The organism is Pseudacidovorax sp. DMC4, assembly GCF_056314265.1.
Genome location: NZ_JBQUYR010000007.1, coordinates 110814 through 166579, shown reverse-complemented (window position 1 = coordinate 166579; position 55766 = coordinate 110814). Strand labels below are relative to the sequence as shown.

Genomic DNA, 55766 nt, shown 5'->3' with positions numbered 1-55766 from the left:
GCCAGCTTGCCGGGCTGGATGCTGCCCTTGCGGGCCTCGTCGCCGGTGAGGGCGGCGCCCTCCAGCGTCCACATGCGCAGCGCCTCGTCGCGGCTGACCAGGTTGCGGTCGGCATTGAGGCGCGTGTCGCCCATGGTCTTGCCGGTCACCAGCCAGTGCAGCGAGACCCACGGGTTGTAGCTGGTGGCGCGGCTCGAATCGGTGCCGCAGGCCACGGGCAGGCCCATCGCCCGCATGCGGCCGATGGCGGGGGCGTCCGCCGCGGCCTCGCGGCCCCAGGTCTGCGCGAAGACCTCGCCGTCCAGCGACATGCGGTTCTGGATGGCGATGCGTCCGCCCATGGCGGCCACGCGCTCCATGGAGCGCGGCGACAGCGTCTCGCAGTGGTCCAGCGCCCAGCGCACGTTCTTCATCGGCACGTCGCGGTTGACCTTCTCGAGCACGTCGAGGATGCGCGTGGCGGTGCTGTCGTAGCTGGCATGCATGCGGATGGGCCAGCCCTTGCCTACCAGGTAGGTCGCCACCTCGGTGAGCTTGCTTTCCATGATGGCCGGGGCGGGCGTCACGCTCTTGCCGAAGTTGGCCGGGTCGGTGGCAGCCCACAGGATGTACTCACCGGCAACCATGCGCAGCCAGTCGTCGCCCTGGCCGGGTGCGACGCGCTGCGACCAGGCCTGGTAGTCGGCCAGTTCCTGGCCCGGGCGCTGCGCGAACAGGTTGTACGAGATGCGCAGCGTCATCCTGCGCTCGGCCGCCAGCTGGGCGATGCCGCTGTAGTGCTCGGGGTAGTTCTGGCCACCGCCGCCGGCGTCGACCACGCTGGTCAGGCCCAGGCGGTTCATCTCGCGCATGTAGAGCTGGGTCGAGAGCGCCTGGTCGTCGTCCGACAGCTTGGGCACGCGCGCGAACAGCGCCACGAGGCCGCCCAGGCTGGTGGTGTTGACCACCAGGCCGGTCGGGTTGCCGGCGGCGTCCTTCTCCAGCACGCTGCCGATGGGGTTGGGCGTGTTGCGGTCGAAGCCCAGCACCCGCAGCGCCGCGCGGTTCAGGAAGGCGCGGTCGTACAGGTTCATGACGAAGCAGGGCACATCGCCGGTGGCGGCGTTGATCTCCTGAAGCGTGGGCAGCCGCTTCTCGCGGAACTGGTAGGGCGAGAAGCCGCCCACAACCTGCACCCAGTGCGGCGGCTGCGTGCGCCGCGCCTGGTCGCGCAGCATGACCAGGGCATCGGCCAGCGAGGGCACACCGTCCCAGCGCAGCTCCTGCGTGTAGGTGAGCCCGCCGCGGATGAAGTGCGCATGCGAGTCGATGAGCCCCGGCACCACGGTGCGGCCCTGCGCATCGATGACGCGGGTGCGCGGGCCGATCCAGCGCTGCATGTCGGCATCGCTGCCCACGGCGGCGAACTGCTCGCCCACGATGGCCAGCGCCTGGGCCCGCGGGCGCTTGGGGTCTACCGTGGCGATGCGGGCGTTGAGCAGCACCAGGTCGGCCGGGCCGGCGGGCGCGGTGCTGGCGCAACCGGCCAGGGCACCGCCCAGGCCGAGGCCCGCGATGCCGCCGGCCGTGGCCAGGCCCAGCGAGCTGCGCAGGAACTGCCGGCGCGGCGGCTCGGGCTCGGCCTCGTGGGCGCAGGCGGGGTCGCACCAGTGGCGGTAGCGCGGCGTGTCCAGATTCGTCGTGGTGGCGGCGGCAGTCGCGCCGCCCAGGCTGAAGCGCTTCATGGCGAGGCGGCTCCGGGCTCAGTCGACCTTGATGCCGGAGGCCTTGACGATGCGCGCGCTCTTGGCCGTCTCGTCCGCCAGGAAGGTGTCGAACTGGGCCGAGGGCATGGTGAAGGGCTCGGCGCCCAGCTTGTCGAGGCGGTCCTTGAGGTCGGGCGCGGCCATGATCTTCGCGACCTCGGCCTGCAGGCGGTCGATCAGCGGCCGAGGCGTCTTGGCCGGCGCGAACAGGCCGACCCAGAACAGGTACTCCGAGCCGGGCACGCCGGCCTCCACCGTGGTGGGCAGGTCGGGCTGCACCGACGAGCGCTTGCCCGTGCCCACGGCCAGTGCCTTGAGCTTGCCGTCCTTGATCAGCGGCAGGGCCGACACCATGGGCGCGAAGAACCAGTCCACGCGCCCGCCCATCACCTCGGTCATGGCCTCGGGCGTGCCGCGGAAGGGCACATGCTGCGCCTGGATGCCCGCCGCCAGGCGGAACACCTCGGCATTCATGTGCGTGGCCGAGCCGTTGCCGGCCGAGGCGTAGTTGAAGCCCCCCGGCTTGGCCTTGACCTGCTCGACCAGGTCCTTCACGTCGGCGAACTTGCCGGGCGAGGTGACCAGCACGTTGGGCAGGCTGGCCATGGGCGTGATGCCGGCGAAGTCCTTGAGCGTGTCGTAGCTCAGGTTGGGATAGATCGACGGGTTGACCAGGTGCCCGGCCGAATGCACCAGCAGCGTGTAGCCATCGGCCGGCGCACGCGCCACCTGCACGGCGCCCAGCGTGCCGCCGGCGCCGGGCTTGTTCTCCACCACCACCGAGGTGCCCAGCGCGGGGCCCAGGCGCTCGGCCACCAGCCGGGCCACGATGTCGGTGCCACTGCCGGCCGTGAAGGGCACGATGAGGCGGATGGTCTGGCCGCGCGGCCAGTCGCCCTGGGCATGGGCGCTGGCGAAGGCCGTGGCGGCCAGAGTGCCAGCGATGAAGAGGCGGCGGCCGAGGCCGCGAGTCGAGGGGAAGGTCATGTCTTGTCTCCGTCTTTGTCTTCTGTGGGGGGATGGGGCAGGCCGCCGTTCGGACTGAGCTTGGGCCTCGAACCGTTCGGGCTGAGCCTGTCGAAGCCTGGTACCGCGCTTCGACGGGCTCAGCGTGAACGGCGATGGATCACTTCGGCCCTGGCGGCTCGTGCGGCATCACGAGCGCCACCAGCACCGGCCGGTTGCTGCGGTTGACCAGCTGCCGCTTCTCGCCCGGCGCGAAGCGGCAGGAGTCGTAGGGGCCGAGCTCCTGCTCCTCGGTCTGGCCATCCAGTTCGCCGACGACGGTGAGCCGGCCTTCGAGCACGAGGTAGAGCTTTTCCATGGGCGAGCCGTCCAAGCCGGTGTGGCCGCCGGGCAGGATCTGGCTCATGCCCATCCACATCTGCTCGGAAGGCCCGGCCTCCTTGCCCTGCAGGCGCAGGCAGCGCATGTCGAAATGGCGGGGCGCCTCATAGGCGGGCGCCTGGTCGAAGCGGGTGACGTGCATGGCGGTCGTCTCCGTTGCTCGCGCTCAGGGCCGCAGCACCACGCGGTCGGTGCTGCCCGAGAGCACCTGGCGGTAGGCCTGCAGCGCCTCGTCCAGCCCGAAGCTGCGCGCCACCGGGAAGGGCTTGAGCGTGCCGCGCTCGAAGCCCTCGCGCATCGCGTCCAGCTGCGCGGTCGAGGCCACGCAGTCCATGGCCAGCGAGTCGATGCCCACGTAGGTGTGCATGCCCCGGTAGAAGGCAAAGATGTCGAAGGGCACGGCCCGGTCGTGGGTGGCGATGAAGATCTGCGTCGCGCCCTTGGCCATGGACTTGTTGGCGGCCTCGAAGTAGGCGCTGCCCACGGTGTTGTAGACCACGTCGGCCCCGCGCCCGCCGGTGAGTTCGAGCACGCGGGCGGCCACGTCTTCCTGGCTGGCGTCGATGACGTCGACCGGCGCACAGGCGAAGCCCTCGAAGGGCCCGGGCCGGCGCTGCACGGCGATCACCTTGGCCCCGGCCTGCGCCGCGAGCTGCGCCGCCGCCTGGCCCACCTTGCCGTTGGCGCCCAGCACCAGCACCACCTGGCCCGCCTGCGGCATGCCGCTGCGGCGGAAGCCTTCATAGGCCGTCACGAAGGGCACGCCCACGGCGCCGGCCTCGTCCATCGAGATGTTGCGCGGGCGCTCGCGCAGCGCGGCCTCGGGCAGCAGCAGGTAGCGCGCATGCGAGCCGTCGCGGGTGATGCCCACGTCGCCGCCGGAGCCGTAGACCTCACGGCCGATCCAGGCGCTGGGCCCGGCGATCACGGTGCCCGCAAAGTCGCGCCCCGGCGTGCGCGGCCACACGGCCTTGGGCATCAGGCCCAGCGTGGCCTTCACGTCACTTGGGTTGACGGCGGCGGCACCGACCTGCACCACGGCCATGCCGGCGGCAGGCGTGGGCGGCGGCTGGTCGACGATGGCCAGCTGCAGCGACGCCAGGTCGGCGGCCTTCTGCTCCACGCGCAGGGCGCGCGCGGCGCCGTTGACTTTGGGATTCGAAAGGGCGTTCATCGTGCGGCTCCTGCGGCTGGCAGGCCGAGCATCTGGCGCGCCTCGGCGGCGCTGGCCACCTGGCCGCCCAGGCTGCGGATGATGTCGCGCGCCTTGGCCACCAGCTGGGCATTGCTTTCTGCCAGCACACCGTGCGACAGATAGATGTTGTCTTCCATGCCCACGCGTACATGGCCACCCATGAGCCAGGCCTGGGCCACGATCGGGAACTCCATGCGGCCGATGCCGAAGGCGCTCCAGAACGCACCACGCGGCAGCATGTTGCGGGCGTAGAGCAGCGTCTCGGGCGTGGGTGCGAAGCCGTACTTCACGCCCAGCACGAAGGTCCACATGCCGGGGCCGTCGAGCGTGCCGTCGGCAATCAGGTCCAGCGCCAGGTTGATGTCGCCGGAGTCGAAGATCTCCAGCTCGGGCTTGACGCCCGCCCCGCGGATCACGCGGGCCATGCGACGCACGTTCTTCGGCGTGTTGATCACCACGTCGGGGCCGCTGTTCATGGTGTTGAGGTCCAGCGAGCAGACATCGGGCTTGATCAGCGCGATGTGTTCGACACGCCGCTCCGGCGGCAGCAGCGAGGTGCCGGGGGCGTAGACCTTGGGGTCGTCCTCGCTCGGCACGAAGCGCCCGCCCGGGCCGGTCGTGAGGTTGATGACGAGTTCGCGGTCGTGACGGCGGATGCGCTCGACCACCTCGCGGTAGAGCTCGACCTCCATCGACGGCTTGCCGGTGCCGGGGTCGCGCACATGGATGTGCACTTGGCCCGCGCCCGCCTCGGCCGCGGCCAGGCATTCGTCGGCGATCTGCGTGGGGGTGATGGGCAGGTGCGGGGTCTGCTCCGGCTTGACCAAATTGCCGGTGACCGCGCAGGTAATGAGCGTCTTGTTCATTGGACCCCCACGCTGGTCACTTCGTGTACTGCGCTGCCCCCCGAGGGGGCCTTCGCGCCTTTGGGCGGCCACGCGGCGCTCATAGGTGACGTCCTCCGTCGACGACGATGCGCGTGCCGGTCACGAAGCGCAGCGTAGTGGCCAGCGCCTCGACCGTGGCGGCCACGTCGTCGGGCAGGCCGATGCGGCCCAGCGGCGTCGTGGTGGCCATCTTGGCCTTGAAGTCCTCGCCGCGGCCGGGCACGAAGCCCGACTCCACCGCGCCGGGTGAGACCGACACCACGCGCACGGCCGGTGCCAGCGCCTTGGCCAGCGCATCGCCCACCACGTCCAGGCCGGCCTTGGCGGCGACGTAGGCCAGGTTGCTGCCCACGCCGGTGAAGCCGGCGATGGAGGACACGTTCACGATCAGCCCGTCGCCGCTGGCCTTGAGCAACGGCACGAACGCGCGAATGGTGGCGAACACGCCGCGGAAGTTGGCCTGCAGCAACTCGTCGATCAGTTCGTCGGTCAGGCCGTCGAGGTCGCCCGCCGGTACCGGCCGCGTGTGGCCGGCGCTGTTGACCAGGATGTCGCAGCGGCCGTGATCGGCTTTCACCTGCGCGGCGGCGGCCTGCAGGCTGGCGCTGTCGACGATGTCGGCGCGCAGCGCGCCGTGACGCTGGCCATCGGCCGAGGGCAGGGCGGCGGCGCGGGCGTCGGCGTCCTCGGCCTTGCGGTGCAGCAGCACGCAGGTGGCGCCCAGGGCGGCCAGGCGCTGCGCGCTGGCGTAGCCGATGGCGCCCAGCCCGCCGGTGATGACGGCCACCTTGCCGTCCAGGCGTGAAACGGGGTTGAAGCTCATGGTCTTGCAGTCGTGGAAGAAGGGTTGGAAAAGGGGGAAGGGATCAGGGAATCGGCGGACGCGGGAATTTGGTCTCGCCCGGCTCCAGCTGGAAGTCGTAGGCCAGCGTGGCGCTCTTGCCATCGGGCTGCAGCGCATAGCGGCCGATCAGCCGGCGCGTGACGCCGAAGGTCGGGTCGCTTTCGAGGTTCTCGTCGTCGTCGGCATAGACCTGGCTGACCAGCACCTTGAAGCCCGGCTTGCTCACCATGAAGTGCAGATGCGCCGGCCGGTTGGGGTGGCGGCGCTGGGCCTTCAGCAGCACGCCGCAGGGCCCGTCCACCGGCACGGGGTAGCCGGCGGGCCGCACGCTGCGGAAGTGGTAGCGACCCTCGGCATCGGTGCGGAAGCGGCCGCGCAGGTTCATGTTCTCCTGCGTCGGATCCTGGTTCTCGTACAGGCCTACGGGCGAGGCCTGCCACACGTCCACCATGGCATCGGCCAGCGGTCGGCCCTGGCCGTCGCGCACCACGCCCGAGACGAACAGCGGCACGCCCGGCGTGCCCGAGCGGGCAATGGAATCGCCACAGGCGCAGTCCGGCGCATTGGCGCGCCAGAAGGGGCCGAGCAGGGCGGAGGGCGACTCGCCCTGCGGATCCTGGTTGTTCTGCAACGCCACCAGCGTCGAGATGCCAAGGATGTCCGCGGCCAGCACCACCTCGTTCTTCTTCTCGCCGGTGGCCTGGCCGATGGCGACGATGAAGTCCAACGCCTGCTCGAACTCTTCTTCGCTGAGCTTCACCTCCTGCACGAAGGCATGCAGGTGGCGGGTGAGCGAAGCGATCACCTCGCGCAGCCGGGGGTTGGGGGTACGGGCCATCGCGTCCAGGGCGATGGGCAGGACCGAGTCGGGGGTCGTCACGATGTTCATGACCGGGGCTCCGTGTGCAAACGTTTGCACATTATTGGTTCCGATCCAGCGCAAAGCAAAGGGCACAATCGCAGCATTGACCCTCTTGACAGCGAGCCCGCTGCCAGGCAAACGTTTGCACACATGAAAGCCACCAAGCCGCCCAAGGTCACCATCCGCGATGTCGCCACCGCCAGCGGCGTGCATGTGTCGACCGTCTCGCGCGCCCTCGATCCGGCGCGGCGCAAGCGCATCAGCAAGGAGGTGCTCGAACTGGTCGAAGAGACGGCCCGCCGCCTGGGCTACCAGCCCAACCGCGCGGCCTCGGCGCTGCGCACCGGGCGCACCCACACCATCGGCGTGCTGCTGCCGGACATCACCAACCCGGTCTTCCCGCCCATCCTGCAGGGCATCGAGGCCGCGGCGGCGGCGCGCGGCTACTTCGTCTTCGTGGCCAACGTGGGCGACCCGCAGCTGGCGCAGCCCATCCTGGCGCGCATGAAGGCGCAGCAGATCGACGGCCTGGTCATGGCCATCGCGCTGCGCGAAGATCCGCTGATCGACTTCGTGCGCGACAGCGGCATGCATGCGGTGATGGTCAACCGTGCCGACGAGAGCGGACGGCTGCCCGCCGCGGTGAGCGATGACCGCCTGGCCATGAAGCTGGCCGTCGATCACCTGGTGGCCCTGGGCCATCGCCGCATCGCCCACCTGGCCGGCCCGCAGACCGTGCCCACGGGCGTGGGTCGCCGCCAGGGCGTGGAGCAGGCGCTGCGCGACCACCGCCTGCCCGCGCCGCGCATCGTCGAATGCGACAGCTACAGCCGCGAGGCCGGCCAGCAGGCCATGCGCGTGCTGCTGGAGAGCGGCGGCAAGCGGCCCCAGGCGGTGGTCTGCTGCAACGACCTGGTGGCGCTGGGCGCCTACGACGTGCTGCGGGCGGCGGGCCTGCGCATCCCGCAGGACATCTCCATCACCGGCCACAACGACATGCCGCTGGTGGACATGGTCGATCCGCCGCTCACCACCATCCGCCTGCCGCACCGCGAGCTCGGCTGGCAGGCGGCGGAGATGCTGTTCCAGGCCATCGAGGGCCAGTCGCTGCTGGCCTCGACGGTGGTGCTGCGGCCTGAGCTGGTCGTGCGTGCGTCGACCGCAGCGCCTGCGGCGGCCTGAGCGGCTTCTTCTGCTGAGTTAGCGCTGCACCGCCAGCCCCAGCTGCCGGATGATCCCGCCCCAGGCGTCGTAGGTGGAGCGCGTGAGCGCCGCCAGTTCGCGCGGGCTGGAGGCCTCGGCCTCGTAGGCGCCCTGGCGGAAGAAGGCGCGCGTCTCCGGCTGCGACAGCACCTTGGCGAGCGCGGCGCTCAAGGTGTCGACCACCGCGGGCGGCATGCCGGCCGGGCCGTAGAAGCCCAGCCAGCTCGGCATGTCGACGCCGGTGATGCCCTGCTCGCCCATCGTGGGCACATCGGGCAGAAGCGGGCTGCGTTTGGGGGCGGCCACGGCCAGCATGCGCACCTTGCCGCTGGCGCTGTTCTGGATGGCGTTGGGCGCGGCGTCGAAGTAGAACTGCACCCGGCCCGCCAGCACGTCGCGCGCCGCGTCGGCGCCGCCCTTGTAGGGCACGTGCACCGCGTCCAGCCCGGCCTGGCGGCAGAAGGCCTCGCCATAGATGTGCGACGAGGTGCCGGCGCCGAAGGAGGCATAGCTCACCGTGCCCGGATGGGCGCGCACATAGGCCACCAGCTCCTGCACGGAATGCACCGGCAGGCTGCTGTGAGCCGTGAGCACCAGCGGGCCGCGGGCGCCCAGCGAGATGGGCGTTAGGTCCTTGAAGGGGTCGTAGCGCACCTGCGCGAGCGTCTGGGGGTTCTGCGCCACCACGGAAGAGGGCGCATACATCAGCGTGTAGCCGTCGGGCGCGGAGCGGATCACCTCCTCGGTCGCGAGGATGAAGCTGGCGCCCGGACGGTTCTCCACGATCACCGGGATGCCCAGCACATCGGGCAGCCGGTTGGCGACGAAGCGGGCCTGCGCGTCCGATGCGCCGCCCGCGGCCAGGCCCAGCACGATGCGCAGGGTGCGCCCGGGCTGCGGAAAGGACGCCGCAGCGGCCCGCACCACCGTCCAGGGCGGGAGCACCAGCGCGGTGACCAGGCCTGTCAGGGCGTGGCGGCGGGAGAGGGAAGGGGTGGGGATCGTGCTCACAGAAAGTCCTCGGAGATCGCGTCGGGCGTACAGGGGCATGGGCGGGCTCACTGGGCCGCCTGCAAGCCGACCTGGCGCACCATCGCGCCCCACTGCTCGTAGGTGCGACGGGTCAGCTGCGCAAAGGCATCGGGGCTGTTGGCGCCGGCCTCGTACCCGCCGTCGCGGTAGAACTTGCGCACCTCGGGCAGCGCCAGCACCTGCGCCAGCGCCGCGTTGAGCCGCTGCACGGTGGGCGCCGCCATGCCCGCCGGGCCGTAGAAGCCCAGCCAGCTCGGCAGGTCCAGCCCGGTGAAGCCCTGCTCCGACAGCGTAGGCACATCCGGCAGGGCCGGGATGCGCTGCTCGGCCGCCACGGCCAGGATGCGCACCTTGCCGCTGCTGGCCGCGATGACGGCCGACGAGGCCGAGTCGAACATGAAGGGCACGCGTCCCGCCATCAGGTCCTTGGCCGCGTCGGAGCCGCCCTTGTAGGGCACATGGACGGAGTCGATACCCGCCTTGCGCACGAAGGCCTCGCCGTAGATGTGCGAGGAGGTGCCGGCGCCGAAGGAGGCATAGCTCGTCTGCCCAGGCCGCGCCTTCACATAGGCCACCAGCTCGGCCACGTTGGCCACCGGCACGGCGCTGCTGATCGACAGCACCAGCGGGCCGCGCCCGCCCAGCGAGATGGGCGTGAAGTCCTTGAACGGGTCGTAGGGCACCTTGGCGAAGGTGTGGGGGTTCTGCGCCATGGTGGAGGAGGGCGCATACAGCAGCGTGTGCCCGTCGGGCAGGGCGCGTGCCACTTCGCTCGCGGCCAGCATGGTGCTGGCGCCGGGGCGGTTGTCCACCAACACCGCCGTGCCCAGCACCTCGCCCAGGTGCTTGGCCACGATGCGCGCCTGCGCGTCAGTGCCACCGCCGGCAGTGAAGCCAACAACGATGCGGATGGGCTTGCCGTCGACCGGGAAGGCGGCGCCGGCGGCCAGTGCGGCGGGTGCCAGGCAGGCCAGGGCGGGCGCGGCGACCGCGAGCGCCAGCAGGCGGGCCAGCGTGCGCCGACACACGGCACGAGGAAGGAAGGGGCCAGGTCGCATGAAGTCTCCGAGTTCCGTTTTGCACAGACTATCTTTCCGGTAAGCAGCAATTCATGACCGTGTTAACCCTAGATTCGGCGTCATTTGATTGACTTTATGGACCTCATGTCCAAAAAATGAAACCACTTTGACCGACGCCGCCATGAAAACCATCGTCCGCTCCGACGAGCGCATCCTCACTTCCGACATCTTCGACCGCGATGCCCGCGTGGTTCGGCCCGACCATGGCTTCTGGGACGAGCCCGGCCGCCGGGTGCCCATCTACCACCGCTGCGGCGTGCTGGTGGTGGGCGGCGGCCCGTCGGGCACCGCGGCGGCCGCAGCGGCAGCGCGGGCCGGTGCCGACGTGGCCCTGCTGGAGCGCTACAACCACCTGGGCGGCCTGTCGACCGGTGGGCTGGTGATCTGGATCGACCGCATGACCGACTGGGAAGGCCAGCCGGTGATCCGCGGCTTCGCCGAGGAGCTGTTCGACCGCCTGCCGGCCGATGCCGTTGCCGGGCCGGCGCGCGAGGACTGGGGCTCGCAGGACCCGGCCAAGGCAGCCCACTGGTCGCAGCGCACGGCGGCCTATCACGGCGTGGTGACCTGGTCGCCAACGGTGGACCCGGAGCGGCTCAAGCTGCTGAGCCAGGAGATCGTGCTCGAACGCCAGGTCAAGCTCATCTACCACTCCTGGGCGGCCGTGCCCATCGTGCAGGACGGCAAGGTGCGCGGCGTGGTCTTCGAGAGCAAGGAAGGCCGCATGGCCATCATGGCCGACGTGGTGGTGGACGCCACCGGCGACGGCGACCTCTTTGCCCGCGCCGGTGCCGCCTTCGTCAACGACATCGAAGAGGCCGACGTGCACCACTGCATGAACACCTCCTGGCTTTTCGGCGGCGTGGACATGAAGCGCTGGATCGACTTCAAGGCCGGCCAGCCCGAGGCCTTCTCGCAGTTCATGGCGCAGGGGCGCGAGGCCATCGGCCTGTTCGAGCGGCCCTTCGTCTCCTGGCGCGACGACATCGCGCTCTTCATGGGCCCGCGGCAGACCGGCTACTCGGCGCTGGACGTGGACGACCTGACCGCCGTGGAGGTGCGCTCGCACCGCGCCATGGCCGCGCACCTGGACTTCTTCCGCGCCCATGCGCCCGGCTTCGAGAACGCCTTCCTGATGCTGAGCGCGCCGCAGATCGGCGTGCGCCATGCGCGCCGGCTGGTGGGCACGGGCGCGGTGCTGCGCAGCCAGTGGCCGGACGGCGTGCCGCTGGCGGACGAGATCGGCGTCTCGCCCGCGGTGTCGCCCAAGTTCCCCAACATCTCCATTCCCTATGGCGCGCTGGTGCCGCAGTCGCTGGACGGGCTGCTGGCCTGCGGGCGCCACATCTCCTGCGACCGCAACTCGCACGGCTTCATGCGCGAGATCCCTCAGTGCTGGATCACCGGCCAGGCTGCGGGCGTGGCGGCGGCGCTGGCCTCGCGCGGCGGCATCGCGCCGCGCGACGTGGACATCGGCGCCCTGCAGTCGGCCCTGATCGCGCAGGGCGTCTACCTGCGGCCTGGGGCGCCCGCCCGTGCGGCGGCCCCGGCTGGCGAGACCGCCACCACGGCCTGAACACCGGCGTGGCGCGCGCATGACGATCTACAGTGCCCGGTCTTCCTCAGCCGCATCCGCATCCCTGCCCATGACGCCCTCCGACAAGGCCGCCGTGCCCGATTCCTCCGACCTGCGCGCCGAACGCGGTGACACCGTCAGTGCGCTGGAGCGCGGCCTGTCGCTGCTGCGCTGCTTCAGCGAAGACCGGCCCGTGCTGGGCCATGCCGAGATGGCGCGCATGACCGGCATTCCCCGGCCAACCGTCAACCGGCTCGTGGCCACGCTGCTGGCCAACGGCATGCTCAAGCCAGCTGCCGTGGCCGACCGCTTCATGCTGGGCCCGGGCGTGGTGTCGCTGGCGCGCGTCTTCCTCGGCAGCCTGGACGTGCGCGCCGTGGCCCGGCCGCACATGCAGGCGCTGGCGGAAGAGGGCGGGCCCTCGGTGTACCTGGCCGTGCGCGACGGCATGGAGATGGTGCTGATCGAGGCCTGCCGGCCGCGCTCGTCCATGCTCTCGCCGCGCCTGGACGTGGGCTCGCGTGCGCCGCTGCCCAACTCGGCGTTGGGCCGTGCCTACCTGGCGGCACTGACGCCCGCCGCGCGCGAGCAGCTCATCGACTCCATGCGGCTGCTGCGCGGACCGGAGTGGGACGCCATCGCCCAGCCGCTGCAGCGGGCCCTGGCGCAGGCCTCGCGCACCGGCTGGACGCTGTCGCTGGGCGAGTTCCACCGCGAGATCAATTCCGTCTCGGTGCCGCTCATCGGCCCCGGCGAGGAGGTGATGGCCCTCAACGCGGGCGGTGCCGCCTTCGTCTTCACCGAGGAGCGGCTGCGCGAAGAGGTCGGCCCGCGCCTGCGCGAGCTGGCCCGACAGATCGCCGGGGAGATCGGCGGGCGCCTGCCGCTGGAAGCCACGGCCGCACCGCCGCCCTGAGGCGCGCCGCGCACTCCACGACCCCATCCAGAAAAAAAGACAGAGACAAGGACCCGCCCCATGCACCTGAGCGACGAAGAGAAGGCCATGTACGACGGCCGCGACGGCCCGGCCGTGCAGAAGGCCATGGACCTGCTCGTGCGCTACGGCGAAGCGTTGGGCGCCGAGCGCCTGGTGGAGACGCGCAACGTCTGCGCCACCATCACCTCCACCACGCCCTTCCAGCGCGATTTCGCGCAGACCCGCGGCGGCATGGACGCGGTGTTCTCCGAATTCAGCCTGGACAGCCAGGAGGTGGTGCCGATCCCGAAGTTCAAGGTCTTCACCAGCCACCTGCAGCTGGGCTTCGACCCCGGCCAGCCCGAGCGCATGGGCATCGACACCCAGACCCTGCAGTTCTACGAGCGCAGCGAGCGCCACGCCGCCGACCTGGGCGCGCAGATCATGAACACCTGCACGCCCTACCAGGTGGGCAACGTGCCCACCCGCGGCGAGCACTGCGCATGGATGGAATCGTCGGCGGTCGTGTACTGCAACTCGGTGCTGGGCGCGCGCACCAACACCGAAGGCCGCGAGAGCTGCGGCGCGGCCATGCTCACCGCGCGCATCCCCGACTGGGGCTACCACCGCGACGAGAACCGCCATGCCACCCATCTCGTCGAGCTGGACGTGGAGGTCGAATCGGTGCAGGACTGGGGCCTGCTCGGCTACTTCATCGGCGAGCAGGTGCAAAGCGGCGTGCCCGTGGTGCACCGGCGCGAGGGCTTCGGCCGTGCGCCCAACCTGCCGCGGCTCAAGCACTTCGGCGCGGCGGCGGCTTCTTCCGGTGGCGTGGAGATGTTCCACCTGGTGGGCATCACGCCCGAAGCGCCGACGCTGGACCACGCCCTGGGCGGCAGGAAGCCCATCGAGGTCCTGCGCTACGGCCCGGCCGAGCGCCGCGCCGCCTACGAGCGGCTCAACACCACCGCGCGCGAGGCCGAGATCCAGTACGTGATGCTGGGCTGCCCGCACTACACCATCGAGCAGATCTGGGAAGCGGCGCAGCTGCTGGAAGGCCGGCGCCTGCATCCCGATGTGCAGCTGTGGATCTTCACGCCGCGCGCCATCAAGGCGCTGGCCGACCGCAGCGGCCACACCCGCATCATCGAAGAGGCGGGCGGCGTGCTGATGACCGACAGCTGCTCGGCCATGAGCCGCGCCGTGCCGCCGGGCACCCGCGCCGTGGCGCTGGACTCGGCCAAGCAGGCGCACTACCTGCCGGCCATCCTGGGCGTGCAGGCGTGGTTCGGCAGCACAGCCGAGTGCATCGAGGCCGCCTGCACCGGCCGCTGGCAAGGCGGTCTGCAATGAGCGCCCGTCCTGATCTGTCCGACGCTCCGGCCCACGGCGCTAAGGCGGACCCGGCGCCCGACTTCGTGCTGCACGGCCGCAAGGTGGTCGGTGGCGTGGTCGAGGCCGAGGCGCTGGTCACGCACGAGCGCATCTCCGGCTGGGGCGGCATCGATCCGCGCACCGGCACCGTCATCGAGATCGGCCATGCGCTGCGCGGCCAGAGCTTCGCGGGCAAGGTGCTGGTGTTCCCGGGCGCCAAGGGCTCCTCGGGCTGGTCGGCCATGTTCCACACGGCGCGGCTGCTCAAGGCGGCACCCGCCGCCTTCCTGTTCAACGAGATGACCACCAAGATGGCCCTCGGCGCGGTGGTCACCCACGCGCCCGCACTCACCGACTTCGACCGCGATCCGCTGGCCTGCATCGAGACGGGCGACCGCGTCCGCGTCGATGCCGACCGCGGCACGGTGGAAGTGTTCAAGCGGCCCCGCGCCGCCCACGATGGAGACAACCCGGCATGACCGAACGACGACGCACGCTGCGCAGCAACTTCCCGCGCGGCTCCTACCTCTGGTCGGTGCGCAATGCGCACTGGCGCGCCCTGGGCATTCCCGAGGCCGACTGCGAGAAGCCCAAGATCGCGGTGGTCAACAGCTCCTCCGAGCTGGCGGCCTGCTTCAGCCACCTGGACCGCGTGGCCGAGGTGCTGAAGGACGCGATCCGCGCGGCCGGTGGCGTGCCCTTCGAGATCCGCACTGCGGCGCCCAGCGACTTCATCACCGGCGCCGGTGCCCGCGGCGCCTACATGCTGGCGGCGCGCGACCTGGTGACCAACGACATCGAGGTGGCCGTCGAAGGCGCCCAGCTCGACGGCATGGTCTGCCTCACCTCCTGCGACAAGACGGTCCCCGGCCAGCTGATGGCCGCCGCGCGGCTGAACATCCCGACGCTGATGGTGCCCTGCGGCTACCAGCCGAGCGGCGAGTGGCAAGGCAAGCACGTCGACATCGAGGACGTGTTCATCGGCGCCATGCACGCCGTGACCGGCAACCTGCCCGTCGACGACCTGGTGGGCATGAGCCGCGAGGCCATCCGCGGGCCTGGCGTGTGCTCGGGCATGGGCACGGCCAACTCCATGCACATCGTCTGCGAGGCGCTGGGCATGGCCCTGCCCGGCAGCGCCCCGGTGGCGGCGCTGGGCGACAAGATGATGGCGGACGTGCGCGCCGCCGGCACCCGCATCGTGCACATGGTGTGGGACGACCTCAAGCCCCGCGACATCCTGGTGCCCGGCGCCTTCGCCAACGCGGTGCGCGCCGTGCTGGCGGTCGGTGGCTCGCTCAACTGCGCCAAGCATCTGCAGGCGGTGGCCACCGAGGGCGACTGCGGCGTGGACGTCTATGGCCTGTTCGACCAGCTGGGACCGAAGACGCCGGTGCTGGCCGGCGTGCGGCCAGTGGGCGACCAGACCATCGAAGCCTTCGAGGCCGCCGGCGGATGCCGGGCGCTGATGAAGCAGCTGGCGCCGCTGCTGGACCTGGGCGCACCCACCGTCACCGGCGCCACGGTGGCCGACAACCTGCGCCATGCCGAGGTGGCCGACGCCAAGGTGATCCGCCCCATCGACCGGCCGGTCAGCGCCCATCCCGCCATCGTGCTGCTGCGCGGCAACCTGGCGCCGGAGTCGGGCCTCATCAAGGCGGGCATCGGCGAGCGCAAGGTGCGGCGCTTCACCGGCCCCGCGCTTTGCTTCTGGAGCAGTGACGAGGCCATCGCCGCGCTGCGCGATGGGCGGATCCAGCCGGGCCAGGTCGTGGTGATGCGGGGCGCTGGCGTGCGCGGCGGCCCGGCCATGGGCGGGGGCGCCTCGCGCGTGGTCTTCGCCATCGACGGCGCGGGCCTGGGCGACCAGGTGGCGCTGCTGACCGACGGGCATCTTTCGGGCCTGGTGTGCAAGGGCCTGGTCGTGGCCGAGGTGGCGCCCGAGGCCGCGCTCGGCGGGCCCCTGGGCCTGGTGCGCGACGGCGACCTCGTCACCATCGACCTGGACGAGCGGCTGCTGGCCGTGGACTTGAGCGACGCCGAACTCCAGCAGCGGCGCGACACCTGGCAGGCACCGCCGCTGCAGCACGACCGCGGCTGGCTGCAACAGTACCGCCGCATGGTGGGCCCGCTGCCGAAGGGCGCGGTGATGGTGCGCAGCGAGGCGCCCGTCGAACCCGGCGGCTGAGGCCCGGCGCCCTTTCTTCTTCTCTGTATCCCTGTTTCAGGCTGCCGGTCGAAGGCAGCCGGGGCGCCTGTGCGCGCCTTCCTGACGACGAAAGGAATCGACGATGCGACGCAGAACCTTGCTGGGCGCAGGCAGCGCGCTGGCCACGCTCGCCCTGGGCATGGCCACCACCCATGCCGCCACCGACGGCTATCCCAACCGCCCGCTGCGGCTGCTGGTCGGCTTCTCGCCGGGCGGCGGGGCCGATTCGCTCACCCGCGTGATCGCGGAGGGTCTGGGCCGCGAACTGGGCCAGCAGGTGGTGGTGGACAACCGCCCCGGTGCCGATGGCGTGATCGCCGCACAGGCCGTCTCGGCCGCGGCGCCGGACGGCTACACGCTGCTCATGGGCACCAACACGGCGATGGTGGCCGCGCCCACGGTGCGGCCCAAGCCGCCCTACGACCCCTTCAAGGCCTTCACGCCCATCAGCTCGGCCGGGCAGTTCTCGATGTTCCTGGTGGTGCCCGCGAGCCTGCCGGTGCGCAGCGTGGACGAGCTGCTGGCCTGGATCGACAGCGGCAAGGGCGCGCCCTACAACTCGGCCTCCAGCAACAGCGCCTCGGAGCTGGCCATGCTGCAGCTGCTGGGCAAGCGGCCGGTGGTCAACGCCCGCTACAAGGGCGACTCGCAGGCCATGACCGACCTGCTGGGCGGCCAGGTGCAGATGATGTTCACCACCGGCACGCTGGCGCCCGGCTTCGTCAAGGACGGCCGCATCCGCGCGCTGGTCACCCTGCTGCCCAAGCGCAGCGAGCTGCTGCCCCAGGTGCCCACCGCCACCGAACTGGGCCTGGGCAAGCTCACCATCACGCCCTGGGCCGGCTTCTTCGGCCCGCCGGGGTTGCCGCCCGCGCTCACGCAGCGCCTGTCCGAGGCGCTCCAGCGCACGCTGGCCCAGCCGGGCGTGCGGGCCCAACTGGCGGAACAGGCCTTCGATGGGCACGGCATGTCGCCGGAGCAGTTCGCCCGCTTCTTCCGGGTGCAGTACGACGCCTTCGGCGAGACGCTGCGGTCCAGCGGGATCAAGTTCGAATAGCCGGCCCACCAGCGCGGCCTGCTGCGGTCCGCAAGAACGCGCCCCGCGAGTGCGCCCGCGGCAGTGTTCCGGAGCGCAGCCGCCGCGCCTGATGAACGGCGAGGGCAATTCGTTGCTCTCGCGACCTACCACATCTCAGGGCTTATGTTCAGGGTCGAATTGATTGACAGGGGAATTCCCTCGTAGAAAAACCTGTAAATAACTCGACGAGTCGAAATAAACGTTTAAATCGATTGATGATTGACGACTCAAAAAACGTGCAACGCCCACTATTGGTGCAGAACTGACAAGTATTTCACGGTTCATGTAAGAAGAAGGGTTTCTGTCATACCAAATGGATGACAGGCCCCCTAAGCTCCGCCCCCAAGTGAAGTGGCATCTCATTGCCACTTTCCATTGGTGCAATTCGTATTGCGCCCGCAACTTCAGGGGGTTCCATGAATCGTTCATTTGCGCGTATTGCGGCGGGCAGGGCTCGCCAGTCCGGCTTCACCTTGGTGGAAATGGCCGTGGTGCTGGTCGTCATCGGCCTGATTCTTTCGGCGGTCATGATCGGGCGCGACGTCCAGCGCAATGCCGAGTACACGCGCATTCGGCAGACTTTCGTCAATCAGTGGGCAGAAGCCTATAACGCCTACCGACAGCGGATGGGCGTTGCCGTCGGCGATTCACTGGATCACCCGCGTGAAATGGTCAACGGGCGCAACTTCGGCGGCAACGGTACCAGCCTCTCGGGGCAGGACATGACCACCGTGACCGCGCCGCCCGCGGTCTGCAACGCAGCCGCAGGCCCCGGCATGGCGCGGACCATGCAGGCCGATCTGTCGCTGATCACGCTGATGAGACAGGCAGGCGTTGAACTGCCGCCCGGACGCGGCCCGGGACTTGAGGATCGCTACGTCTACCAGGACTCCAACGGCAATCCGCAGGAAATCCAGATCTGCTTCCAGTGGAACCGACCTGGGACACCGTCCGGTTCCGGCAATGTCATGGTGATTTCCGGCCTCACGCCCGACCTGGCACGGGCGCTGTCCGCAGGACTGAAGGGCGCAGTCGACGCCAACAGCGGAACCTTCCGTCAGGAGGGAATTGCCAACGGTGTGATGGCGGCAGGCGCAGTCGGCGCAAATCGCGGCTCGCTCGATTGGACCGTCAACAACACGCAGCGCTATGCACAGCAGGCCAATGCCAACACCTTTGAAGATCAGGTGGCCACGGTCGTTGCCCATTACAGAATGAATCAATAAGCGATTGACTCGGTTTCAACTGGCTTTCGCGATGAATAACAAGTCGGGGCAATTGTTTTCGGCAGCGGTTCGGGGCAGGAATCCGCTGCTCGGCGGTATTGCCGCCTGTCTTTTGCTTTTTTTCTCATGCCTTGCGCTCTGGACTTCTATTTCCTTCTGGAAAAACGCGTCCGCCTCCGATCTAACGACGACCCGCCGGCTCGAATCTGCAAAAGTCGCAGAGCAGCAAGTCGCGGCGCAGAGGGAACGAGCTCGGGCTTCGTCCGAATTCCTGCAGCAGGTGGAGGCAAATCGGCTTGCGCCCGGGCAATGGTCCGAAAGATCGGTGGACACGGGGCCCATCCGCGTCGGCCCGGCCGAAGCCGCCCGCCTGCTGGCACAGGCCCAGACCTTCGATGGCCATGTCTTTGCCCTGGAAGACTTCGACCTGATGGCCAGCGAAGCCGCAGCGTCGATCTTCGGCGAGGGCATCGCCGCGCCGCAGGAACTGGTCATGGCGCTGCGGGGCCGAGCCTACTTCCGGGTGGCGCCGTGAAGCCGTTGTGGAACGTGGCCAGCCTGATCCACTCCGCTCGGGAGTGGATGGAGGGCGGCGTGCTGCACGTGGAGGACGCCAGCGTCGACATTGGCGCGGACACGTTGCTGATCGTCGACTTGGACGACGCAGTGGTCCAGTTCACGCGGCTGACCGGCGATCCGAGGCATGCGGCGGGCCTGCTGGCCCGCCAGATCCGCAGCACGGGATTGATGGATGAACCGCCCGAGGTGTTCTGTCACACCGTCCGCCGCGAAGACCGTCACTATGACGTGCTGAGCACAGCCATGCCGGGCCGGCGCTGGCGCGAACTGCTTGCCTGGACCCAGGCGCAGCGCTTCAACGTCGCCTTGGTACCAGTCGCCGCCCTGCTTTGGCGCAGCCTGCCAGCGGGCGAGGCCCTGGTTTTTCGCAGTGGCAGCCGTTTCACATTCCTGGCGAATGTGGAAGGCCGGCCCGTCCATCTGGGCGTGCAGGCCTTCAGCGACGATCCCGCCGAACTCCGCGCGACTCTCGAACTGCTGGCCGATGGAGCGCTGGCCGAGCTGAGCGCCCAGGATCCGACGCGCGGCACAGCACTGCATTCGCTCACCTGGTACACGCGCCTGGCCCCCGCCGACCGGTTATCGGATCAGGCCGATGCCGATGGCCCCCTTGCCACCCTTGTCGCGGATCGGCTGAAGGTGCCGCTCGTGCATGCGCCCGTGAGTCGAGCGCACCGTGGTGACCTCAGCTTCGTGTCGAGCATCCCGCAGCTCGGCCTGCACTTTCATGTAGGCCTGGCGGCCAATCCCGCGGCACAGCGTTGGGCCCTGCGGGCCGATCAGGCACTGCCCGCTGCCACGCGCGCTGCCTGGGTGCTGGCCTCGCTGACGCTCACCGCGTCGGCGGCGCTCGGCCTGCTTGCCCACCGGGGCGAGGTGGCCAACCAGGCCAGGCTGGCCCAGGCCATCGTCATCGAAGAAGCCATCGCCAGGCACCGGGCCGACGACTCATTGGAAACCACCTATGCGGCCACGGCTGCCTGGGTCGGCAAGCTGGCAGACGCCCGCGCGAATGTGGACATCGTCCAGATGCTGCAGGCACTGCGCCTTGCCTCGGACAAAGGCGTGCGGGTGAACCGGGTCTACACGGTGGCACCGGAGAAAGCACAGGAGAACACGGCGACACCGGGGCCGGCACGTGGCGTCACCGCAGCGACCAGCGCGAGGCCGGCACGCCTGCGGGTCTATGTCGATGCCAACCTCGACCCCGCCTCGGGCCGGCCCGACCATGAGGTGCTGGCGCAGTTTCTGGCGGACCTGGCGCAGCAGGGCTTCAAGGCCGTGCCGGGCGACGGCGCCACGCGTGCCGCGCAGCGCCAAAAGCGCATCGATTTCACCTACGAACTCCAACCCACGGGTGAATCCAACCGTGCGCCGGGGGTGCGGTCGTGATGTTCCAGCGCCGCTGGGCACCCTTGCTGCTGATCGCCGTGCTGGGCGTGGAGGTCGCTGCACTGGGGGCGCTGTCTGTCGGTGCAGGGCTCGGTCCCGCTTCGGCGGGCCGTCCCGGCCCAGCGCCCGCGGCGGTGCCCGCAAAGGGGATGGTTGCAGCGCCCACCCCGGGCATGTCGAACGCCGCCCTCGCGGAAGTCGCAAAACTGGAGGGCCTTCAGCCCCTGGCCGCCGCAGCCCTGCCGATCCGTGCCGCGCGTTCGAACGCGAGCCCGACTCGCACAACGGTCGGCGCAGGCGAAGCCGCTCAGCCGACGGCAGCGCCCCGCTTGAACCTCGTGCTGGTGCGGGAGGGTAGGGCAGGTGGCGTCGCGGTCATCGACGACAAGGTGGTGCGCCCAGGTCAGGTCCTGGAGGACGGCAGTACCGTGACGGCCATCCATCGGGGTGCGATTGCCCTGACGGGACCCTCGGGCGAGGTCACCCGGCTGCCGGTCCTCAACACCTATGCCATCGATGGCAAGGAAAGGAAGCCGAAATGAGGGCGACACGTTGGCTCGTGGCGGCAGCGGGGCTCTTGCTGCTGGGGGCAGCCGGCGGCTACCTGCTGGCACCCTCGGGGCCACAGGCGGAGGCCCCGCCGGCGAGCAGTCCCGCACCAGCGCCTTCTGTGCCCACGCCACAGAAGGCGTCCGAACCGGTATCCGTCGGCCCCCGCGCCATCGATACCACGCCGAAGCAGGAAAGCTCCGCAATGCCCGCCGAGGGCCGCGATACCGCCGCCCCGACCGCGTCTGGTCCTGCCACGGATCGCGTCAATGCCCTTGAGCAGATCAATGCGCGGCTGCAGCGCATGCGCGACGCCAACGACACGGACCCGCTCAAGCTGGAGCAGGCGCTGGCCGATCTGGAGCGGACGTCCGGCATGAAGACCATCGGCGGCGTGGACATCGGTCGGCTGCGCGACAACCTCGTTGTCGTCGCACAGATGCAGCGGCTCACGCAGGAGATGGAGCCCCTGCGCAAGAAGGGCTCCGCGCTGTCCGAAGCCGAGCGCTCGCAGTTGGCAGCGAAGACCCGCGAACTGCAGACGCTCGCGACGCGCCTGAGCGTCGGCACCGCCACACCGCGACAGGCGCCGTCCGAGACGAGGAGCCGTCCGTGACGCGGCAACCCGTGCGTCGCACGGCGGGGGAGCGGGGGAATGCCCGACACGTCTCGGATCGCGAGGCAGGTACGCGCGGCCTTGCGCAGGGCTTCACGGTCGTCGAACTGGCCCTGGTGCTCGTCATCGCCGCCCTGATCGCCGTCTCTGGCCTGCGCTGGCTGCATCTGATGAACACCTCCGGCCAATCGGTGGCCGCGCAGTCGCAGGCCAGCGCTGCGCGAGAGGCTGTGATCGCCTTCGCCCGGGCCAACCGGCGACTGCCCTGTCCCGATCTCATCGGCAATGGGCTCGAAGGAACCTGCGCGTCCGGCACGCGGCAGGGGTGGCTGCCGATCGTTGCCCTCGAAATGGCCGACCGCTCGGACCCGGCCATGCTGGAGACGCGTCCGCGCTATGCAGTCTTCCGGTCCTCCGCCGTCGATCTCGTCCGGCCCGACCAGACGGGCACGGCCGGGCCCGACCAGGCCTTCGTGCGTGCACTCAAGATCGCCGCGGCGCAGCCCTTCGGCGGCGAGCAACCGCATATCGCGCCCACGCCAGCGGGCTGCGCCGCAGCACAGGCCAATGCGGCCTTTGCGTTGCGCGTGCCCGTGCAGCCCGAGGGCCGCGATCTCCCCACGGAGCGGCCCTGCTTCCCGCTCTCGGCCCCCATGTCCAGCGAAACCGCAGCAGGCCTGCTGGCCGTCTTCTCCGACAGAACATGACCCCTTCACGCGCGCTCTCCCTCACCGGCTTCCTGGCCGCCGACCTGCTGTGCCTGGTACTGTCGGGCTGCGTCTCGGGCAAGTCGGCTTTCCTGGGACAGGAAACCGCACCCGGCAACGATCCCGCCATGATGGCCAACGCCGCACAGCAGGTGCTGACCGAGTCGCAGCAGGTGGCCGCTGGGACCGAGGCAATGCGGGCCCAGTTCCAGGAATCCGCCCAGCCGGCAGCCCAGTTGCCCGCCTTCCTGCCTGTGACGCGCGAACCGCTGGAGGAGAGGGTCGTCAGCATCGACATGTACGAGGCGCGGGCCGAGCAGTTCCTCTGGGCCATTGCCAAGGATCTGGGCTTCAACCTGGTGATCGACCCGCAAGTGCTGGCCTCGCCGCAACGGGCCAGCCTGTACCTCAACAAGGTCTCGGCCTCGGAGGCCATGGACGCGGTGGCACGCCTGTTCGACCTGCACGACACACGCCAGGGCAACACGATCCGCTTCTCGGCCGTCGAGCAGCGCCTGTTTCCAGTCGACCTGCTGGGCAGCAAGGTGGCGCTCAACATCCTCTCCGGCGGAGACGTGCTGGGTGCGGACGGCGGCGAGCGCGACGCGCAGCGCGCGCTGCGCGGCACCATCCGCGTGAGCGGCGATGTCGGCATGAAGGAGGATGCCTTCGACACGCTGCTCGCATCGATCGAGGCCATCGCGCTGGACCCTGCAGATGGCAAGAACTCCGAGGAAGGTTCCGTCAAGCCGGTCGTCACCCTCGACCGCCGCAGCCAGACGTTGTTCGTGCGGGCTCGTCCATCGCGCGTACGACAAGTGTCGGAATTCCTCGCGCAGGTCAATGCCGTGCGGCGTCGGCAGGTACAGATCGACATGCAGATCATCGATGTCTCGCTCAGCCAGCGCTATCGGCTCGGCATCGACTGGACCAGCCTGTCCAGCAAGCTGGCCCTGACCTCCGGGGCCCAGCAACTGGCGCTGGAAGCTGCCCGGACCACCTTTCCCAACGGCAGCACGGGGGTGACCCGCGCACTGCGCATTCCCGAGCAATTGCTCGGGCAGGCTCCAGGCGGAGGAAGCGGAGGCGGCGGGCTGGCCTTCAGTTCGGGGGGCGTGTCCGCCGTGGCCAATGCGCTGCGCACCTACGGGACGGTCAAGCTGATCTCCAACCCCACACTGCGGGCGCGCAGCGGCGAGCCGGCCTTCGTGAGCGCCGGGACCAACTACCGCTACGTCTCCAAGGTCACGGCCAATACCACCGCCACCGGAAACCAGGCCGTCACCGCCTACAGCACCGAGACCAGCTCGCTCTTCTCCGGCCTGATGGTGGGCCTGACGCCCGCCATCCGCGAGGACGGATCGATCGAGTTGTTCGTGCATCCGCTGCAGTCGATCGTGCGGCCCAACACGCTTGCGCTTGTCAATCTGGGGCAGGGCAATTCGGTGACCCTCCCCGTGGTCGACTCGAAGAGCGCTGCCACCACGCTGGCCGTCAACAGCGGCGATGTGGTCGTGCTCGGTGGCCTGGCCGACCAGGCCACCGACGTCAACGCGAACGGCGTTCCCGGCTTGAGCGACACACCCGCCGTCGGAGCGCTCTTCGATCAGACCAACAACGGCCAGACCAGCCGAGAGCTCGTGCTGGTGCTGAAGGCGACGCTGCTATGAAGAACCACTCGCTCACGACCCGCCGGCCCTGGCTGCGCAGCCTTAATGCGACCGCCTACCTGGTTCTGATGGCTGGCCTGTGCACAGGTCCCGTCTTGGCGGAGGCGCCCGACGATGCGCAGCCGGCGCCCATCGGCGTGAAGGCCGCCGCCGCAGCGCCGGCCATCATCGCGAGGCCCTCGACGCCGACCGGCGCGCCGCGCGCCGATGGCGCACGCGATGCCCGCACGCGCACGACGGCCGCACAGTCCCCCACCCGGGACCCTCGCCGCATCCCGCGCGAGACCCAGGTCAGTCAGGCGCTGGACCTCTTCGACACCGCCCAGCGCGCGGAAGACCTCGACCTGGCCGGGCAGGCCATCAACGCCCTGAAGGAACTGGTGCCCGAGGACAACCTGGCCCTACTGCGCCGCCGTGCCTGGCTCGAACAGGCCCATGGACACTGGGATGCCGCCCGCGGCCTCCAACAGAAGATATCGATGCGACTGCCGGACGATCTGCAGTCGCAGCTCAACCTGGCGCTGATCGATGCCCGCCAGGGACAGCGGGCCGCAGCCGCCGAGCGGCTGCGCAGGATGAAGCTGCTGCATCCCTCATCGGCCACGGTGGATGCGCTGCTGCGTCAGATCCAGCACCGTCCGCCGGCACAGCCTCAGCCATGAATGCCGTGACGGCCGCCCCCCGCTCCGCGGAGCTGCTGGAGCAGCTGAGCGCGCGCATGTCGACGCTGCTGCAGGAGCGCGGCGCCCTGTCGTCCGTACAAATGGAGTACGCGCGCCAGAAACAGCGTGTCGAGGCCAAGCCGCTTTGGCACGTCCTGATCGATAACGGCCTGGCCCGCGAGCGCGACGTTTGCGAGGCCCTGGCCGCGTTGCTCGGCTGCGACTTCGTGCGCACGGAGCAGATCGGCCCTCCCGATGCCGCCGTGCTGGCCCTCTTCAGCCAAGACATGTGCATGGCCGCGCAATTCCTGCCCCTGCGTCGCGAAGGCCCCGGGCTGGTCCTGCTCCTCGGCGACACCTGGCCAGCCGACGTGGCCCAACTGGTGCTGCGCAGATGCGGCCTGCGCTGCCGCTTCGTCGTCGGCGAGTTCTCGCGCGTGCGCGCGCTGATCCGCGACTGCTTCGTCTTTGCCCAACATCCCGTCGCGCATCTGGTGGACCAGGAGATCCGTCAGCTCGCCCTCGACCAGGAAGGCACGCGCAGCCCCGCCACCTTCCTCGACCACCTGCTGCATCTGGCGGTGCAGGAGCGCGCGACCGACATCCATGTGGTTCCGGGGCCGGCCAGCGCCCATGTACTCTTCCGCGTCGACGGCGTGTTGCATCCCGCCTATGCGCTGCCCACCGGGCTGATGCGCATGGTCAGCTACGTCAAGCTGCTGGCCGAGATGGACATCTCGGAAAAGCGGCGCCCGCAGGACGGCAGCTTTCGCGCGCGGATCGCCGACGTTCCCTACTCGATCCGCCTGTCGACCATCGTGACCGACCTCGGCGAGCGGCTTGTCATGCGGCTTCTTCCCGAGAGCCATGACCTCAAGGGGCTGGTCGAACTGGGTTTCTACGAAGAAGACGCACAACGCATCGGCGCCGCCATGCAGGCACCTTCCGGACTGGTCGTCATTACCGGCCCAACCGGTTCGGGCAAGAGCAGCACCCTGCATGCGGGCCTGCGCATGCAGCGGCTGATCGAGCGCAACGTGCTCACCGTTGAAGACCCCATCGAGTACCGCGTGCCGGTCGCGGGACAGACGGAGGTGAACCGCAAGGCCGGCTATGACTTCCATGTGGCGCTGCGCCACTTTCTGAGGCACGACCCCGACGTGATGCTGGTCGGCGAGATGCGCGATGCCGAGACGGTCGCGGCTGCGCTCGATGCGGCCACCACAGGGCATCTCGTGCTGTCCACACTGCATGTGACGACGGCCATTGGCGTGCTGTCGCGGCTCAATCTGCTGGGCGCCCGACCGCAGGTGCTGGCGGAGAACCTGCTGATGGTTGTCAACCAGCGGCTGGTGCGGCGCAACTGCCCCGCGTGCAGCGTGCCCTTGCCCTTTACCGCGCACCAGAGCGAGTGGCTGGGCCTGCCGCATGGATCGGCCGGCATGCACGGGCCGGGTTGCCCGCTGTGCCGCGGTACCGGCTTCTTCGGCCGTGTGCCGGTGTACGAAATGCTCACCGTGTCGCAACCGCTGGCCGACCTCATTGCCACCGATGCCCCGCGGTCGGCTCTACGCGCGGCCGCCCAAGCCGGCGGCTTCCAGACCATCGACACCAGTGCGAAGCGACGCATCGCCGAAGGCGTCACCACCTGCGAGGAAGTGGAGCGGGCCATGGGGATCGGCCCATGAGCTGGTATTTCTATCGTCTGGTCGATGGTCAGGGTGTCGTGCGCTCCGGCGCACGGCAGTTCGCGGAAAACGACCACGTGCTGGCGCGCGACCGCCTGGAGGCCGAGTTCAACGGCCTGATCCTGCTGTTGACGCCCGTGCCCGCCTGGGCGGTCTCGTGCGGGCAGTCCATCATGGGCCTGTTCGCGCTCACGCTGCCGGAAAAGGAAGTGGCGGCCATGCTGCGCGACCTGGCGGTGATGAGCGGGGCCGGTGTGCCCATTGTGGATGCGGTGACGGTGCTGGCGGAGGACGCCGGCGCAGGCAACAAGACTTTCATCAAGGTGGCCGACCGGATCCTGAGCGACCTGCGCGCCGGCGCGACGCTCAGCCAGGCCTTCGACCGGCAGCCCGCCATCTTCAGCGAACCCGTGCGCAATCTGGCGCGGATCGGCGACGAAACCGGCGCCATGGACCGCATGCTGCAGGAAGCTGCCGACCACCTCGACCGCCTGGTGCAACTCAAGCAAGGCTCGCGACAGGCGCTGATCTACCCGGCCTTCGTCTTTGCGGCGATCTTCGCGGCCGCGGCCTTCTGGCTGTATTACGTCATTCCGAATCTGGCGCTGCTGTTCAAGCAGTTCCACGCCAAGCTGCCGCCGCTGACCGTGGCCGTGATCGACGCCTCCGGATGGCTGGGCCGCAACATCGGCTGGGTGCTCGGCGCCGCGGTGGCACTCCTCGTCGTCGGGGTGGTGGGCTGGAGCGCCAGCGCATCCTTTCGCACATGGGCGTTTCGGGCCTTCCACGCCCTGCCCGTGGCACGCACGTTGAGCACGGCAAGCGGCCTGGCCTTCATCTCCGAATACCTGGCCCTGATGCTGCGCGCCGGCATCGACGTGGTCCACAGCCTGAGCGTGCTCGAGCGCTCCACGCACGACCTGTACTACCGCGAGCGGCTCGTGCTCGTGCGCCAGTACGTCGAGCGCGGCGAACGCCTGTCGAGTGCGATGCGGCGAGTGGGCGGCTTTCCAGCCCTGGTGGTACGCGTCATCGGCGTGGGCGAAGAGTCGGGCACCCTCGACCGGCAACTGCAGCACCTGGCCGCCGACTTCCGCCGAAGGCTCGAACGCGTGGTGGCCTCGTTGGCCGAGATCATCAAGCCCGTCATCGTGCTCGTCGCCGGCGCACTGCTGATCCTGTTCGTCGCAGCCCTCGTGTTGCCGGTCTACGACCTCATCGGACAGGCGATGACGATCCGCCGCTGAGGCGGTTTCTTCGGTGCCCCTGACATCATGACCATGCCCCATTCCAAGCGTCCGATGCGGGTTCGAACCCGGGAAAAGGGCATCGCCCTGGTGGCGGTTGCTGCCTTGGCCACCCTGCTGAGCTTTGCCGGGTTTGCCGCGTACTACGCCGCCTCCACACTGACGCAATCCTCCTCGCGCCTTGGCCAGGACCAGTTGCTGGCGCAGGCCGATGCCATCGTGGAGGCCTTCGCGTCTACCCACGCGAGGCTGCCCTGTCCGGCGGCCCATCGAGGCGGCGCCGAGGACTGCGCGAGTGGCCGGCAGAAGGGCTTCTTTCCCGCCGATGTGGCCGGGGCATACGCTTCCAGCCCGCTGTCGGGCGACGTGATCGGGCTGCGCTACCTGGCCACACCGCGCCTCATGAAAGTGGCGGATGTGTTTCCTGCAGACCCCACGAACTTCGCGCATATCTCCAACGGCCATGACCTGTGTCGTGAGCTGGCGGCCCTGCAGAGCGGGCTCGGGGGCATCGATGGAGGATTGCCCGCGGACGAGATCAGCGCCGGGATGGACGTCTATGGGCTGGCCGCGCCGGGCGCCGCGGGCTTCACCGGTGCCAACACCGACGCCGACGCCCACCTCGAAAGCCCGGGCCAAGAACGGACCCCGACCTACACCGAGCGCGTACAGATGCGCAAGGTGCGTGGTCTTGCGCGCAGCGAATCCTGCGCCACCCAGATCAATGCCCTGAACGTGTTGACCATGGCGCATGCCTGGAACGACGAGATGCCCGCAGTGCGCGAATCGGCCGTGGCGCACTTCACGGAGCTGACGCTGTGGCCGCAGATCAACTCGCTCGCCACCTGGGAGCACGCCGGACTGCGCGTCTTCAAGAAGCAGTTCGAGCAGCGAGAAAAGGTCGTCGAGGGAATCACCGCAGCGGCAGCGAAGGATGCCGCGCTGTGCGCGTTGCTTTATATCCCGGCCTGTGTCGCAGCCGGTATTCAGGAAGGGGCGGCCACCAAGGCCTCGATGGAAGCCATTTCGGCTGCGCGGGAAGAGGCCGTCTTCATCACTCGCATTGCGCAAGCGAACGCCAATCTGATACAGGCGTCGGTCCGGTTGGCACGCTATCAGGCCATCGATCTCTGGCAAGAGCAAAAGACCGTGCTGGAAGCCGTGGACAGACGCGGGCCTCAGATCAATGTGGTTCCGTCCCTCTAAGCAACGTCCACTGAACGCCATGAAAGAGAAGAACACGGGTTTTGCGCTGGTTGACGCTTTGGTCGCCGTCATGGTGGGCGGGGCCATCGTGGCGGCAATCAGCCAGTGGTTGCGCCCGGATGGCATGCACGGCGACCAGACCCAGCAGCGGCGGATCCTGGAACAGGCCCACGCCACACTGACCGGATATGCAAGCGCCAATGCGCGTCTTCCCACCTCCGACGATGGATGGCTGCCTTCTGCTCTTGCACCGAGCGGTGGTGGCAATCGCATCAGGTATTACGTGGCACCCGCGCTCACCAGCATTCCCGCCAGCCACTACACCCCCCATGGCCTGGTTTCAGACGCCAAGGCATCGCCTGGCCTGGACTTCTGTCTGAAGCTTGCCCAGGCGGGCAAAGGCGAATTGCTGGACCTTGGATCGGGAGCCGACTCGGTGAGTGTTGCCGTCGTCCTGGAGTACTCCTCTTCGGCGGCCACGGGAAGCAGTGTCGCGGACGTTGCGCTGCCAGGCACCGAACTGGCCCACGCGCGGGAAGTGCAAGGACGCTTCTCGCGCGGCATTTCGCCGACCGAACTGTTCACTGCACTTGGCTGCCCGGACCGAATCGCCCGCACGGCGTCCGCGACGAAATACAGATGGGCACTCCTGGACATGTTCGAACTGGCGAAGGCCAATACGCAGCACAAGCGAGTGGACCTGCAAGTCGCGCAAGCCCAGATGGACGAGTCGGCGCTGGGACTGGCGCAGTTGCTGGTGACGCAGGCGATCCTGGTGGTGGACGAAGCAGAGCTCGTTCTCGGGCACGGCGGAAAAAAGCCCTACGACGATGAAGCGATCTTCGCGGCGGCGGTGCTGATCTATGCCTCATCGCAGGCGCAACTGGCCACCACCATCGCATTGGTCGTGCAGACCCTGGACAAGTGGCCGGCGCTGCAGGCCACGCTCGTTGCCGCCATCAATGACGCTCAGACCAAGGAGGGCATCGTGGCATTGGCCCTTGAAGACACCGAGCGAGAGCTGAACCATTACCTGGCATTGGGGCTCACGCCATGACACGGAATCTCCAATCTGCAAGGCGGGCGTTTCAAACAGGCGTCACCATTCTCGAAGTCGCAATCGCCCTCGCCATCCTCGGCGTACTCACGATCGCAGCCTGGAAGCTTCAGCAAGGATTTCTCTCGGCAAGCCTGGCCGAGTCCGAAACCGACATGACGAGTCGCGCCGATCAAGCATTGGTCAGCTATCTCGTGCGCAATGCCCGACTTCCCTGTCCCGCGTCCAATGAAAAAGGACTTGAGGACTGCAGCACGATCCAGGGCTATGTCCCGTGGCGAACCATCGGCCTGCCGGACGCCGGCGCCGGAGCTCTCAAGTACACCCTGGGCGCCGACGGGCTGCATATGCGCCCCCCCGGGGCCATCGATGTGTTCGAGCTCGACGGCCGGACCTTTTCCACCATCCAGTTCGACGGGGGCGACCGCGTGGCCCAGCGCTGCGCAACGCTTGGACGTGCGCTGGCTTCGAACCTGGCCCTTGCCTACGAGGTGCAAAGCCCGCTGAAGTCGGATCGGGATCCCGCTGCCGCCGACGCCACCAGCCGGTCGAGCATCGCCCGTGCGCGCACGGCGGCCAATCTATGGCAACTGCTGCACTGCGGCGCAGTCGTCGGCGGCGCGGCTCGCGCTCACAAGGATGCGGCCGTGGCCGCACAGATGATGCGGATCGCCGCTGGCGAGCAGCTGGAGATCGCCGAGCTCAACAACGAAGCCGCACTGGCCGCATTCGTCTTCGCGGTTCTCGACTTCGTCACCCAGCAACTGCGGATCCCGTCGAAGCTCCAGGATGCGGCGATGAACTGCTCCAACGTGACGAGCATCGACGCAGATGACGCTGCAGGGACGGCAAGTCCCGGGCAACTCAGCGCTTCGGCGGAGGCGAAGCTGGCCTGCGCCACCGCGACAACGGATGTCGGTGTCCATCTGAGCTATGTTGCAGCCAGGGCAATGGGTGTGGCCGCCGCCATCGAAAAGCTCACCGGCTCCAACGCCATCGCCCTGCAGAGCCGCCGGGACGAGGACGCGCTCATGGCCCGGCTGGCCCAGCGCACCAGAGACCATGCCAACGAGTCCCTGGCTGGCGGCCTCTATCTGCAGCCGGTGAGCAACCCATGAACACCTCCCGTCGCCCGCGCCCCCGGCATGGCTCGCCACAGAAAGGCTTCAGCCTGGTGGAGCTTTCGGTCGTGCTGATCGTCATCTCCGTGATCCTGGGCGCACTGATGTCCGGCGCCAACATCTACCGTCAGGCCGCGCTGCAGCGCATGTTCAGCGAGTTCGTGCTGGGCTGGCGGGCCAGCTATTTGTCGTATGTGGCGGTCACGCACAACATTCAGCCCGGCGACGACCCAGGCAACCCACAGTACGCCGTCAACGGCGCCGTGGACTCAGCGCTGTGCGGCATTGAGCTGGTCAACGAGATGCTTGCCAGGGGGATCGCGCTGCCCGAAGGTCGTGCGCCCGAGACGCCTGAGCGCTATGTGTACACCGACCAGAGCGGTGCCCCCCACGAATTGCGGGTGTGTCTGGTGACGGTGCCCTGGTCCATCCCTGGGACCGCCCAGGGCAGCTACCAGACCGCGCCGCGGCATGTGCTGCGCATGGAGGGACTGACGCCGGCCGCCGCCATGTCTTTTGACGCGCTGATGGATGGCCGGGTCGATGCCCGATTCGGCGATCTACGCGAGGACTTGGCGGCCGCTGTCACTTCCGCAGCCTCGCAGCCCTGGAGCGGAGACGCCAACGCGCGGCGCAACGACGCGCCCGAGGGCCAGGCCGTGGAACTGATCGGCTACCTGCTGCTGGGGCGCTGAGCCAAGGACGGCGGCACCGTGCTGCGCCCGTCGTGGAACACGCGCGTCACGCAGGTACGCAGCCACCGGTGCGCCTCGTCACCCTCGTGGCGCGGATGCCAGGCCATGCGCGTGGGCTCGGTCTGTACCACCACCGGCAGCTTGAACAAGGCGAGGCCGAGCGGCTCGGCCATCTTGCGGGCGGTGCGGGTGGAGGCGGTGGCCACCAGGTCGGAGCGCGAGGCGGCGATCAGGGCCGTGAAGGTGCTGGGCACCAGCAGGGCCACGTCGCGCGCCAACCCCGCCTCGGCCAATGCGCGATCCACGGAGGCGGGCTCGCCCGCGCGGGGCGAGGTGTCGACGTGGCGGGCGCCGGCGTAGCGCGCCAGCGTCATGCGGCCCTTGAGCAGCGGATGACCGGCGCGCGCCGCACCCACCAGCGGCTGCGCGGCCAGAAGCACGGCCTGGGCGCGGGTGTCGGCCCGGCGCACGGCGCCGATCTCCAGGTCGATGCGGCCTTCGCGCAGGGCGCCAGGGTCGTGGGGTGCTTCGGGCAGCCACTGCAGGCTGGCGTGCGGCATGCGTTCGGCCAGCGCCTGGGCGATCGCGACGCCATAGGCCACGGCCCAGCCCTCGGGCGCGCGCACGACGAAGCGGCGCGGCTGGGCCTGCCAGTCCTGTCCTGCCGTGGCGCGCAGCGCCTGGGCCTGGGCCAGCAGCTGGCGCACCGGCTCCGCCAGCGCCAGGGCGCGCGGGGTGGGGACCAGCCGGCGGCCGGCTCGAACGAGGATCGGGTCCTCGAACACCTCGCGGATGCGCGCCAGGGTGTGGCTCATGGCGGGCGTGCTCAGGTGCATGCGGGTCGCTGCGGCCGTGACGCTGCCCGTGGCCAGCAGGGCGTCCAGGGCGGCCAGCAGGTTGAGGTCGTACTGTTTCATCGGGCGAAATCATCGATTTCGGACATTGCACTGTACGGAATTGCCGGGCATCCGGACACTGCGGCGCATCGCCCATCCCCGGAGCTTCTCCCGCCATGCCGCTGCCCGTTGCCGTGCCGTCGCCCTCGTCCGACTTCCCGCCCGCCCGCCAGCAGCGCATCGCCTTCGCGATGCTCATGCTCACCCTGGCCATGGCGGCGCTGGACCAGACCATCCTGTCCACCGCGCTGCCGGTGATGGCGCGCGAGTTGCCCGGACGATGGCCGCTCGCCTGGGCCTTCTCCTCGTACCTGCTGGCGGCCACGGTGGTCATCACGCTCTATGGGCGCCTGGCGGACCTGCTGGGCGCCCGGCGCGTGCTGCTGTGGGCGCTGGGGCTGTTCCTGCTCGGTTCGCTGGCGTGCGGCGCCAGCCGCAGCGTGCCCCAGCTCGTGCTGGCGCGCGCCGTCCAGGGCGCGGGCGGTGGGGGCCTGATGACGCTGGCCATGCTCAGCGTGGCCAGCCTCTTTCCGCTGGAGCAGCGGCCCCGCTTCCAGTCGCTGCTCGGGGCGGCCTACGGCATCGCGACGCTGTTCGGCCCGCTGCTGGGCGGCACGCTGGTGGAACACCTGACCTGGCACTGGGCCTTCTGGCTCAACGTGCCGCTGGCCTTGCTGGCCGCAGGCCTGCTGGCCATGACGCTGCCGGCCGGGCGCCGGCATGACGCGGCCGACGCCCGCATCGACTGGCCGGGCGGTGCGCTGCTGGCCGGGGCGCTGGTGCTGCTGTTGCTGGCCACGCAGCGCGGGCGGCTGGGCCTGCCGCCCGCGCTGGGGCTGGGCCCGTTGCTGGCAGGCGGGCTGGCGTTGGCCGCGCTCTTCCTGTGGCGGCAGCAACGGGCCGCGCATCCGCTCCTGCCGCTGTCGCTCTTTGCGCCTGCGGCCTACCGGGCCGCGAGCCTGATGGCCATGGCCTCGGGGGTGGCGCTGTACGCCGCGGTGGCCCTGCTGCCGCCTTACCTGCAGGACCGCCTGCACCTGTCGCCCACCGGATCGGCCTGGCACCTGCTGCCGCTGATGGCAGGCGTCACCTTCGCCGCCATCGGCAGCGGACGCCTTCTGCGTGCCCGCCGCTCGCCGGTCACCGTGGCCCGCGCGGCCTGCGCGTCGATGGTGCTGGGCTTCGTGCTGCTGGCGGGTGCCCTGCAGTGGTGGCCGACGCAGCCGCTGGCGCTGTCGCTCGGCCTGCTGCCGCTGGGCATCGGCCTGGGGCTGGTCTTTCCGGTGGTGACGGTGGTGTCGCAGCGGACCTCGCCCGTGCAGCACCTCGGCATTGCGACGGCCGTGCCCGTGATGCTGCGCAGCCTGGGCGGCGCGGGCGGCGTGGCGCTGCTGGCGGCGCTGCTGGTGCACCGGGTGGAGGCGGAAATGGCCACGGTCACGGCCGTGGCAGCGGCCGCGCCCGCCGGGCTCGCATCGCCGGCCGTGGCGCAGGCGCTGACCGGCGCCCATGGGCACGGGCTGCGGTCCGTCTTCCTGATCGCCGGGCTGGCCGTGCTGGGCGCCGGACTGTGCACCCGCTGGCTGCCCGTGCGGCTGACGCCCGCAGCCGACGGCGCGGGCAGGCCCGCCGCCCGCCCCGCGACCTGATGGCATTCAGCCGATGAGCGCCGAAGGCGCAGCCCCGTGCGGCGCCGGCGCGTCCGCCGCCCGCATGCGCCCCCGCACCCACAGCGAAAGCTGGGCCGGGGGCAGCGCGGGGCTGAACACGTAGCCCTGCAGCTCGTCGCAGCCCAGGCGCACCAGCGCCTCGCACTGGGCCTGGGTCTCGACGCCCTCGGCCACCAGCCGCATCCCCAGCGCATGGGCCAGGTCGACCGCGGCCTTGACCACGATCTGCACGGCCGGGTCGGCCGCCACGTTCTGCACGAAGTAGGCGTCGATCTTCAGCTCGTTCGCCGGCACGCGCCACAGCCGGCTGAGCGAGGAGTAGCCCGAGCCGAAGTCGTCGATCGACAGGCCGAAGCCGCGCTGGCGCAGCACGCGGAAGAAGTCGTCGGCCGCGCCGCTCGCGGCCAGCGACCAGCTTTCGGTGATCTCGAAGCTCAGCTGGTCGGGCTGCAGTCCATGCTCGCGCATCTGCTCGTCGAAGTAGTCGGCCAGCGAAGGACTGTCCAGTTGCAGCGGCGACAGGTTGATGGAGGCGGCGATCCGCAGCCCTTCCGTCCGCTGCCAGTCCGCCAACTGGCGGCACACGGCGCGCACCACCCAGCGGCCCAGCTGCACGATCAGCCGGTGGCGCTCGCAGAAGGCGATCAGGTCCTCCGGCGGCACCCAACCCACGCGGGGGTGATGCCAGCGCACCAGGGCCTCCACGCCGCTGAGCCGGCCGTCGCAGGCATGCAGCTTTGGCTGGTAGTGCACCTCCAGCTCCTCGCGCTGCAGCGCGTGGGCCAGATCCGCCTGCCATCCGGCCACGGGCCGGACCTGCCGGCGGCGACCGGACTGCAGACCATGGCGGAAGGCGTCGGGCATGGGATCAAAACCGCGACCCGAAGTCGATCGGGAAATCCTTGTCCGGATGATCCGGCGCGCGCGACGGCGGCGCCAGCTCGTCCGGGCCCAGCGGCGCATGGAAGTCGGTGTTGAAGGCCAGGTCGTCGCGCACATGCACGGCGTCGCCGTCGCGCTGGACCACGCCGCGCTCCTCCAGCTCCTTGAGCACCTTGTTGACCATGGGCCGCGACAGCCCCGCGTAGGAGGCGATCACGCCCTGCGAGATCCGCCTGTCGAAGGCATGGTCGCCCTCGGGCGCCAACTGCGTGAGCTCCTGCAGCACACGGCCGACCAGGTGTTCGGCCGACATGGTGGTGCGGCGGCGGATCTGCTTGCGCAGCGCCAGCATCTGCTTGCACTGCATCTGCATCAGCACCAGCGGAACACTGGGATAGCTCTCGCACAGCCGCCGCAGGGTCCACAGCGGCATCACGTAGACCGACGAGGGCAGGGCGGCGATCAGGCTCAGGTCGGACGGCTGCTTCGGGCCGTCCAGGGGCGCGCCCAGGTGCAGGTCGTCGGGGCTGAGGAAGTTGGTGGTGACGGTCGCGTCGTTGGGGCCGGGCACCACCACGCGCAGCAGGCCCGAGCCCACGCAGTACAGGGCGTCGATGTCGTCGCCCACGTTCAGGACGACCTCGTTGCGGCGGAAGTTGCGCAGCTCGATCAGCCGCACCAGCGCCTCGCGCGCGCGGGGCGGTACCGACGAAAGCAGAGGGTGGATGTACATCAGTCGTCTCCTGCACGAGGCCACGGCCCGCGCAGCAGCTTCACGTCAAACCGGATTTCGGGGAAGAGGTGCCCGGCAGGCACCCAGCGTCGCTGGCTGCCGGCCACGCAAGCACCTTTCAGGCCGCACGGGCGCGGTGCGCCCCATTGGCGCACGGATCTTCAGAGCGACGGGGCCGCCGAACGCAGCCAGCGGCCGCTGCCTGGCGGGCGGCCCGGCGGCCGGGTGCCCACGCCACCGAACTGGTAGCCGCCGCCCACGGCGCGCAGTGGCAGATGGCCGCCGGCAATGCGCGCGCGGCCCCGCAGGCTGCGCACCACCTGGTCGATGGCGGCGACGTCGTCGGCAAGCTGGTAGGCCGCAAAGATGGCCTGCATCGCCCCGCGGCCGAGGCGGTGGCCGCGCGTGAGGGCCAGCGACATCATCAGCAGCCGCTCCTCGCTGTTGAGCGGCATGCGCAGACCCGCGCCGGGCAGCACCAGCGTCCAGCCCTCGTCGACCAGCCGGTGGTCGGCGAAGTTCAGGCCGGCCGCGGATGCGCCCGGGGATTCGAGTTGCTCCAGCAGCGGAGCCAGGGCGGGCTCCGCCGAGGCGGCGACGACGCGGGAGTGGCGGCTCGCCTGCTCGGCGATGGCCTGCTCCAGCATCCGGTACTGGTGCTGGAGCATGAGATCCAGGCTTTCGCCGTCGTGGCAGGCGCCGTCGGCCGCAGCACCGCAGGTGCAGGCGCTGCGGGCGGCGGGCGCCTCCTTCGGGCCGCGCTCGCGCAGGCCGGCCCAGGGAGAGACCGTCCCCGGCAGCGGCGTGGGCGCGCGGACGGGGGTCATCAACGGCGGGCGCGTCTCGGGTCGCGCCCGAAGGCCGGCGAAGCTGCTCATGCGAATCTCCTCAATGCCAAAAATCGATGTGGGGCCGGGCCACCTCGGGCGCCGCCGCGGCGACCGCCAGCGGCGCCACGCGCCTTGCGGTGGGGCGGCCCAACGCCACTGCCTCGCGCCGGACCGGGCTGCGGGGCACCCCGCGGCCGCAGACCCACTGCGCGCCGGCAGCGCGGGCATGCGCCAGATCCTGTTCGCCGTCGACGCCGGCGACGACGGTGTGCGGCACCAGCGCGCCACAGGTGCGCACCATGTCGCGAAGCTCCTGCCGGCCGGCCTCCGAATGGCGGGCACGCAGGATGCAGAGTTCGTCCAGCACCAGCATGTCGGGCCGGCAGGCCTGCAGGCCTTCGAGGCCGATGCTGTCGCTGCCGCTGCCGAAGCGCGAGACGGCGATGCGCACGCCGCGCTCGCGCAGCTTCTGGCAGAAGGCACGGGTGGATTCCAGCACCGGCAGGGCGGCCCTGCCGCCGATCTCGAGCGTGAAGCGGCGTGCCATGGCCGGCCGCTGTGCCAGGGCATCGAACACGCTCGTCCAGTAGGCGTCGTCCAGCGCACTCAGCGGCGAGATGCGGCAGGACAGGTGCAGGCGGGTCATCCGGTCCAGGCGGGCGAGGGTGAGCAGCACCATCGTCCGGTCGAGGTGGCGCGTGAGGTTGAGCCGCTCCAGGGCCGGCACGAAGATGTCGCTGGACAGCGCCTGCATGCCTTCGGCCATCGGCACCAGGCAGGGCGTGCCCCGCAGGCACAGGCTGTCGCCGGGCGACTGGGCGTTGGCCACCTCCTGCCAGTCCAGCGCCACGCGGCTGGCGCCCAGCGCGCCGGCCAGTTCGCTGGCGGCCGACATGTCGGCACGGAAGCGGTCGGCGGCCGCCTGCCAGCCACCGGCCGAACTGGGACTGGGCGTGGCGACGAAATGGGCGTAGGCGGACTCTTCCGGGGTCAGCATCCGCGCCTGGTCGCCCTCGATGTCGAGCCAGTCGGCATGCAGGGCGGGCAGGCAGGCCTGGCCGTCCACCGGGAAGGACTCGCGCCCGGCACGGGCCAGCAGGCGCTCCAGCGCGGTGGCATCGCCATCGACCCACAGCACCAGGCAATCGTCGGCCACGCGTTCGGCCCGCAGCGGGTGGCCGAGCCATTGGCGCACGCCATGGAGCAGTTGGGCGCTCAGGCTGGATGCCGCCACCGCGCCGTAGGCCTCGGCAATGGCGGCCGCGTTGGTGATCGAAAGAAAGGCCGCGCGCAGCGGCGGCGCGCTCCGGCCTGCGGCGCAGAAACCGCTTTCAGGATGAGGCGCGACAGCGCCGGCGGGCAGCGGGCCCTGCGTCAGCGCCACGGGCGGAGCGTCGTGCTCTGCACACGCGCCTCCATGCCCAATGCCGCGACTGCCCATGAACCGACTCCTTGACCTTGATGGGGCGGATCGTAGGCAGCGGGTTCCCGGGCCGCAGCCGAAACACAAGTGTTTCTGTAGCGTAGTTAACAAACGTAAATGAAGCCGGTCAGAAACAGGTCAGCGCCTGCGCCAGGCATGGCTGGTGGGAGGGTCGGATTTTGTTGACAATACGCAGGTTGACCGCCTGAATTGATCCTCGTCCTGTGCCCCATCCTTCCGACCTCCTCGCCGATCCCGACTTTTCCCGCTGGGAGAAGGAGGTGGCATTCCGGCTCTTTGCCGACGCCTCCGGCCTCACGTTGACGGTGCCCGAGCAGGTGGCGGCCCGGCTCGGTGACCGGATCCTTTCGGGCGAGCTGGCGCCGGGCGCCCGGGTCGGCGAGCAGGAGGTAGCCGACGAATTCGCCATCAGCCGTGGACCGGTGCGGGAGGCGATCCGCATCCTGGAGCGCGAGGGCCTGATCCAGGTGCTGCCGCGTCGCGGCGCCATCGTGGCGGTGTTGACGGCGCAGGAGCTGCGCGAGCTGTTCGAGATCCGCGCCGGCCTGTTCGACGTGGTGGTGCGCAAGGTGGCGTCGCAGCGGCCGCCGGAGTTGCTGGCCCTCATGCGCGCCGGCGTGGCGCGGCTGGAGGTGCTCGCGGCCTCGCCCGATGGCGGCGACGCCTACGCGGAGACGGTGCACCGCCTGCTGCAGCTCACCGCCCGCTTCGCCGGCAACGAGCGGCTGCGCCGCATGATCGCGGCGCTGTCGCTGCAGACTCTGCGCTACAGCAAGCTCGGCCTGGCCTCGGTGGAGCGGCGGCAGCAGTCGGCGCAGTTGTGGATCGAGGCCCGCGACGCGCTGGAGCAGGGCGACACGGCCCGCATGATGCAGCTGGCCCGCGCGCGCAGCGAGGCGTCGGCGGAAGAGGCGGCGCGGCGCCTCGAGGAACAGGCCGGCGGCACGTAGCCCGCCGCGCGCCGCCGGCGCGCCCCGGCTTGGGCCTGCGCATGGCCCCGGGCCTTGTCAGCCCAGTACAACCACCGGCTGGCCCTCTGCCACCGCCTCGCCCTCTTTCACCAGCAACTGCCGCACCACGCCGGCAGCGGGTGCGCAGACGGGAATCTCCATCTTCATGCTCTCCAGCACCAGGAGGGACTGGTCGGGCTGCACGGTGTCGCCCTCCTGGACTTCGATCTTCCAGACGGTGCCCGTGACTTCGGATTGCAGGGTGGTGTTCATGGCGTCTCCTTGATGGCCTTGTTGAAGCCCAGATAGTAGTCACCAATAAGATTGTTGACAATAAGAATGTCGGATGCTTCAATGCCGCCCGGAGACAACAACGAAAGGGCACCATGACCCCGAATCCGGAAGACCGCGATCCATCCAGCCGCGGCGGCGCCGCTGCGAGCACGGCCTCGGAGCGCAACCCTACCCGCGGCAGCGCGCTGCAGGGCCTGAAGGTGATCGAGATCGCCAGCACCATCGCCGGACCGGCCTGCGCGCGGCTGCTGGGCGACTTCGGCGCCGACGTGATCAAGATCGAGCCGCCCGAGGGCGACCCGGTACGGCAGATGGGCCGCCATGTGCCCAGCGAGCAGGGCGACGTGTCGCTGTACGCCGCGTCCATCCTGCGCAACAAGCGCAGCGTGGCGCTGGACCTCAAGGATCCGCAGGACCGCGCGCTGGCGCGGGCGCTGATCCTGCAGGCCGACATCCTGGTCGAGAACTTCCGCCCCGGCGTGATGGAGCGGCTGGGCCTGGACTACGAGGCGCTCTCGGCCCAGAACCCCGGGCTGATCATGGTTCGCATCAGCGGCTACGGCCAGCACGGGCCCTATGCCCAGCGCCCCGGCTATGGCGCCATCTGCGAGGCGCTGGGCGGCGTGCGCCACCTCACCGGCGATCCGGACCGGCCGCCAGCCCGCGTGGCCGTGGCCGCCACCGACTACCTCAGCGCCACCTATGCCGCCTTCGGCGCGCTCGCGGCCGTGCACGAGCGCAGCCGCTCGGGCCGAGGCCAGGTGGTCGATGTGGCGCTCTACGAGGCCGCCTTCACGCAGCTCGAACCGCTGGTGCCCGCGTACGAGAAGCTCGGCGTCGTGCCCACCCGCGAGGGGCCCAACTTGCCCTCGATGGCGCCCAACAGCCTGTACCCGGTGCAGGGCGGCGGCTATGTGCTCATCGCCGCCAACAGCAACCGCACCTTCGAGCGGCTGGTGCGCCTGATGGGCCAGCCCGGGCTGCTGGACGACCCGCGCTTCAGCACCATCCGCAGCCGCGGCGAAAAGCCCAACATGCAGGCGCTCGACGCGCTGATCGCGCAGTGGACGGCCTCTTTCGAGGGCGCTGCGCTGGAGGCCCTGCTGCAGGAGGCCGAGGTGCCGGCTTCGCGCATCTACACCATCGCCGACATCTTCCAGGACCCGCAGTTCGCGGCGCGCGCCATGCTGCAGCAGGTGCCGCATCCGGCGCTGGGCCACACCACCCAGGCCGGCGTGGTGCCGCGCCTGTCGGCCACGCCGGGGCGCATCCGCCACACGGGTCCCGAGCTCGGGGCCCACACGCAGGCCGTGCGCGACGAACTGGCGGCCACCCTTTGCGCCCAGGAGACCCCATGAGCATGACCCTGCCCCTCGAACTCGATGCCAGCGGCGAATGGGCCGACGAACTGGCCGAGCTGCAGCAACGCCGGCAGATGGCCGCCCGCATGGGTGGCGAGGAAGCCGTCGCCCGCCACAAGGCACGCGGACGGCAGACGGCGCGCGAGCGCATCGACACGCTGTTGGACGCCGGCAGCTTCCGCGAGCTGGGCCGCATCACCGGCCGCGGCCGCTACGACGAGCAAGGCCGGCTGCTGGATCTGCAGCCCGTCAACGCCATCATCGGCACGGGCCGCATGGAAGGCCGCCGCATCGTGGTCTCGGCGGACGACTACACCATCCGCGCCGGCTCGTCCGAGGGCACGCTCTCCGACAAGTGGATCTATGCCGAGCGTCTGGCGCTGGCCCAGCACATGCCGCTGGTGCGCCTGGTGGACACCGCGGGAGGCAGCGTCAAGCTGCTGATGCAGCAGGCCGCCGCCAAGATCCCCGGCTATGGCAACTGGCCCGGCGTGGAACTGCTCAAGACCGTGCCGGTGGTGGGCGTCGCGCTGGGCGCCTGCGCCGGCCTCGGGGCGGTAAAGGTGCTGCTGTCGCACTTCTCGGTGATGGTGCGGGACCAGGCGCAGGTCTTCGCCGCCGGCCCGCCGGTGGTCAAGCAGGCCTACGGCATCGACGTCGACAAGAACGACCTCGGCGGCTACAAGGTCCACCGCAAGAGCGCGCTGGTGCACAACGAAGCCGAGGACGAGGCCGAAGCGCTGCGTCAGGTGCGGCAGTTCCTGAGCTACCTGCCGGCCAGCGCCCATCGGCTGCCGGCACGCACCACGCCCACCGACGACCCGGCCCGTGCGGACGACTGGCTCAAGAACGCCATCCCGCACGACCGCCGCAAGATCTACGACCCGCGCCGCATCATGGCCTCGCTGTTCGACCGTGACTCGGTGTTCGAGATCGGGCGCTGGCAGGGCGGCTCCATCATCACGGCGCTGGCGCGCCTGGATGGCTGGCCGGTGGGCGTGCTGTGCAGCGACCCCAAGGTGGCCGGCGGCGCCATGACCCTGGCCGCGGCTTACAAGACCGAGCGCCATGCCAAGCTGTGCGACACCTTCGGCCTGCCGATGGTCAACCTGGTGGACCAGCCGGGCAATGCCACCGGCCCCGAGGCCGAACTGGCCGGCACGCTGCTCGGCGCCGTGCGCGTGGTGCAGACCATCGAGGACGTGCGCATTCCCTGGCTGAGCATCATCCTGCGGCGCGCTTTCGGCATGGCCGGCGGCATGCATGCGCCCAAGTACTTTCCGGCGCTGAACCACCGCTTTGCCTGGCCGTCGGCGCGCTGGGGTTCGATCCCGATCGAAGGCGGCGTGGACGCGGCCCACAAGGCCGAGATCGAGGCCGCCGCCGACCCGGCCGCCGCCCGCGCCGCGCTGGAGGCGCGCTACCACCGCATCGGCTCGCCGTTCCGCACGGCTGAGCACTTCGGCATCCTGGACATCATCGACCCGCGGGAGACGCGGGCCCTGCTGTGCGACTGGATGGCCGATGCGCGGGCGGTGCTGGAGAACACGCGCGGCGCCCGCGCCTGACGCGCCATCCCGAGAACAAGCAAGGAGACAACCCATGGCCCTTTCCCGCCTCCGGCGCAGCGTCGCCGGCCTGCTGCTCACGCTGCCCCTGCTGGCCACGGCACAGGACTGGAAGCCCGAGCGCACCGTCGAATACATCGTGCCTGCCGGCGCCGGCGCGGCGCTGGACACCGCAGCGCGCGAGATCAAGTCCCTGATCGACCGCGACAAGCTGCTGCCCGTGCCCATGCTGGTGGTCAACAAGCCGGGCGGCGCCGGCATGGTGGCCATGGGTGCGCTGGCCGCGAAGCCGGGCGATGGCCACCTGCTGGCCACGCTGACGCACTCCTCGATCAACAACAAGCTGGTGGGCGAGGTGTCGCTGGGCTACGAGGACTTCACGCCGTTGGCCATCCTGTTCGACGAAACCATCACCGTCGCCGTGCGCGCCGACTCGCCCATCAGGAGCGGTCGCGATCTGGTCGAGACGCTGCGCAAGAACCCGGCGGCGCTGTCCATCGGCGTGGCCACCTCCATCGGCAACCACATCCACGCGGCCATCGCCAAGCCGCTGCAGGTGGCCGGCGTGGACATCGCCAGGCTGACGGTGGTGCCGTACAAGTCCTCGGCCGAGTCCATGACCAACCTGCTGGGCGGTCACCTGGACGTGGTGTCGGCCTCGGCCATCAACGTGGTGCCGCAGCTCAAGGCCGGCAAGATCCGGGTGCTCGCGGTGGCTTCGGCCGAGCGGCTCGGCGGCGACCTGGCCGGCGTGCCCACCTGGCGCGAGCAGGGCGTGGACGCGGTCTATGCCTCGTCGCAGGGCCTGCAGGGGCCCAAGGGCATGACGCCAGCGCAGATCGCCTTCTGGGAAGGCGTGCTGCGCCGCATCTCCGCCACGCCGGAGTGGAATGCCTTCCTTGCGCGCAACTACTGGCGCCCGCGCTTCATGGGCGCCGCCGAGACCGTCAAGTACCTGGACAGCGAGGCCGAGGGCGCACGTGCGCTGCTGGGCGAGCTGCACTTGTTGAAGAAGCAGCCATGAGCGGCCCCGCCGCAGACAAGGGCGGCGCGCTCGGCGCGCTGCGCCGGGTGCTGGTCGCCAACCGCGGCGAGATCGCAGTGCGCATCGTGCGCGCCTGCCACGCGCTGGGCCTGGAGGCGGTCGTGGCCGTGTCGGACGCCGACGCGGGCGGGATGGCGTCGCGCCTGGCCGGCGCCGAGGTTCGCATCGGGCCCGCGCCCGCGGCCCAGAGCTACCTCAACATCCAGCGCCTGGTGGACGCCGCGCTCGAAAGCGGCTGCCAGGCCGTGCACCCCGGCTACGGCTTCCTGTCCGAGCGGGCCGGCTTTGCCCGCGCCTGCGCGCAGGCCGGCCTGGTGTTCGTGGGCCCCTCGCCCGAAGCCATCGAGGCGATGGGGGACAAGATCGCCGCCACCCGCATGGCCCTGGCCGCCGGCGTGCCCCGCGTGCCGGGCTCGGGCGCGCTGCCCGATCTGGCGGCGGCCGAGGTGGAAGCGGCGCGCATCGGCTATCCGGTGCTGCTCAAGGCCAGCGCCGGCGGCGGGGGCCGGGGCATGCGCATCGTGCGCGAGCCTGCGCAGCTGGCCTCGGCCTTTGCCAGCGCAAGCGCCGAGGCGGGCGCGGCCTTCGGCGATGCCACGCTCTATGTCGAAAAGCTGATCGAGCGCGCCCGCCATGTGGAGATCCAGCTGATGGGCGACCACCATGGGGCGCTCGTGCACCTGGGAGAACGCGACTGCTCCACCCAGCGCCGGCACCAGAAGCTGATCGAGGAAAGCCCGTCGCCCTGCCTCGATGCGGCCACGCGCGAGGCCATGGCCCAGGCGGCGCTCGCGCTGGCGCGCGCCGTGCGCTACCACGGCGCCGGCACCGTCGAGTTCGTACTGGACGAGGCGAGCGGCGCTTTCTACTTCCTGGAGATGAACACGCGCATCCAGGTCGAGCATCCGGTCACCGAGATGGTCAGCGGCCTGGACCTGGTGGCCGAGCAGCTCCGCGTGGCCGCGGGTCTGCCGCTGTCGTTCACGCAGGAGGACGTGCGCCTGTGCGGCCACGCCGTCGAATGCCGCATCAACGCCGAGGATCCGGCCAAGAACTTCCTGCCGCGCCCGGGCACGGTGACGCGCTTCGTTGCGCCGACGGGGGAGGGCGTGCGCTGCGACAGCCATGCGCATGACGGGCTGGTCGTCACGCCGTACTACGACTCGCTGCTGGCCAAGCTGGTGGTGCACGCCCCGACCCGCGGCGAGGCCATCGCGCGCATGCGGCAGGCGCTGGCGGAACTGGTGGTCGAGGGCGTGGCGACCACGGCGGCCTTTCACCGGGAGCTGCTGACGCATCCGGACTTCGTGGCGCGCGGGGTGTGCACGCGGTGGGTGGAGGAGGTGTTGGTGCCGCAGCGGCAGAAGCGGGCGGTGGGGCAAGGCTGAGGAGTCGCGCCGGCAGCGGGCAAGGGCGGCGCCGCAGGGCACAGGGGCCACGGCCGGCGCGCCGATGACTATGCTTGGGCGCGCCCACGGCCGGGCAGGAACGGCCGGCCGCTGCCACTCAAACCCTGCAGCAAAGAACAATGAAGACCCAGTACTACACCGCCACAAGCCTGGATGGCTTTCTCGCCACCGAGGACGACTCGCTCGACTGGCTTTTCGCCCTGGGGAGCGTGACCGAGTCCAGCTATCCCGCATTCATCGCCAACGTCGGCGCCCTGGCCATGGGCTCTTCCACCTACGAATGGATGGTTCGCAACGCCGAGAAGGTGGCCGCCGAAATGGGTTCGCCGTGGCCCTATGCCCAGCCGGCCTGGGTGTTCACGAGCCGCACGCTCCCGGCCATCGACGGTGCGGACATCCGGTTCGTCAACGGCGACGTGCGAGCCGTGCACCAGGAGATGCAGGCCGCCGCGGGCGACCTGAACATCTGGATCGTGGGGGGCGGCGACCTGGCGGGCCAGTTCCACGACGCGGGTTTGCTGGATGAACTCATCGTCCAGATCGGGTCTGCCACCCTTGGCAAGGGAAAGCCGCTGTTTCCTCGCCGCGTGGTCGGGTCAGGCCTGCGCCTGCTTTCCGTTGACCGGATGGGCCCGGGCATGGCGGAGTTGCGGTACGAGGTGCAGCAGGCCGGGCGTTGATGCGATCTGCGCCCGCAGGTCGAAGCGTCGGAACGGGTCAGGCGCCTGTCACAGCGCCTTCGCGTCGAACGTCTGAGGGGATGGGAGGTCGATTCCGGCCTCTGTCCACCCCCAGATCGAAGGAAACCGTTTCATGGATCGCGCTGTCTGGTTCCAAGCATCTCCCGAGGGCGCCAAGGCTGTCGGGGCGCTGCACCACTTCGTCAGCAAGGGCACCGGCCTTCCGAGCCTGCTGACACACCTGGTCTTCCTGCGCGTGTCGCAGATCAACGGCTGCGCGCACTGCATCGACATCCATACGCGGGACCTGCTCGCCGAAGGCATGTCGGTCGAGAAGCTCGTGCTCATTCCGGTATGGCACGAGGCGCGCTATCTGTTCTCCGAGCAGGAGCGTGCCGCGCTGGCGTGGTCCGAGGAGGTCACGCTGGTGAGCGAGACGCACGCCAGCGACGACGCCTATGCGGCCGCGCTGGCCGTGTTCGGCGAGAAGGATCTCGTCGACCTGACGCTCACGATCGCCACCATGAACGCCATCAACCGCATGGGCGTGAGTTTCCGCATGAAGCCGCGGGCGAAGGCGTGAACCGCCGGACCGCCGCGGCGCTTCGGCGTTCGGCGTTCGGCGTTCGGCGCCCATGGGCTCGCGAGGTCCACGGCGTTGTCCTTGCCGAGGGGCACAGGCTGCCGGCGGGCTGCGCGGCGGCAGGGCAGCCGCGATTCGATGCGAGTCTTAAATTAGACATAATACACATTGAATCATTCAAAGCAGTACCGACAGCCCCGTCTGCACCCGGCAGCGCCCCACGGGCGCCGCCCCGTCCAGCCCTCATCCCGCCACGCCCACCCGGTTCCGCCCGGCCTTCTTCGCCTCGAACATGGCCAGGTCCGCTTCACGCATCGTCTCGGCCGGGTCGCCCTGGGCGCGCAGCGCGGCCACGCCGACCGAGACGCTGGTGCGGATCGCCTGGTCGGCCGTTCCCGGCAGGGACAGACGCTCCACCTCGGCGCACAAGGTCCGGGCGCGGGACGCCGCCTCGTCCAGGCCGGCATCCTGCAGCACGATGGCGAATTCCTCGCCGCCCAGGCGGGCCAGCACGTCGCCGGGGCGCAGCGCCGTGCGCATGCAGCGTCCCACCTCGGTGAGCACGCGGTCGCCCACATCGTGGCCGAAGCGGTCGTTGATCGACTTGAAGCGGTCGATGTCCACCACGGCCACCGCATGCCGCGCGCCCTCGTCGACGGCCCGCTGCGCGCGCGACAGGGCCGCCTCGAAGTGCCGCCGGTTGGGCAGGCCGGTCAGGCTGTCGGTCTCGGCCCGGTCGCGCAGTTGGGCATTGAGCGCCATCACCTCGCCGTAGGCCGCCTGCAGCGCCTGGCCGCGCTGCATGAGGTCGGTTACGTCGGTCCAGACCGAGGCGACGCCGCCGCGCCAGTCCTCCTCGGCGATGCGGAACCAGTGCCCGGTGCGGGCCTGCAGCGTCACCGGCCGGGGCAGCCGGCCGCCCCCCGGCAGGCCGCAGAGGGCCTCGTAGGCCGGGTCGCCCCCGAAGATCTCGGCAAACTGCCGCCAGAACGCGGCATGGGTGCCGCGGGTGCGCACGTCCGGCAGCGCGGTCAGCACGTGCAGGAACATCTCGGAGAAGTAGCGCGCGTTGCTGTAGAGCAGCCGCCCCTGCGCGTCATGGACGATGAGCCCCACATGGGCCACGGTGAGCAGTTCCAGCATGCCGCGGTCACCGGCATCGGCGGCGGCCTGCTGCTCGGCGGTGACGTCGTTCCAGATCTTGATGCGGCCGCCATCCGGCTGCGGAAACATGCGCAGTTCCAGCCAGCGGCCGCCGTCCGCGCGCTGGTAGCGCACCGGGCCCTCCAGCGCACGGTGGCGGCGCAGCGCCGCCGCGACGCCCTCCTCGATCTCCTGCGCGCCCGCATCGGGATGCTGCAGCCGCAGAAAGGGACGCACCGTGTCCGTGAAATGCAGGCCGACCTTCAGCAGCGGCGCCACCTCGGGGAAGAACTCGGGGTAGCGCGCATTCCAGCGCGTGATGCGCTCCTGCGCGTCATAGACGCACAGGGCCGAAGCGCCATGGGACAGCAGCAGCTGCGCTGCGGCGTCGGCGGGCTCGGGTCGGGTGGTCTTCGGGCGCCGCGGCATGAAATCGTGTCGAGTTTGCAACCGCTGGCATTGCAGCACAGGCCCGGTCCGCTGCGGACACAGACACTGCGCCGTGTCAGAAATAGCATCTGTCCTGCTTTCATTTTTTTACATTCATAGGATGCTGTTGGTATTCCCACTGACTTCTGGATGCCTGCGCGAATGAGAGAACGGCTGCGTGCCGCCACCACCCGTCGACGGTGGTTGTTCGGGTTCACCCTGCTCGAACTGATGATGGTCATCGGCCTGATCGGCGTGCTGCTGGGCATCGCCCTGCCGCGCTATGCCGACTACCGCGACCGCATGAAAGTGGCCGACGCGGTGCGCGACATCGGCGTGATCGCCGCCAAGCTGAGCATGTACGGCCTGGACAACAAGGGCTTTCCGGATTCGCTGGCACAGATCGGCTGGACCCAGCCCGACCCCTGGGGCAACCCCTACCAGTACCTGTCGATGGCCGGTGCCACGGTGGGCCAGAAGCGCAAGGACCGCGCGCTGCATCCGCTCAACAGCGACTTCGACCTCTACAGCATGGGGCCGGACGGGCGCAGCGTGCCGCCATTGACGGCCCAGGCCAGCCAGGACGACATCATCCGGGCGAACGACGGCGCCTTCATCGGCAAGGCCTCCGACTACTGACGACGATGCCCGCGAACTGGCAGCGCTTTGCCGTCGTCTTCCGCAGCCGCTGGGGCTGGCGCATCTTCCTGGGCGCCTTCGTCATCGTCGCGCTGCCGCTGCTGGCGGTGTCGCTCATCTCCTACGAGCTGACCGACGCACTGCAGCGCCGTGCCACGCAGCGGCTGATGGCCGAGACGACGAAGGCGGCGAGCCTGAACCTGTTCGACCGCCTTCGCGCGGCCGAGCTGCTGCTGCGGGCCCGGGCGCAGGCCCAGGCCTCGGGCGCGCCCAACGAGGCGCTGGAGTTGCAGGCCGCGAAGGTGTTCGAGGGCATCACGTCCCTGCGCGAGGCGCCCGCCCATGAACGCAGCGAAGTGCTGCTGCAGCCCCTGCCGGGCGGCATCGGCATGCGCCCCGTGATGCGCGTGGCGGCACCCGATGGCGGCGTGGTCGAAGGCCGCATGCGGCCGGAATACCTGCTGGAGAACCTGGCCAGCAGCAGCCACACGATCTGCCTCCAGAGCGAGCAGGCGCCCGGTCCACACTGCCTCACGCCGCTCCAGGTCGACATGCTGGCACTGGCCCACACCCGCCCGCTGTACCTCGCGCCCGTGTTCGAGGGCGCCAGCTGGCTGATCAGCGCCGCGCCGCAGCGCAATGCCTATCGCTTTCTGCCGCTCGGGACCGGCGCGGCCCTGGCCCAGGCCACGGGCCTGGCCTTCCTGCTAGCGCTGATCGCCAGTTCCTTCTACGCCCGGCGCATCACGCTCCCGCTGGAGACGCTGATCGAGGCCACGCGGGCCGTGCGGACCGGCGATTTCGGCCAGCGCGTCGATGCCTCGGCCATGACCGACGAGTTCCGCGAGCTGGCGGACTCCTTCAACGGCATGGTGGGCGAGATTGGCGCCGACCTGGCCTTCTCGCAGGTGCTCGCGCAGATGGACACCGCCATCCTCGCGCGCCAGCCGCTGCACGACATCGCGGCGCTGGCATTGCAGCACTTGGCACAGTCGGCGCCGCAGCTGCAGTTCATGCTGCGCATCCATCCCAAGGACGGGGCGCCGCCGGAGGCGCTGGTGCTCGACGCCGACCACCGGCGCCTGCGCCACGCACCGTCGTCGCAGGCGTCGTCGCCCGTCGCGCCGTGGCATGCCGAGGTGCTGCCCGTGGCCCAGCGGCCGGACAGCACCTTCACCCTGCAGGTGACGAGCGCCGACGGCGCCCCGTGGCCCGCGCGCACCCGCCACGAGCTCGACGCCCTGTGCGCCCGGCTCGCCGTGGCGGTGCAGGCCGACGAGCGCGAGCGCCAGCTGGTGGCACGGGCCGTGGTCGACAGCCTCACCGGCCTGCTCAACCGCCTGGGCCTGGTCGACGCCGTGGACCAGGCCATGGAGCGCGCCGTGCGCCGCGACCAAAGCCTGGCCCTGGCCTTCATCGACCTGGACGGCTTCAAGGACGTGAACGACGCCTATGGCCACAGCGTGGGCGACCGGCTGCTGCAGCAGGTGGCCTACCGGCTGCGCACGAGCCTGGCCAAGGCCGACGCGCGCCTTGCCCGCATGGGCGGGGACGAGTTCGTGCTGCTGCTGTGCAACGAGCCGCCGGAGGCCCTGCACGCGCTGCTGCACGGCGTGCTGGCGGCCCTGCAGCAGCCCTTCCGCATCGATGCGCTCGACGTGCAGATCGGCGCCAGCATCGGCGTGGCGGCCTTTCCCGACCATGGGCGCGACCACGAGACGCTGCTGAAGAACGCCGACGCCGCCATGTACGCCGCCAAGACGGGCGGGCGCAACCGCGTGGTCGACTACACGAGCACGCTGAACGCGTCCACGGCCGAGCGGCTGGAACTGCGCCGCAGCCTGGCCGGTGCGCTGGCGGCGGAACAGTTCTTCCTGCTCTTCCAGCCGCGCGTGCGTGCCAGCGACGGCGCGGTCGCCTCGGCCGAGGTGCTGCTGCGCTGGCAGCACCCGATCAAGGGCCGCATCCCGCCCGACCGCTTCATTCCCATCGCCGAAGAGGCCGGCCTGATCGGCGAGATCGGCTTGTGGGTGCTGCGCGAGGCGATGCAGCAGGTCAGCCACTGGCGCATGCAGGCCAATCCGCCGCTCACGCGGCTGTCGGTCAACCTCTCGCCGCTGCAGCTGGCGCACCGCGACTTCCTGCCGCAGGTGGAGGCCCTGGCCGCAGAGTTTCCGCAGGCGCGCGGCGCCATCGAGCTGGAGATCACCGAAGGCGCCTTCTTCCGCGACATCGAGGGCTGCGTGCACAAGCTGGGACGGCTGCGCGCCATGGGCTTCGACATCGCGCTGGACGACTTCGGCGTCGGCTACTCGGCGATGAGCTACCTGAGCACCCTGCCGCTGGACACGCTCAAGATCGACAAGAGCTTCGTGCAGGCCTTCGGCCGCCAACCCACGGCCTATGCCATCGCCTCCGCCATCGTGGCCCTGGCCACGGCCCTGGACAAGCGCGTGGTGGCCGAGGGCGTGGAGACCGAGGCGCAGGCGGCCATGCTGCGCCAGCTGGGCGTGGACGAGCTTCAGGGCTATCTCTACAGCGAGCCGGTGCCCGTGGCTGCGCTGACGCAACCGCCCGACGGCGCCCGCGAACCCGCATCGGTCGGCAGCTAGGGTTGCGCTTGCACGATCCGTGAAGCGCAGCCCGGGCCCGCGCCTCAGCGCCCGACGCGGCTGCTGTCGCGTACGACGAGCGTACAGGGCACGAGCGTGCGGGTGGCCACCGCCGCCTCGTCGCGTGCACCCGCCAGCAGGCCCAGCACGCGCCGGGCGGCCTGCTGCCCGATCTCGTAGCGGGCGGGGCGCAGCGTGGTCAGCGCCGGCCGCAGCCGCACCGAGATCGGTGCGTCGCCGAAGCCGGCAATGGCGGCATCGCGCGGCAGCGCGAGGCCCAGCGAAGACGCCTCCAGGATGGCGCCGGCCGCCATGTTGTCGTTGGCGAAGACCAGCGCCTGAGGCCGGGCACCCGGCGCCTGCGCGGCATGGGCGGCCATCACGCGCGCGCCCGCCTCGTAGTCGTCGTCGACCTCGGCCACGGCCACATCGGGCGGCAGGCCGGCGGCCTGCATGGCCTGGCGGTAGCCGGCGGCCCGCTGTTCGGCGCGGAAGTCCTGGCTGGCCCGCGGCAGCACGAAACGGATGCGCCTCGCGCCCTGCGCCAGGAAGTGCTCGGCCAGTTGCACGCCCGCCTCGGGATGCGGAAAGCCGACCTGGTGGAAGGGCCGGCCCTCCACCAGCCCCCAGGCCTCCACCACCGGGATGTGGAGCGCCTGCAGCATGGCTTCGGCCGCCGGCGTGTGGTCGTCGCGCGTGAGGATCAGCGCGCTGGGATGCCAGCCCGCGAAGGTGCGGATGGCCGACTCCTCCAGCTCGCGCGAGTACTGCGCATTGGCCAGCAGCAGTTGCAGACCCGAAGCCTTGAGCTCGTCCGTCATGCCATTGACGAGGTCCGCGAAGGTGGTGCTCGCGATGTTCTGCATCACGGCGCACACCACGCGGCCGCGGCCCGAGGCCAGGCCGCCGGCCATCTGGCTGGGCACGTAGCCCAGGCGGTCCACGATCTCCTTGAGCCGCTCGCGTGCGGCGGCCGACACCTTCTCGGGTGCATTGAAGTAGCGCGACACCGTGATCGCGGAGACGCCGGCCAGGGCGGCGACGTCATGGATGGTGTGCGTGCCCGCCTTGCGGCGCGGCGCGCGGGAAGCGGAGGAGGAAGACGACGAGGAGGCAGGCTTCATGGTTAGCACCGATGGCCGGCAAGGGGCCCGGGCGCCTAGACTAACAGAATGTTAGCGGTAACAGTTACCGCTGACATCCCCAATCAGGAGACTCCCATGCCCGTCGACCGCCGCCTGTTCGCCCAGCTGGGCCTGGCCGCCTGCGCTGCCTGCGCCCTGGGGCCGGCCGCTGCGGCCGAGTCCGCGGCCTACCCCACCCGGCCGCTGACGCTGGTGGTGCCCTACCCGGCCGGCGGCGTGGCCGACCAGTTCGCGCGCAGCTTCGCGCAGGGCCTGTCGGAGCGGCTGGGCCAGCCGGTGGTGATCGACAACCGCGCCGGCGCCAACGGCAACATCGGCTCGGCCTATGTGGCGCGCAACCAGCCGGCGGACGGTTACACGCTGCTGCTGGGCTCGCTGAGCACGCTGGCCATCAACCCGCAGCTCTACGCCAGCATGGGCTACGAGCCGCAGAAGGACCTGCAGCCCATCACCCTCACCCACCAGATGCCCAACGTGCTGCTGGTGGGCGCGCAGACGCCCTACCGCAGCGTGGCCGACGTGGTGGCCGCCGCCAAGGCGCAGCCCGGCCGGCTGGTCTTCGGCTCGGCCGGCAACGGCAACACCATGCACCTGGCGGGCGTGCTGTTCGAGAAGAACAGCGGCACGCAGCTGGTCCACGCGCCCTACAAGGGCGGCCCGCCGGCCCTCACCGATGTGCTGGGCGGGCAGATCCCCATGATGTTCAACAACCTGCCGGCCGTCACCGGCCACAGGCAGGCCGGCAAAGTGCGGGTGCTGGCGGTGGCCGACACCAAGCGCTCGGCCGTGATGCCCGACGTGCCCACCTTTGCCGAGGCCGGCGTGCCGGGCGTGGTCTCGGTGGTGTGGAACGGCATCCTGGTGCGACGCGGCACGCCGGCCGACATCGTGCAGCGGCTGAACCGCGAATCGGTGGCCGTGCTGCAGCAGCCGGCCTTCCGCCAGCCGCTGGAGGCCCAGGGCTACGAGGTGCTGAACTCCACCCCCGACGAGTTCGAAGCGCTGATCCGCAAGGACGGCATCGCCATGCGCGCCCTGGTCAAGGACGCCGGCGTGAAGATGGATTGAAAGGAAGACGCTTGCGCCGCAGCATCGATCAATTGCGAAGCCAGCGCTGGTTCGCCAGCAACGACATCCGCGGCTTCGCCCACCGCCAGCGCATGCAGCAGCAGGGCCTGGCGCGCGAGGAATTCATGGGCCGGCCCATCGTGGGCATCCTCAACACCTGGAGCGACCTGTCGCCCTGCCACGCCCACCTGCGTGAACGTGCGCAGGCCATCAAGCGCGGCGTGCTGCAGGCCGGCGGCTATCCGCTGGAGCTGCCGGCCATGAGCCTGGGCGAGGTGATGGTCAAGCCCACCACCATGCTCTACCGCAACTTCCTGGCCATGGAGGCCGAGGAGCTGATCCGCAGCCTGCCGCTGGACGGCGTGGTGCTGCTGGGCGGCTGCGACAAGACCACGCCTGGGCTGGTGATGGGCGCCCTGTCGATGGACGTGCCCGCCCTCTTCTGCCCGGCCGGGCCCATGCTCAACGACCGCTACCAGGGCCAGAGCGTGGGGGCCGGCACCCACACCAAGAAGTACTGGGAGAAGTACACCGTCGGCGAGATCGACCAGGCCGAGTGGATCGCCCTGGAGGCCCGCATGACGCGGGCGCCCGGCACCTGCAACACGATGGGCACGGCCAGCACCATGACGGCCATCGTCGAGGCCATGGGCCTTGCGCTGCCCGGCGCCAGCAGCATCCCGGCCATGGACGCCAGCCACACCCGCATGGCCTGGGCCTGCGGCCAGCGCATCGTCGAGATGGTGTGGGACGACCTCAAGCCCTCGCGCTTCATCACCCGCGCGTCCTTCCTCAACGGCGTGGCGACCTGGATGGCGCTGGGCGGCTCGACCAACGCGGCGGTGCACCTGCCGGCCATGGCGGGGCGCACCGGCATCCCGCTCGGCCTGGACGACTTCGACGCCATGGCGCGCCGCGTGCCGGTGCTGGCCAACCTCTTCCCGGCCGGCGACCGGCTGATGGAAGACTTCTATTACGCCGGCGGCCTGCCCGCGCTGCTGCAGCGCATCGCCGGCGTGCTGGACCTGAACGCGCAGACCTGCACCGGCCGCACGCTGGGCGAGAACATCGCCGGCGCCGTGCCGCTGGACGACGCCGTGATCCGCCCGCTCGACCAGCCCGTGGTGGCCGCCCCCGCCGACTGCCCCGAGGCCGGCCTGGCGCTCGCTGTGCTGCGCGGCAACCTGGCGCCCGACGGCGCGGTGATCAAGCCCTCGGCCGCCAGCCCGCGACTGCTGCGCCACACCGGGCCGGCGCTGGTGTTCGACTCCAACGCCGACATGCTGGCCGCCATCAACGACCCCGCGCTCGACGTCACCGAGGACAGCGTGCTGGTGCTGCGCAACGGCGGACCGGTGGGCGGTCCCGGCATGCCCGAATGGGGCAACCTGCCCGTGCCCAAGAAGCTGCTGCAGCGCGGCGTGCGCGACATCCTGCGTCTGTCCGATTCACGCATGAGCGGCACGCATTACGGCACCTGCGTGCTGCACATCTCGCCCGAGTCCGCCGTCGGCGGCCCGCTGGCGCTGGTGCGCACCGGCGACCTGATCCGCATCGACATCGGCGAGCGCCGCCTGGAGTTGCTGGTGCCCGACGAGGAACTCGCCGCCCGCCGGCGCGACTGGACGCCACCGCCCCAGCCCTATGTGCGCGGCTTCACCCGCATCTACCAGCGCGAAGTCACCCAGGCCCATCTGGGCTGCGACTTCGACGTGCTCGCCGGCAACGCCGCCACCCCCGAACCGCCCATCTACTGACCCGACGCATGCCTGCCTATTCCGATCTGCTCGACAACCCCTTCCGCCGTCGCCTGGGCCAGCCCGGCGCGCCGCTCGGCACCTGGCTCATGTCCGGCGCGGCCAGCACCGCCGAGGCCATGGGCCGCGCCGGCTTCGACTGGCTGCTGGTCGACCTGGAGCATGTGCCCATGGACGAGAAGGACACGCTCGCCGTGCTCCAGGCCATTGCCGGCACCGACGCCTGCCCGGTGGCCCGCCTGGCCGCCAACGACGCCGTGCTCTTCAAGCGGGCGCTGGACCTGGGCGCGCAGACGGTGATGGTGCCCTTCGTCGACAGCGCCGAGGCGGCGGCGCGCGCCGTCTCGTACGCCAAGTACCCCCCGCAGGGCGTGCGCGGCTTCGCGGCCGTGCACCGTGCCTCGGGCTACGGCACGGCGCGCGACTACGGCCAGCGCGCCAACGATTCGGTGTTCACCATCATCCAGCTCGAGACGCCGCAGGCGGTGGCCGCGCTGGAGGAGATCGCCGCCGTGCCGGGCGTGGACGCGCTCTTCCTCGGCCCCGGCGACCTGTCGGCCAACATGGGCCACATCGGCAACATCGCCCATCCGGACGTGCAGGCCGTCATCGCCGACGTGGCCCGGCGCTGCCGCGCGGTGGGCAAACCCTGCGGCATCGTGGGTCCCACGCCGCAGATGGTGGGCGGCTTCGTGCAGCTCGGCTACGACTTCGTGGCCGTGGCCTCGGACATGGGCATGATGATGCGGCAGGCCACGGCCTTCATCGAGGCGATCCGTCCTTCGCTCGCCAAGGGATTCGAGAGCAGCGTGTACTGACGCGCGCCCGACCACATTCAAGGAGACAACGATGAAGATCCAACCGGC

The 55766-nt window shown here is 70.2% G+C and carries 52 protein-coding genes (2 of these 52 cut by a window edge); 35 read left to right on the top strand and 17 right to left on the bottom strand.

The window, feature by feature from the left end:
• The 7 genes from ACT54X_RS14765 to ACT54X_RS14735 form a co-directional block, all read right to left on the bottom strand.
• On the bottom strand, positions 1-1724 hold the 5' portion of the coding sequence (locus ACT54X_RS14765) for an amidohydrolase (RefSeq protein ID WP_476347268.1). It extends 331 nt beyond the left edge of the window; 1724 of the gene's 2055 nt are visible here — the first part of the coding sequence; it begins with the start codon at positions 1722-1724; its stop codon lies off the left edge, out of view.
• Positions 1725-1742: 18 nt separating this feature from the next.
• Positions 1743-2732: a tripartite tricarboxylate transporter substrate binding protein gene (locus ACT54X_RS14760; RefSeq protein ID WP_476347266.1), complete on the bottom strand. Its 990-nt coding sequence runs from the start codon at positions 2730-2732 to the stop codon at positions 1743-1745.
• Between the two features lie 139 nt (positions 2733-2871).
• The gene (locus ACT54X_RS14755; protein WP_476347264.1) at positions 2872-3234 is read right to left on the bottom strand and encodes a cupin domain-containing protein; all 363 of its coding nucleotides are present in this window, start codon (positions 3232-3234) and stop codon (positions 2872-2874) included.
• Between the two features lie 24 nt (positions 3235-3258).
• Complete coding sequence (locus tag ACT54X_RS14750; protein ID WP_476347262.1) at positions 3259-4266, bottom strand: quinone oxidoreductase family protein; 1008 nt, start codon at positions 4264-4266, stop codon at positions 3259-3261.
• Positions 4263-5153, bottom strand: coding sequence for a beta-keto acid cleavage family enzyme (locus tag ACT54X_RS14745; RefSeq protein ID WP_476347260.1), 891 nt, complete (start codon positions 5151-5153; stop codon positions 4263-4265). The genes ACT54X_RS14750 and ACT54X_RS14745 overlap by 4 nt, the downstream gene beginning before the upstream one ends.
• Positions 5154-5232: 79 nt before the next feature.
• Positions 5233-5997 (bottom strand): SDR family NAD(P)-dependent oxidoreductase, encoded by a 765-nt coding sequence (locus tag ACT54X_RS14740; RefSeq protein ID WP_476347258.1) that lies wholly within the window; start codon positions 5995-5997, stop codon positions 5233-5235.
• A 43-nt stretch (positions 5998-6040) separates the two neighbouring features.
• On the bottom strand, positions 6041-6907 hold the full coding sequence (locus ACT54X_RS14735) for a dioxygenase family protein (protein WP_476347256.1): 867 nt from the start codon (positions 6905-6907) through the stop codon (positions 6041-6043).
• Between the two features lie 123 nt (positions 6908-7030).
• Between ACT54X_RS14735 and ACT54X_RS14730 the strand changes: the two genes are divergently transcribed.
• The gene (locus ACT54X_RS14730) at positions 7031-8062 is read left to right on the top strand and encodes a LacI family DNA-binding transcriptional regulator (protein ID WP_476347254.1); all 1032 of its coding nucleotides are present in this window, start codon (positions 7031-7033) and stop codon (positions 8060-8062) included.
• An 18-nt stretch (positions 8063-8080) separates the two neighbouring features.
• Here ACT54X_RS14730 and ACT54X_RS14725 read toward each other — a convergent pair whose 3' ends face one another.
• Both ACT54X_RS14725 and ACT54X_RS14720 read right to left on the bottom strand, forming a co-directional pair.
• A complete protein-coding gene (locus ACT54X_RS14725; protein WP_476347252.1) occupies positions 8081-9094 on the bottom strand; it encodes a Bug family tripartite tricarboxylate transporter substrate binding protein in 1014 nt (337 codons plus the stop codon).
• Positions 9095-9141: 47 nt separating this feature from the next.
• Positions 9142-10173 carry a Bug family tripartite tricarboxylate transporter substrate binding protein gene (locus ACT54X_RS14720; RefSeq protein WP_476347250.1) on the bottom strand — a complete coding sequence of 344 codons (1032 nt, stop codon included), beginning with the start codon at positions 10171-10173 and terminating at the stop codon, positions 9142-9144.
• Positions 10174-10315: 142 nt separating this feature from the next.
• On the opposite strand from ACT54X_RS14720, the gene ACT54X_RS14715 reads away from it, so the two are divergent.
• The 20 genes from ACT54X_RS14715 to ACT54X_RS14620 all read left to right on the top strand — a co-directional run bounded on the left by ACT54X_RS14715 (position 10316) and on the right by ACT54X_RS14620 (position 31762).
• Entirely contained in the window at positions 10316-11770 is a 1455-nt protein-coding gene (locus tag ACT54X_RS14715; protein ID WP_294374536.1) for an FAD-dependent oxidoreductase, read from the top strand.
• 70 nt (positions 11771-11840) lie between these two features.
• Complete coding sequence (locus tag ACT54X_RS14710) at positions 11841-12686, top strand: IclR family transcriptional regulator (protein WP_294374533.1); 846 nt, start codon at positions 11841-11843, stop codon at positions 12684-12686.
• A 60-nt stretch (positions 12687-12746) separates the two neighbouring features.
• Entirely contained in the window at positions 12747-14039 is a 1293-nt protein-coding gene (locus ACT54X_RS14705) for an aconitase X (RefSeq protein WP_294374529.1), read from the top strand.
• Positions 14036-14539: an aconitase X swivel domain-containing protein gene (locus tag ACT54X_RS14700; protein ID WP_294374525.1), complete on the top strand. Its 504-nt coding sequence runs from the start codon at positions 14036-14038 to the stop codon at positions 14537-14539. Before ACT54X_RS14705 ends, ACT54X_RS14700 begins: the two co-directional genes overlap by 4 nt.
• A complete protein-coding gene (gene ilvD / locus ACT54X_RS14695; RefSeq protein WP_294374522.1) occupies positions 14536-16248 on the top strand; it encodes a dihydroxy-acid dehydratase in 1713 nt (570 codons plus the stop codon). Before ACT54X_RS14700 ends, ilvD begins: the two co-directional genes overlap by 4 nt.
• Before the next feature lie 103 nt (positions 16249-16351).
• Positions 16352-17326, top strand: a complete 975-nt coding sequence (locus tag ACT54X_RS14690; RefSeq protein WP_294374519.1) for a Bug family tripartite tricarboxylate transporter substrate binding protein — start codon at positions 16352-16354, stop codon at positions 17324-17326.
• Positions 17327-17763: 437 nt separating this feature from the next.
• On the top strand, positions 17764-18573 hold the full coding sequence (locus ACT54X_RS14685) for a type II secretion system protein (protein WP_294374514.1): 810 nt from the start codon (positions 17764-17766) through the stop codon (positions 18571-18573).
• A gap of 31 nt (positions 18574-18604) precedes the next feature.
• Positions 18605-19108, top strand: coding sequence for a hypothetical protein (locus tag ACT54X_RS14680; protein WP_294374510.1), 504 nt, complete (start codon positions 18605-18607; stop codon positions 19106-19108).
• Positions 19105-20544 (top strand): hypothetical protein, encoded by a 1440-nt coding sequence (locus ACT54X_RS14675; protein WP_294374507.1) that lies wholly within the window; start codon positions 19105-19107, stop codon positions 20542-20544. The genes ACT54X_RS14680 and ACT54X_RS14675 overlap by 4 nt, the downstream gene beginning before the upstream one ends.
• A gap of 23 nt (positions 20545-20567) precedes the next feature.
• Entirely contained in the window at positions 20568-21086 is a 519-nt protein-coding gene (locus ACT54X_RS14670; RefSeq protein WP_294374504.1) for a hypothetical protein, read from the top strand.
• Positions 21087-21298: 212 nt separating this feature from the next.
• Positions 21299-21709 carry a hypothetical protein gene (locus ACT54X_RS14665; RefSeq protein WP_294374501.1) on the top strand — a complete coding sequence of 137 codons (411 nt, stop codon included), beginning with the start codon at positions 21299-21301 and terminating at the stop codon, positions 21707-21709.
• Positions 21706-22416 (top strand): type II secretion system protein, encoded by a 711-nt coding sequence (locus ACT54X_RS14660; RefSeq protein WP_294374498.1) that lies wholly within the window; start codon positions 21706-21708, stop codon positions 22414-22416. The genes ACT54X_RS14665 and ACT54X_RS14660 overlap by 4 nt, the downstream gene beginning before the upstream one ends.
• Complete coding sequence (locus ACT54X_RS14655; protein WP_294374496.1) at positions 22413-24086, top strand: pilus (MSHA type) biogenesis protein MshL; 1674 nt, start codon at positions 22413-22415, stop codon at positions 24084-24086. Before ACT54X_RS14660 ends, ACT54X_RS14655 begins: the two co-directional genes overlap by 4 nt.
• On the top strand, positions 24083-24748 hold the full coding sequence (locus ACT54X_RS14650) for a hypothetical protein (RefSeq protein ID WP_294374494.1): 666 nt from the start codon (positions 24083-24085) through the stop codon (positions 24746-24748). The genes ACT54X_RS14655 and ACT54X_RS14650 overlap by 4 nt, the downstream gene beginning before the upstream one ends.
• Positions 24749-24804: 56 nt before the next feature.
• Positions 24805-26436: a GspE/PulE family protein gene (locus tag ACT54X_RS14645; RefSeq protein ID WP_476347244.1), complete on the top strand. Its 1632-nt coding sequence runs from the start codon at positions 24805-24807 to the stop codon at positions 26434-26436.
• Positions 26433-27683 carry a type II secretion system F family protein gene (locus ACT54X_RS14640; RefSeq protein WP_294374488.1) on the top strand — a complete coding sequence of 417 codons (1251 nt, stop codon included), beginning with the start codon at positions 26433-26435 and terminating at the stop codon, positions 27681-27683. The genes ACT54X_RS14645 and ACT54X_RS14640 overlap by 4 nt, the downstream gene beginning before the upstream one ends.
• 27 nt (positions 27684-27710) lie before the next feature.
• Complete coding sequence (locus ACT54X_RS14635) at positions 27711-28889, top strand: hypothetical protein (protein WP_294374484.1); 1179 nt, start codon at positions 27711-27713, stop codon at positions 28887-28889.
• 19 nt (positions 28890-28908) lie between these two features.
• Positions 28909-29946: a hypothetical protein gene (locus ACT54X_RS14630; RefSeq protein WP_476347242.1), complete on the top strand. Its 1038-nt coding sequence runs from the start codon at positions 28909-28911 to the stop codon at positions 29944-29946.
• Positions 29943-31064 (top strand): type II secretion system protein, encoded by a 1122-nt coding sequence (locus ACT54X_RS14625; protein ID WP_294374480.1) that lies wholly within the window; start codon positions 29943-29945, stop codon positions 31062-31064. The genes ACT54X_RS14630 and ACT54X_RS14625 overlap by 4 nt, the downstream gene beginning before the upstream one ends.
• Entirely contained in the window at positions 31061-31762 is a 702-nt protein-coding gene (locus ACT54X_RS14620; RefSeq protein ID WP_366934732.1) for a type II secretion system protein, read from the top strand. Before ACT54X_RS14625 ends, ACT54X_RS14620 begins: the two co-directional genes overlap by 4 nt.
• On the opposite strand, the gene ACT54X_RS14615 is transcribed toward ACT54X_RS14620, so the two are convergent.
• The gene (locus ACT54X_RS14615; protein WP_476347241.1) at positions 31741-32679 is read right to left on the bottom strand and encodes a LysR family transcriptional regulator; all 939 of its coding nucleotides are present in this window, start codon (positions 32677-32679) and stop codon (positions 31741-31743) included. The genes ACT54X_RS14620 and ACT54X_RS14615 overlap by 22 nt on opposite strands.
• A 95-nt stretch (positions 32680-32774) precedes the next feature.
• On the opposite strand from ACT54X_RS14615, the gene ACT54X_RS14610 reads away from it, so the two are divergent.
• Positions 32775-34307: an MFS transporter gene (locus ACT54X_RS14610; RefSeq protein ID WP_476347239.1), complete on the top strand. Its 1533-nt coding sequence runs from the start codon at positions 32775-32777 to the stop codon at positions 34305-34307.
• A gap of 6 nt (positions 34308-34313) precedes the next feature.
• On the opposite strand, the gene ACT54X_RS14605 is transcribed toward ACT54X_RS14610, so the two are convergent.
• The 4 genes from ACT54X_RS14605 to ACT54X_RS14590 form a co-directional block, all read right to left on the bottom strand.
• A complete protein-coding gene (locus tag ACT54X_RS14605) occupies positions 34314-35192 on the bottom strand; it encodes an EAL domain-containing protein (RefSeq protein ID WP_476347237.1) in 879 nt (292 codons plus the stop codon).
• A gap of 4 nt (positions 35193-35196) precedes the next feature.
• Positions 35197-35943 carry a Crp/Fnr family transcriptional regulator gene (locus ACT54X_RS14600; RefSeq protein ID WP_294374468.1) on the bottom strand — a complete coding sequence of 249 codons (747 nt, stop codon included), beginning with the start codon at positions 35941-35943 and terminating at the stop codon, positions 35197-35199.
• Between the two features lie 161 nt (positions 35944-36104).
• Complete coding sequence (locus ACT54X_RS14595) at positions 36105-36821, bottom strand: hypothetical protein (protein WP_294374467.1); 717 nt, start codon at positions 36819-36821, stop codon at positions 36105-36107.
• A gap of 10 nt (positions 36822-36831) precedes the next feature.
• Positions 36832-38157 (bottom strand): EAL domain-containing protein, encoded by a 1326-nt coding sequence (locus tag ACT54X_RS14590; RefSeq protein WP_476347235.1) that lies wholly within the window; start codon positions 38155-38157, stop codon positions 36832-36834.
• A 263-nt stretch (positions 38158-38420) separates the two neighbouring features.
• Here ACT54X_RS14590 and ACT54X_RS14585 point away from each other — a divergent pair, with 263 nt between their 5' ends.
• Positions 38421-39167: a GntR family transcriptional regulator gene (locus tag ACT54X_RS14585; protein ID WP_354320848.1), complete on the top strand. Its 747-nt coding sequence runs from the start codon at positions 38421-38423 to the stop codon at positions 39165-39167.
• A 57-nt stretch (positions 39168-39224) separates the two neighbouring features.
• Here ACT54X_RS14585 and ACT54X_RS14580 read toward each other — a convergent pair whose 3' ends face one another.
• Positions 39225-39440: an acyl-CoA carboxylase biotin carboxyl carrier protein subunit gene (locus tag ACT54X_RS14580; protein WP_294374459.1), complete on the bottom strand. Its 216-nt coding sequence runs from the start codon at positions 39438-39440 to the stop codon at positions 39225-39227.
• A gap of 113 nt (positions 39441-39553) precedes the next feature.
• Between ACT54X_RS14580 and ACT54X_RS14575 the strand changes: the two genes are divergently transcribed.
• From ACT54X_RS14575 to ACT54X_RS14550, 6 genes are all read left to right on the top strand, one after another.
• Positions 39554-40819: a CaiB/BaiF CoA transferase family protein gene (locus tag ACT54X_RS14575; protein WP_354320849.1), complete on the top strand. Its 1266-nt coding sequence runs from the start codon at positions 39554-39556 to the stop codon at positions 40817-40819.
• Positions 40816-42390: an acyl-CoA carboxylase subunit beta gene (locus ACT54X_RS14570; RefSeq protein WP_294374454.1), complete on the top strand. Its 1575-nt coding sequence runs from the start codon at positions 40816-40818 to the stop codon at positions 42388-42390. Before ACT54X_RS14575 ends, ACT54X_RS14570 begins: the two co-directional genes overlap by 4 nt.
• Positions 42391-42424: 34 nt before the next feature.
• Positions 42425-43414 (top strand): tripartite tricarboxylate transporter substrate binding protein, encoded by a 990-nt coding sequence (locus tag ACT54X_RS14565; RefSeq protein ID WP_294374451.1) that lies wholly within the window; start codon positions 42425-42427, stop codon positions 43412-43414.
• The gene (locus ACT54X_RS14560) at positions 43411-44823 is read left to right on the top strand and encodes an acetyl-CoA carboxylase biotin carboxylase subunit (RefSeq protein ID WP_476347231.1); all 1413 of its coding nucleotides are present in this window, start codon (positions 43411-43413) and stop codon (positions 44821-44823) included. The genes ACT54X_RS14565 and ACT54X_RS14560 overlap by 4 nt, the downstream gene beginning before the upstream one ends.
• 140 nt (positions 44824-44963) lie before the next feature.
• Entirely contained in the window at positions 44964-45524 is a 561-nt protein-coding gene (locus ACT54X_RS14555) for a dihydrofolate reductase family protein (protein WP_476347229.1), read from the top strand.
• A 133-nt stretch (positions 45525-45657) separates the two neighbouring features.
• Positions 45658-46107: a carboxymuconolactone decarboxylase family protein gene (locus tag ACT54X_RS14550; RefSeq protein ID WP_476347227.1), complete on the top strand. Its 450-nt coding sequence runs from the start codon at positions 45658-45660 to the stop codon at positions 46105-46107.
• Between the two features lie 243 nt (positions 46108-46350).
• On the opposite strand, the gene ACT54X_RS14545 is transcribed toward ACT54X_RS14550, so the two are convergent.
• A complete protein-coding gene (locus ACT54X_RS14545) occupies positions 46351-47679 on the bottom strand; it encodes a GGDEF domain-containing protein (protein WP_294374444.1) in 1329 nt (442 codons plus the stop codon).
• A 162-nt stretch (positions 47680-47841) separates the two neighbouring features.
• Here ACT54X_RS14545 and ACT54X_RS14540 point away from each other — a divergent pair, with 162 nt between their 5' ends.
• The gene (locus tag ACT54X_RS14540) at positions 47842-48318 is read left to right on the top strand and encodes a prepilin-type N-terminal cleavage/methylation domain-containing protein (protein WP_043117760.1); all 477 of its coding nucleotides are present in this window, start codon (positions 47842-47844) and stop codon (positions 48316-48318) included.
• A gap of 5 nt (positions 48319-48323) precedes the next feature.
• The gene (locus ACT54X_RS14535; RefSeq protein WP_476347224.1) at positions 48324-50930 is read left to right on the top strand and encodes a putative bifunctional diguanylate cyclase/phosphodiesterase; all 2607 of its coding nucleotides are present in this window, start codon (positions 48324-48326) and stop codon (positions 50928-50930) included.
• A 44-nt stretch (positions 50931-50974) separates the two neighbouring features.
• Here ACT54X_RS14535 and ACT54X_RS14530 read toward each other — a convergent pair whose 3' ends face one another.
• Positions 50975-52054, bottom strand: coding sequence for a LacI family DNA-binding transcriptional regulator (locus ACT54X_RS14530; protein ID WP_476347222.1), 1080 nt, complete (start codon positions 52052-52054; stop codon positions 50975-50977).
• A gap of 96 nt (positions 52055-52150) precedes the next feature.
• Between ACT54X_RS14530 and ACT54X_RS14525 the strand changes: the two genes are divergently transcribed.
• The 4 genes in view from ACT54X_RS14525 to ACT54X_RS14510 are tightly spaced (at most 31 nt apart) and all read left to right on the top strand, a layout consistent with a single transcriptional unit that may run on beyond the window.
• Positions 52151-53143: a Bug family tripartite tricarboxylate transporter substrate binding protein gene (locus tag ACT54X_RS14525; RefSeq protein ID WP_476347220.1), complete on the top strand. Its 993-nt coding sequence runs from the start codon at positions 52151-52153 to the stop codon at positions 53141-53143.
• Positions 53144-53154: 11 nt separating this feature from the next.
• Positions 53155-54900, top strand: coding sequence for an L-arabinonate dehydratase (gene araD, locus ACT54X_RS14520; RefSeq protein WP_476347218.1), 1746 nt, complete (start codon positions 53155-53157; stop codon positions 54898-54900).
• Positions 54901-54908: 8 nt separating this feature from the next.
• Positions 54909-55718, top strand: a complete 810-nt coding sequence (locus ACT54X_RS14515) for an HpcH/HpaI aldolase family protein (RefSeq protein ID WP_476347216.1) — start codon at positions 54909-54911, stop codon at positions 55716-55718.
• Between the two features lie 31 nt (positions 55719-55749).
• A protein-coding gene (locus ACT54X_RS14510; RefSeq protein WP_476347214.1) for a tripartite tricarboxylate transporter substrate binding protein crosses the window boundary here: on the top strand, positions 55750-55766 show its 5' portion. Its footprint extends 949 nt past the window's final position; the window shows 17 of its 966 coding nt (coding positions 1-17); it begins with the start codon at positions 55750-55752; its stop codon lies beyond the right edge, outside the window.

Excerpts from the sequence above, each read along its gene's own strand:
- ACT54X_RS14645 (WP_476347244.1), top strand. The coding sequence starts at position 24,805 with ATGTCGACGCTGCTGCAGGAGCGCGGCGCCCTGTCGTCCGTACAAATG.
- ACT54X_RS14525 (WP_476347220.1), top strand. The coding sequence starts at position 52,151 with ATGCCCGTCGACCGCCGCCTGTTCGCCCAGCTGGGCCTGGCCGCCTGC.
- ACT54X_RS14545 (WP_294374444.1), bottom strand. The coding sequence starts at position 47,679 with ATGCCGCGGCGCCCGAAGACCACCCGACCCGAGCCCGCCGACGCCGCA.
- ACT54X_RS14720 (WP_476347250.1), bottom strand. The coding sequence starts at position 10,173 with ATGCGACCTGGCCCCTTCCTTCCTCGTGCCGTGTGTCGGCGCACGCTG.
- ACT54X_RS14680 (WP_294374510.1), top strand. The coding sequence starts at position 18,605 with ATGAATAACAAGTCGGGGCAATTGTTTTCGGCAGCGGTTCGGGGCAGG.
- ACT54X_RS14570 (WP_294374454.1), top strand. The coding sequence starts at position 40,816 with ATGAGCATGACCCTGCCCCTCGAACTCGATGCCAGCGGCGAATGGGCC.
- ACT54X_RS14655 (WP_294374496.1), top strand. The coding sequence starts at position 22,413 with ATGACCCCTTCACGCGCGCTCTCCCTCACCGGCTTCCTGGCCGCCGAC.
- ACT54X_RS14535 (WP_476347224.1), top strand. The coding sequence starts at position 48,324 with ATGCCCGCGAACTGGCAGCGCTTTGCCGTCGTCTTCCGCAGCCGCTGG.
- ACT54X_RS14530 (WP_476347222.1), bottom strand. The coding sequence starts at position 52,054 with ATGAAGCCTGCCTCCTCGTCGTCTTCCTCCTCCGCTTCCCGCGCGCCG.
- ACT54X_RS14705 (WP_294374529.1), top strand. The coding sequence starts at position 12,747 with ATGCACCTGAGCGACGAAGAGAAGGCCATGTACGACGGCCGCGACGGC.
- ACT54X_RS14565 (WP_294374451.1), top strand. The coding sequence starts at position 42,425 with ATGGCCCTTTCCCGCCTCCGGCGCAGCGTCGCCGGCCTGCTGCTCACG.
- ACT54X_RS14755 (WP_476347264.1), bottom strand. The coding sequence starts at position 3,234 with ATGCACGTCACCCGCTTCGACCAGGCGCCCGCCTATGAGGCGCCCCGC.
- ACT54X_RS14710 (WP_294374533.1), top strand. The coding sequence starts at position 11,841 with ATGACGCCCTCCGACAAGGCCGCCGTGCCCGATTCCTCCGACCTGCGC.
- ACT54X_RS14760 (WP_476347266.1), bottom strand. The coding sequence starts at position 2,732 with ATGACCTTCCCCTCGACTCGCGGCCTCGGCCGCCGCCTCTTCATCGCT.
- ACT54X_RS14580 (WP_294374459.1), bottom strand. The coding sequence starts at position 39,440 with ATGAACACCACCCTGCAATCCGAAGTCACGGGCACCGTCTGGAAGATC.
- ACT54X_RS14690 (WP_294374519.1), top strand. The coding sequence starts at position 16,352 with ATGCGACGCAGAACCTTGCTGGGCGCAGGCAGCGCGCTGGCCACGCTC.
- ACT54X_RS14730 (WP_476347254.1), top strand. The coding sequence starts at position 7,031 with ATGAAAGCCACCAAGCCGCCCAAGGTCACCATCCGCGATGTCGCCACC.
- ACT54X_RS14610 (WP_476347239.1), top strand. The coding sequence starts at position 32,775 with ATGCCGCTGCCCGTTGCCGTGCCGTCGCCCTCGTCCGACTTCCCGCCC.
- ACT54X_RS14700 (WP_294374525.1), top strand. The coding sequence starts at position 14,036 with ATGAGCGCCCGTCCTGATCTGTCCGACGCTCCGGCCCACGGCGCTAAG.
- ACT54X_RS14595 (WP_294374467.1), bottom strand. The coding sequence starts at position 36,821 with ATGAGCAGCTTCGCCGGCCTTCGGGCGCGACCCGAGACGCGCCCGCCG.
- ACT54X_RS14550 (WP_476347227.1), top strand. The coding sequence starts at position 45,658 with ATGGATCGCGCTGTCTGGTTCCAAGCATCTCCCGAGGGCGCCAAGGCT.
- ACT54X_RS14640 (WP_294374488.1), top strand. The coding sequence starts at position 26,433 with ATGAGCTGGTATTTCTATCGTCTGGTCGATGGTCAGGGTGTCGTGCGC.
- ACT54X_RS14625 (WP_294374480.1), top strand. The coding sequence starts at position 29,943 with ATGACACGGAATCTCCAATCTGCAAGGCGGGCGTTTCAAACAGGCGTC.
- ACT54X_RS14620 (WP_366934732.1), top strand. The coding sequence starts at position 31,061 with ATGAACACCTCCCGTCGCCCGCGCCCCCGGCATGGCTCGCCACAGAAA.
- ACT54X_RS14715 (WP_294374536.1), top strand. The coding sequence starts at position 10,316 with ATGAAAACCATCGTCCGCTCCGACGAGCGCATCCTCACTTCCGACATC.
- ACT54X_RS14685 (WP_294374514.1), top strand. The coding sequence starts at position 17,764 with ATGAATCGTTCATTTGCGCGTATTGCGGCGGGCAGGGCTCGCCAGTCC.
- ACT54X_RS14745 (WP_476347260.1), bottom strand. The coding sequence starts at position 5,153 with ATGAACAAGACGCTCATTACCTGCGCGGTCACCGGCAATTTGGTCAAG.
- ACT54X_RS14605 (WP_476347237.1), bottom strand. The coding sequence starts at position 35,192 with ATGCCCGACGCCTTCCGCCATGGTCTGCAGTCCGGTCGCCGCCGGCAG.
- ACT54X_RS14735 (WP_476347256.1), bottom strand. The coding sequence starts at position 6,907 with ATGAACATCGTGACGACCCCCGACTCGGTCCTGCCCATCGCCCTGGAC.
- ACT54X_RS14560 (WP_476347231.1), top strand. The coding sequence starts at position 43,411 with ATGAGCGGCCCCGCCGCAGACAAGGGCGGCGCGCTCGGCGCGCTGCGC.
- ACT54X_RS14515 (WP_476347216.1), top strand. The coding sequence starts at position 54,909 with ATGCCTGCCTATTCCGATCTGCTCGACAACCCCTTCCGCCGTCGCCTG.
- ACT54X_RS14555 (WP_476347229.1), top strand. The coding sequence starts at position 44,964 with ATGAAGACCCAGTACTACACCGCCACAAGCCTGGATGGCTTTCTCGCC.
- ACT54X_RS14650 (WP_294374494.1), top strand. The coding sequence starts at position 24,083 with ATGAAGAACCACTCGCTCACGACCCGCCGGCCCTGGCTGCGCAGCCTT.
- ACT54X_RS14615 (WP_476347241.1), bottom strand. The coding sequence starts at position 32,679 with ATGAAACAGTACGACCTCAACCTGCTGGCCGCCCTGGACGCCCTGCTG.
- ACT54X_RS14600 (WP_294374468.1), bottom strand. The coding sequence starts at position 35,943 with ATGTACATCCACCCTCTGCTTTCGTCGGTACCGCCCCGCGCGCGCGAG.
- ACT54X_RS14630 (WP_476347242.1), top strand. The coding sequence starts at position 28,909 with ATGAAAGAGAAGAACACGGGTTTTGCGCTGGTTGACGCTTTGGTCGCC.
- ACT54X_RS14540 (WP_043117760.1), top strand. The coding sequence starts at position 47,842 with ATGAGAGAACGGCTGCGTGCCGCCACCACCCGTCGACGGTGGTTGTTC.
- ilvD (WP_294374522.1), top strand. The coding sequence starts at position 14,536 with ATGACCGAACGACGACGCACGCTGCGCAGCAACTTCCCGCGCGGCTCC.
- ACT54X_RS14750 (WP_476347262.1), bottom strand. The coding sequence starts at position 4,266 with ATGAACGCCCTTTCGAATCCCAAAGTCAACGGCGCCGCGCGCGCCCTG.
- ACT54X_RS14665 (WP_294374501.1), top strand. The coding sequence starts at position 21,299 with ATGCCCGCCGAGGGCCGCGATACCGCCGCCCCGACCGCGTCTGGTCCT.
- ACT54X_RS14635 (WP_294374484.1), top strand. The coding sequence starts at position 27,711 with ATGACCATGCCCCATTCCAAGCGTCCGATGCGGGTTCGAACCCGGGAA.
- ACT54X_RS14575 (WP_354320849.1), top strand. The coding sequence starts at position 39,554 with ATGACCCCGAATCCGGAAGACCGCGATCCATCCAGCCGCGGCGGCGCC.
- ACT54X_RS14740 (WP_476347258.1), bottom strand. The coding sequence starts at position 5,997 with ATGAGCTTCAACCCCGTTTCACGCCTGGACGGCAAGGTGGCCGTCATC.